Origin of the sequence: Pseudomonas sp. HLG18 (assembly GCF_051903985.1) — a bacterium.
Classification (GTDB): domain Bacteria; phylum Pseudomonadota; class Gammaproteobacteria; order Pseudomonadales; family Pseudomonadaceae; genus Aquipseudomonas; species Aquipseudomonas fluorescens_BT.
In genome coordinates, this window is the sequence record NZ_CP195831.1 from 4,209,652 (window position 1) to 4,266,944 (window position 57,293).

The following is a 57,293-nucleotide window of genomic DNA, read 5'->3' on the forward strand; positions in this document are numbered from 1 at the left end:
GCGTCTCCACCGCCACTTCGCTGTCGCGGATGCTCGACATCTGCCCCAGCGCAAACACCCCGAGCAACGCCACCAGCACCGCGATCAGGGCAAAGCCCAGGGCGGCACGGGGAGCAATATTCAACTGACGAAGCAACATGACGAACGCCCTTTTCTTGTATTGGCCGGATTCAAGGGGCGATCAATGGCAGCCTCCTTGCGTTAGCGGGCTATCGGCAAGTTGTATGACGACTTGAATGAAACATTTCCGAAGGGCAAAAAAAATCCCCGTATCTTTCGATACGAGGATTTTTAATATGGTCGGGGTAAGGGGATTCGAACTCCTGACATCCTGCTCCCAAAGCAGGCGCGCTACCGGACTGCGCTATACCCCGGTAAAAAAAAGGCGACCTTTCAAAGATCGCCTTCTTCGATCAGCGCTTTTGGCCTCTGATCTTAAGATTCGATCCCAGTGTTACCTGGTTTCAAAAATGGTGGGTCGTGTGGGATTCGAACCTACGACCAATTGGTTAAAAGCCAACTGCTCTACCAACTGAGCTAACGACCCAAAAATGGTCGGGGTAAGGGGATTCGAACTCCTGACATCCTGCTCCCAAAGCAGGCGCGCTACCGGACTGCGCTATACCCCGGTTTGAAATTGGCTCCGTGACCAGGACTCGAACCTGGGACCCAATGATTAACAGTCATTTGCTCTACCGACTGAGCTATCACGGAACTACACATTTCAATTTACTACGGTGAAACTTGCAGCTTCTCGACACCGTTTTCGCATCGCTGCGTTCGTGTGTCTGAGGCGCGCTATTCTACAACCTAGAACACCTCTGTCAACCCCCTAAATTGCTTTCAAGTTAATGATTTGCAACTTATTTCAGATTTCTGCCCAGTGAGCTGAAACCGTGTTGGTGACTGACTGCGGGGCGCACTTTACAAGCCTTTTCCTTTGAGTTCAACAGCCTGGCGAAAAAAAAGGCCTCGCATTGCGAGGCCTTCCTTACTTCACCACCGGCAGGTCTCAGTTGAACGTGATCTCGTCGTTCTCCACGACACCGGTCGCGGTCTCGCCCGGCATGAAACGCCCCGACAGGATCAACTGCGCCAGCGGGTTCTCGATCCAGCGCTGGATCGCCCGCTTCAGCGGCCGTGCGCCATAGACCGGGTCGTAACCGACGGCAATCAGCTTGTCCATCGCTTCCGGGCTCAGTTCCAGCTTCAGCTCGCGCTCGGCCAGACGGCTGCGCAGACGGCCCAGCTGGATCTCGGTAATGCCCGCGATCTGATCCCGCGCCAATGGCTCGAAGATCACCACTTCGTCGACCCGGTTGATGAACTCCGGACGGAAGTGGGTGGAAATCGCATCCATCACCGCTGCCCGTTGCGCTTCACGATCACCGACCAGTTCCTGGATCTGCATTGAACCGAGGTTGGAAGTCATGACGATCACGGTATTGCGGAAGTCCACCGTGCGGCCGTGGCTGTCGGTCAGGCGCCCATCCTCCAGCACTTGCAGCAGGATGTTGAATACATCCGGGTGCGCCTTCTCGACTTCGTCCAGCAGGATCACCGAGTAAGGCTTGCGCCGTACCGCTTCGGTCAGATAACCACCCTCTTCGTAGCCGACGTAGCCCGGTGGCGCCCCGATCAGCCGTGCCACGGAATGTTTCTCCATGAACTCGGACATGTCGATCCGCACCATCGCCTCTTCCGTATCGAAGAGGAATTCGGCCAGCGCCTTGCACAGCTCGGTTTTACCGACACCGGTCGGGCCGAGGAACATGAACGAGCCGCTCGGACGATTCGGGTCTGACAACCCGGCACGGGACCGCCGCACCGCGTTGGCCACTGCGACCACCGCTTCGTCCTGGCCGATCACACGCTGGTGCAACAGGCTTTCCATCTTCATCAGTTTGTCGCGCTCGCCTTCGAGCATTTTCGACACGGGGATGCCGGTCCACTTCGAGACGACTTCGGCGATTTCCTCTTCGGTCACCTTGCTGCGCAGCAGCTGGTTCTCGCTCTTGCCGTGCTGGTCGACCATTTGCAGGCTGCGTTCCAGATCCGGGATCACCCCGTACTGCAACTCGGCCATGCGGTTCAGATCGCCTTTGCGGCGCGCGGCTTCCAGTTCCTGACGGGACTGTTCGATCTTCTGCTGAATCTGTGCAGAACCCTGCACTTCGGCTTTTTCCGAGTTCCAGATTTCTTCCAGATCCGAATACTCACGCTCGTGACGGACGATTTCTTCCTGGAGTTTCTCCAGACGTTTCTTCGCCGCGTCGTCGCTTTCTTTCTTCAGTGCCTGGGATTCCACCTTCAACTGAATCAGGCGCCGCTCCAGCCGATCCAGCACTTCCGGTTTGGAGTCGATCTCCATGCGGATGCGGCTGGCCGCTTCGTCGATCAGGTCGATCGCCTTGTCCGGCAACTGCCGGTCAGTGATGTAACGATGGCTTAGCTTAGCCGCCGCGATGATTGCGCCGTCGGTGATCGCCACCTTGTGGTGAACCTCGTAACGTTCCTTGAGGCCACGCAGGATCGCGATGGTGTCTTCTTCGCTCGGCTCGTCCACCAGCACTTTCTGGAAGCGCCGCTCGAGGGCTGCGTCCTTCTCTATATATTGGCGGTACTCGTTGAGCGTGGTCGCACCGACGCAATGCAGTTCGCCACGGGCCAGGGCCGGCTTGAGCATGTTGCCGGCGTCCATCGAGCCTTCGCCTTTGCCGGCGCCGACCATGGTGTGCAGCTCGTCGATGAACAGAATGATCTGCCCTTCCTGCTTCGACAGCTCGTTGAGCAACGCTTTCAGGCGCTCTTCAAACTCGCCGCGATACTTGGCACCGGCAATCAGCGCGCCCATATCGAGAGACAGCAGACGCTTGCCGCGCAGGCCGTCCGGCACTTCGCCGTTGATGATGCGCTGGGCCAGACCTTCGGCAATCGCGGTTTTACCCACGCCAGGCTCGCCGATCAGCACCGGGTTGTTCTTGGTGCGGCGTTGCAGAACCTGAATGGTGCGACGGATCTCGTCGTCACGGCCGATCACCGGGTCAAGCTTGCCTTCTTCGGCGCGCTTGGTCAGGTCGACGGTGTATTTATCCAGCGCCTGACGCGACTCTTCGTGGTTGGCGTCATTGACCGCCTCGCCACCGCGCAGGTTGTTGATCGCGTTTTCCAGCGCTTTTTTGCTCACGCCCTGGCCGAGCAGCAACTTGCCGAGCTTGCTGTTCTCGTCCATCGCGGCGAGCAGCACCAGCTCGCTGGAAATGAACTGGTCGCCTTTCTGCTGGGCCAGACGGTCGGCCTGGTTGAGCAGACGCGCCAGATCCTGCGACATGTTCACGTCGCCGGTCGGATTCTGGATTTTCGGTAATTGATCGAGCTCTTTGGTCAGCTCTTTACGCAAGCTGTTGACGTCGAAGCCCACCTGCATCAACAGGGGTTTGATCGAACCACCCTGCTGTTCAAGCATGGCTTGCATCAAATGCGCCGGCTCGATGGCCGGATGATCGTGGCCGACGGCCAACGATTGGGCATCGGACAACGCCAACTGCAACTTGCTGGTTAAACGGTCTATACGCATGGGTCACCTTCCTTTTGAGCAGGCCGGACCTGAAAAACCATCCTGAATAAAGAAACCTGCCAGATACCGCTATAGATGCGGTCAATTCTGGAAGATTCAAGCGTCAGGGAGTTGATGCAGATCAGAGAGTTTAGCGGGTGAGCCAGACTAAGGAGGCAAAGCGACCGGTGCGCGACGCACGGCGATAAGAAAAGAAGCGCGGATCGGTCACGGTACAGAAACCGCCACCATAAACAGCGGTGACACCCCGAACCGCCAGACGCAGTCGCGCCAGCTTATAGATGTCAGCCATGAACTTGCCCGCATTGTGGCTCGGGACAAAGGCTGTCTCGGCTTCGGGCAATTGATTGATGAAGACGTCCCGGACTTCCGGGCCGACTTCGAAGGCCTGCGGACCGATGGCCGGGCCGAGCCAGACCAGAACGTCTTCGGCGGGCAAATCCAGACTGTCGAGGGTCGCTTCCAGCACGCCGGCCGCCAGGCCACGCCAACCCGCATGAGCCGCCGCCACGCGAGTGCCGGCACGGTCGCAGAACAGTGCCGGCAGACAATCGGCGGTCATCGCTGCACACGCGATACCGGGTGTTGCCGTCCAGCTGGCATCCGCCGTGGCCACCACGGACGGATCAGCATGCGCCACGGCAATCCCGTGCACTTGCTGCAACCAGGCAGGCTTTATGGAGAAGTGTTCGGTCAGACGCCGACGGTTTTCGGCGACGGCCTCGGGACGGTCATCGACATGATCGCCCAGGTTGAGACTGTCGAACGGCGCCTCGCTGACGCCGCCCTCGCGGGTGGTGACACAGGCCTTGACGCTGGCCGGCGCGGGCCAGTCCGGCGTCAGCCAGTTCATCCGACGAATGCCTCGCGATCCTGCTTGAGCAGGGTCAGCAGCCAGACCAGATCTTCCGGCAACGGCGATTCCCAGCTCATGCGCTCACCGGTGGTCGGGTGATCCAGCTCCAGAAACCGCGCGTGCAGCGCCTGACGCGGGAAGTGCTTGAGGGACTCGACCATGGTCTGGCTCGCCGCTGGCGGAATGCGGAAACGACCGCCGTACGCCGGATCGCCGACCAACGGGAAGTTGATGTGCGCCATGTGCACGCGAATCTGGTGGGTACGACCGGTTTCCAGCTTCACCCGCACGTGAGTGTGGGAACGGAAGCGTTCCAGCACGCGGTAGTGGCTGACCGCCGGCTTGCCGCCTTCCATCACCGCCATGCGCTGGCGCTGCTGGCCATGCCGACCGATCGGCGCGTTGATCTTGCCGCCGGCCGTCACCACACCGATCACGATGCACTCGTAGATCCGGCTGACACTGCGGCTTTGCAGCTGCGCGACCAGTTTGGTCTGCGCCTGGATGGTCTTGGCCACCACCATCAGACCGGTGGTGTCCTTGTCCAGACGATGCACGATGCCGGCACGCGGGACATTGATGATGTCCGGCACGTGGTGCAGCAAGGCGTTGAGCAAGGTGCCATCGGCGTGACCGGCGGCCGGGTGCACCACCAGGCCGGCAGGCTTGTTGATCACCAGAATGTCGTCGTCTTCATAGACGATGTCGAGTTCGATGTCCTGAGCGACCCATTCACCCTGGGCCTCCTGCTCGGCAGTGAGCTCAAGGATGGCACCGCCATGAACGATGTCGCGCGGGCGGATGACCGCCCCGTCCACAGTCAGGCGACCTTCTTTGATCCAGGCGGAAAGGCGCGAGCGCGAGTGCTCGGCGAAGAGTTGGGCGGCGACTTGATCGAGGCGTTGGCCGCCCAATTCGGACGGCACCTCTGCGCGAAGTTCAATTTTATCGGACATGCTCGGACTGGGCGTCGGCTACAGCCTTTGGTTTCGGCTGCGCGCTTGTGGTTAAATACGGCGTCTTTTGCCCCGGGGCTTTTCAACGGGGCGCTCATCATAACAGGACGGCCCCGCCCAAGACAGCGGCCGTCATAGGGACGCAAGCCGCCATGCAAGTGAAACACCTGCTGCTGATCGCCATCCTCGCATTGACCGCTGCTTGCTCATCGAAGGAAGTCGTAGACGAAAACCTGAGCGAAACCGAGCTGTACCAGCAGGCTCAACAGGACCTGGACAACAACAGTTACACCAGTGCCACCGCCAAGCTGAAGGCTCTGGAGTCGCGCTATCCGTTCGGTCGCTACGCGGATCAGGCACAGCTCGAACTGATCTACGCCAACTACAAGAACTCGGAGCCGGAAGCCGCAAAATCCGCCGCCGAGCGCTTCATTCGTCTGCACCCACAGCACCCGAACGTCGATTACGCCTACTACCTCAAGGGCCTGACCTCGTTCGACCAGGACGTCGGCCTGCTGGCGCGCTTCCTGCCGCTGGACATGACCAAGCGTGACCCGGGTGCTGCCCGCGATTCGTACAACGAATTCGCCCAGCTGACCAGCCGCTACCCGAACAGCCGCTACGCACCGGACGCCAAGCAGCGCATGATCTATCTGCGCAACCTGCTGGCAGCCTACGAAATCCACGTGGCCGACTACTACCTGACCCGTCAGGCCTACGTCGCTGCCGCCAACCGTGGCCGGTATGTCGTGGAAAACTTCCAGGAAACTCCATCGGTCGGTGACGGCCTGGCAGTGATGACCGAAGCCTATCAGCGTCTGCACCTGGACGAACTGGCGGCCACCAGCCTGGAAACCCTGAAGCTCAACTACCCGAACCACCCGAGCCTGAAAGACGGTCAGTTCGTACCGTCGGTCGCCGAAGCCGACAACCGTTCGTGGCTGAGCAAGGCCACTCTGGGCCTGATCGAGTCCCGTCCGCCGCTGCCGCCGGGAGAGACCCGCGCCAACCAGGACGTGCAGAAGCAGTTCCAGGACGCGAAAGACGCGATCCCGAACGAGCTCAAGCCCAAAGACGAAAACGGCGCAGTGATCGAAGAGGAAGAGCACGGGGCGGCCGGCAACAACGACGACCGCTCGTGGTTCAGCTACATGACTTTCGGTGTGTTCGACTGATCACAACGCAAGTACGAGAAAGGGAGATCTTCGGATCTCCCTTTTTTATTGCCGCGTTTTATTGCGCTGTGCGCCTGTCGAGTCCTTGGCTAAACTGCCGGATCATCAGCCAAAAAGCCGCCCATCATGCTTCGTCTACTCTTCTGGATCGCCCTGATCGCCGCCGCCGTCTGGCTGTGGCGCAAACTCAAGGCGCCTGCCGCCCCCACGCAATCCCCCCGCGAAAAGGATGCTGCGCCGATGGTGCGTTGCGCCCATTGCGGCGTGCACCTGCCGCGGGATCGTGCGCTGAGCCTTCAACAACAGTGGTATTGCAGCCAGGCTCACCTCGAGCAAGGCCCAGGCTCCAGTGATCGCTGAGGCCACCAACGCCACTCGCAGACAGGCCCAGCGACTGCTGCGCCTTTATCACCTCTACCGCCTGAGCGTCGGCATCACCCTGGTGCTGCTGATCTCCAGCAACATGGACAACCGCCTGCTGACGTCAGCCGATGACGAGTTGCTGCGCAACGGCAGCTGGTTGTACCTGGTGCTGAACATCCTGCTGGTGGTGTTCCTGGAGAACATCCGGCGGCCGGCCCGATTGTTCGGCCTGGCCCTGGTCGACATCCTGCTGCTGTGCGGGCTGTTCTACGCCGCCGGCGGCGTGGCCAGCCCGGTGGGCAATCTGCTGATCGTCTCGGTGGCCATCAGCAACACCCTGCTGCGACGACGGATCGGTGTGCTGATCGCAGCGATCGGGGCGCTCGGCATCGTCGGCCTCAGTTTTCTGCTGAGCTTCAGCCATCCCTTGAGCGCCAATGACTACCTGCAGGCAGGCACCCTTGGCGCTCTGTGTTTTGCCGGAGCACTGTTGGTACAGGGGTTGATCCGTCGTCTCGAAATCAGCGAAACCCTGGCCGAGCAACGGGCCAGCGAAGTGGTCAGCCTTGAAGCGCTCAATGCCTTGATCCTGCAGCGCATGCGCACCGGCATTCTGGTACTCGACGAGCGGCGCCGGGTACAACTGGCCAACCACAGCGCCCGGACGCTGCTGGCACAGTCACCCCTCGAAGGCCAGTTGATCGATGACTATTCGACCGCGCTGGTCGAGCGCCTGAATCTGTGGCTGAACAACCCGACCCTGCGCCCGCAGAGCCTGAAAATCGCGGCCAACGGCCTGGAACTGCAACCGAGCTTCATCGCCCTGGAACAAAGCCCGAACCGCCAGACCCTGGTATTTCTCGAGGACCTGGCGCAGATTTCCCAGCAAGCCCAGCAACTGAAGCTCGCCGCACTCGGGCGTCTGACCGCCGGTATCGCCCACGAAATCCGCAACCCGCTGGGCGCGATCAGCCATGCTGCGCAGTTGCTGCAGGAGTCCGAGGAACTCGACGGCGCGGATCGGCGTCTGACGCAGATCATCCAGGATCACTCCCAGCGCATGAACCGAGTCATTGAAAACGTCCTGCAACTGTCCCGACGCCAGCAGAGCGCGCCGCAACGGCTGGACCTGGAACCGTGGCTGGCGCAGTTCGTCGCCGAAGCCCGGGAACAGGCCGGCGAGCGCCAGCGGATACATTTGCGTATCGACTCCGGGGACTTTCGCACCCTCATGGACCCCGGTCAGTTGACGCAAATTCTCGACAATCTGTTGCGCAACGGCTGGCGTCACAGCGCCCTGCTGCACGATCCGGCCGAAGTGTGGCTGACGCTGTTCATCGACCGCGAAAGCCAGCTGGCTGTGCTCGAAGTGCAGGACAACGGCCCCGGCGTGGCACTGGATCAACAGTCGCATCTGTTCGAGCCCTTCTTTACCACCAGCAGCCAGGGCACCGGCCTTGGACTTTATCTGTCCCGTGAGCTGTGCGAAAGCAACCAGGCCCGCCTAGACTTCATACCACGCCAAGGCGGCGGCTGCTTTCGCATCACCTTTGCTCACGGACGGAAACAAAGTTGAACACGAGCCCACGGCAAAAAATCCTCATCGTCGACGACGAACCGGATATCCGCGAACTCCTGGAAATCACCCTGGGACGGATGAAACTCGACACGTTCAGCGCACGCAACCTCGGCGAAGCCCAAGCGCTGCTGAACCGCGATACCTTCGATCTGTGCCTGACCGACATGCGCCTGCCGGATGGCACCGGACTGGAGCTGGTGCAGCACATCCAGCAACGTTATCCACAATTGCCGGTGGCGATGATCACCGCCTATGGCAGTCTGGAAACGGCGATCAACGCCCTGAAAGCCGGGGCTTTCGACTTCCTGACCAAACCGGTAGACCTCAGTCGTCTGCGGGAACTGGTCGCCACTGCGTTGCGCATGTCGGCGTCGGGCAATGTCTGCACCGCGATTGATCGCCGGCTGCTCGGTGACTCGCTGCCCATGCGCAATCTGCGCAAGCAGATCGATAAACTGGCCCGCAGTCAGGCGCCGGTCTACATCAGCGGCGAGTCCGGCAGCGGCAAGGAACTGGTTGCCCGGCTGATTCACGAGCAAGGCCCACGCGCCAGCCAGCCGTTTGTACCGGTGAACTGTGGGGCGATTCCTTCAGAGTTGATGGAAAGCGAATTCTTCGGTCACCGCAAAGGCAGTTTCACGGGTGCGGTGGAGGATAAGCCGGGCCTGTTCCAGGCTGCCCATGGCGGGACGCTGTTTCTTGATGAAGTGGCAGACTTGCCGCTGTCGATGCAGGTCAAGTTGCTGCGGGCGATTCAGGAAAAGGCCGTGCGCAGCGTCGGCGGCCAGCAGGAAACCGTGGTCGATGTGCGCATCCTCTGTGCGACGCACAAGGATCTCGACGCGGAAGTCGCCGCCGACCGCTTTCGTCAGGACCTGTATTACCGACTGAACGTGATCGAACTGCGGGTGCCTTCTCTGCGCGAACGTCGTGACGACATCGAAGCCTTGGCCAGCCATATGCTCAAGCGTCTGGCGAACGGTACCGGCCAGCCGGCGGCGCGCCTGCATCCACAAGCGCTGGAGGCATTGAAGAACTACCGCTTCCCGGGAAACGTGCGGGAGCTGGAGAACGTGCTTGAGCGGGCGCACACCCTGTGTGAAAACCGCACGATCGAGGCCGACGACCTGCGCCTGAGCGAAGGCAATTGCACAGCCGAGGGCGGCATTGCCGATCTCACGCAGATCGACAACCTCGAAGACTATCTGGAGAACGTCGAGCGCAAGCTGATACTGCAGGCCCTGGAAGAAACCCGCTGGAACCGTACCGCAGCGGCCCAGCGGTTGAATCTGTCCTTCCGTTCGATGCGCTACCGGCTCAAGAAGCTCGGCCTGGATTAAATCCGTCCGGTCGGGGCATACGGCGCCGGATCAATGATCGGCGCGCGCCCCAGCATCACATCGGCAAACAACTGACAGGACGCCGGCGCCAGCACCAGTCCGTTGCGGTAATGCCCGCAGTTGAGCCACAAGCCATCAAAACCCGGCACCCGGCCGATGTAGGGAACGCCCTCCGGCGAGCCGGGACGCAATCCGGCCCAGTGTCCCACCACTTCGGCATCCGCCAGCGCTGGCAGCAATTCGACCGCCGAGGCCTTGAGGCTTTCCAGTGCATTGTCGGTCGGGGTCTTGTCGAAACCTTCGTGTTCCAGCGTGCTGCCGATCAGGATGTGCCCGTCGCGACGCGGAATCGCGTAGCGCCCCTTGGCCAGCACCATGCTCGGCAGGAAATCCGCCGCGCACTTGTAGAGAATCATCTGGCCCTTGACCGGTTCCACCGGCAGCGACAGGTCCAAGGTCTTGAGCAATTCGCCGCTCCACGCGCCCGCCGTCAGCACGACCTGATCGCCAGCGATCACACCGGTGGAAGTCTGCACGCCCACCACACGCTCGCCTTCAAGGACAAACCCGCTGACTTCACACTGCTCGTGAATCGTCACGTTCGGCAGCGCCTGCAACGCCGCTTTCAAAGACTTCACCAGCCGCGGATTGCGTACATTGGCCACATCAGCCATGTAGATCGCCCGGGAAAACCCGCCACCGAGCACCGGCACCGCATCATGCGCCGCCGAGATATCCACAGCCCGCAGCGGACGGTTCTCCCGCGCGGCCCACGCCAGCGCTTCGGCCTCGTCATCCAGATCCAGCCAGTACAGGCCGGTGGTGTGAACCTCGGGATCAACCCCGGTATCGGCAAAAAGACGCTCGCCCAACTGTGGATAAAAATCCTGCGACCAGTGCGCCAGCGCGGTGACGGCCGCGCTGTAGCGCCACGGGTACAGCGGAGACACGATACCGCCGCCGGCCCAGGACGATTCCTGGCCGACGTTCGAACGATCCAGCAGCACCACGCTGCCGACCTCGGAGGCGAGATTGTACGCCGTGAGCAGGCCAATCACCCCGCCACCGACAATCACCACTTGCTGTTGCCTGGTCATGTTTGATCCAACCGTAAAAAAGACAGTGGGCGCAAATGGCGCCCGAAATATAGCGGCTCAGCGGCCCCAGCAATCCTTGGTGGTCAGCCCGGTGGTCGCGTTGTTCATGCTTCTGACACCGGTGTTGGTGAGGGTGAAATCCCCGCACTTGTCAGTGGCCATGGCCGTGCCGGTCTTGCGGGTCGCGGTCAGCACAAAGGTCTGGTCAGCGATGGTCGGGGTAATGGTGTAGAAATCATTACCCGTGCTGAGACCGGTGACGCCCGTGTAAACATTGTTTCTGGTGTAGAAGCGCTCGAGAGTCTGCGCCTGCTCCGTCAGCAGCGATACCACCTCGGCGCGACGGCCCTTCTTCAGATATTCGGTATAGCTCGGTGCGGCAATGGTGATGATGATCCCGATAATCGCAATCACGATCATGATTTCGATCAGGGTGAATCCTCGGATGGATCTGCGCATGCCTCAACTCTCGCTTACTGAATTTGTCGCCACATGATACGACGACTGCCGCCGCCGCCCTTTTCCACCAGGGTGGTGATGTTGCCACTGGAGTCGGTCTCGATCTTGCCCTTCCCGGCGTTGACGATGGCGTTCAAGGTCGGGATGCCGCCGGTGAATATCACTCCGCTGGAAATCGTGTCGCTGCTGTCGACGACACCATCGGCGTTGGTATCGAGCACCGCGTAGTTGAGCATCTTACCGCTGAACGCATCGAGTTCGACCAGTTTACCGGTGCCAAAACTCGCACAAGGATCAGTGGTGTCGACACTGGCCGTGGTAAACACGATGCGCCCGAGTACGATGCTGGCCTGATTGATCACCCGCTCGCCGGTCAGCACGTTGTTGTATACCAGCGGCAGGTACCAGCCCTTCTCCGCCGGATAGGTCGTGTCATTCTGGGTTGTGGTCAGGAACTGCCCGGAGCTGCCGGAGAAGGATCCGGTAATCGCTTGCGCCTGCAGACTGCTGACAGTCAGTTGACCCGAACCCCCATCGGCATCCCAGACCGAATAAAACGCCTGCAAGTCCTTGTTGGTCTTGTCGGCGGTCTCGTTGAATTTGCCGGTGCCGACGAAAATCTGTTTGCCACCCAGAGCATTGTCCGCCAGCAACGGTTGCGCGGTGATCGGCTGAGTCGCCCCGCCGGCTGTGGTGAACAGCGGCTTGCCGGAAAACGCCACGCCCCAGCTGTCGGACGAAGCGGCGCTCAGGTCGAACTTCCACAGCCGCCCCTTCAAGTCACCGCCATACGCGGCCTGCACCACGTTCTGCGAATTGACCCGCAGCTTCACCGAGGACAAACCGTTGGTGGTTTCCGTACTGTCGATGACGATTTTCCTGATCAGCGAGCCGTCACGCACATCCAGCACATACAGCGCCGCCACCCCGGAGTTGCTGCCGTAACCGTTGGCAATGAACGCTGCCCAGCGACCATCGGCCAAGCGTGCCACTTCCGGACGGGCGTAGGCGTAACCCAGATCATTAAAAGCGTTGGAGGTGCTGGCAGTAGCCGGCGCGCTGACTTCCCACAAGGCACGGATAACGTTGCCTGCCGAGGCATCGAACAGTTGGAGCCCGTAGAAGGTTTTGCCCCCGGCCCCCGTCCCGCCAATGGCCAGGGTTTTCCACGCCGTGCCGAATTGCGCATCGAATACACCCAGTTGACCGTCCACCAGAAACTTGTGGCTGACGCCGTTGACGTAGTTCGGATCGGCAATCAGGCGCAGCGAGGCCAATACGCTGGATGGCATGTAGGCATAGCGCCGGGTACCGTTAGCCGAGTTGATGACGCTGACAAATCCGTCATTGGCGTTCACCACGAGGCTGGCATTCATGTTCGAAGCCTTGGTGGTCAGGTAGGTGCTGTAGGTGGTATCGCCAGCCAGATCGGAGGCGGTTTTATCCGTGGGTGAAGCCAGCACCAGCGGCGAGTTGATGATGTCCCCGAGCAACACGCTGCGCACTTTGAGCCCGGCCTTGTTGGTGCCCTTGCTCCATTCGACCAGGTCTAAGCCGCTGATGCCGGTGGGCAAACCCTGACTGAGAACGGTCTGCTGGGTTGGAGAGAAATTACCGTAGGCCAGCGTCACCGCCGCATTGTTCAGAGTGTTCCACGACTGGTAGGTCGGCGCAGTGGCGCCGGGCACGATGGCGGTGTCGGTGGTCCACAGCACGGCCGACGTATTGACCGCCCCGGCCGAGGTGAAGCCAAAGGACTTGATCGTGCCGCGCCAATCTTTGGGATCGTAGGTGGTTTGAAAAAAACTGCTGCCAGCGGTCAGCGTGGTGCCGCTGGTCACACCCGCACCGCCGGAACCAGCCTTGGAGGTGATATCGCTCAACGCCGAAGACAGCGCGACATTCAGGCCGGCGCTGTCGGTCGCCTGGTAGTAGCGGCCCTGTCCGTAATCGGCGGCGTCCGAGAGCATGTCGTTGGAGGCGGTAAAACCTACCGTGTAGGTATTCATGTACTGCTTGGGAAAATCCACCGCATTCCAGCTCTTGCCTGCCGCGTCGGTACCGCTGAAACGCATGTCGATGTCGAAGGCGAACTTGGCGATATCGTCCAGATACAGCGTATCGCCCTCCCCGTCCCCGTTCAGGTTGTTCCCGTCATTGTTGATGCCGTCCCAGTTCGGCAAGCGGCTGCCGCCCAGCGGGTCGTTGTTCGGAAAGGTGCGGTCGTAGGTCGGCAGGCCGTCGGTGATGACCACCCCGTAGTTTTTCTGGCAGCGGTACTGGATCGGGCTGGTGTAGGTGCTGGGGGTGCTGTTGTAGTACGGCGTCATCCCGCGCATGTAGCGGGTGATTTCGTAATAGGTCTCGGCCAGTGGCGTGTTGGCCACCGCGCTCAGGCCGTTGATCGAGGAAATCAGTGCGTTGTAGTTGTTGTCGGCCTGGGCCTGGGTCACGCTGCCGCTGACCGGTGACAAGTCGCTGATGGAGCGTGCAATGAAACCACCGTTGCCGGGGTTGTTGCCGGTGGCCGGGTTGAAGGTGGCGAGGCCCATGCGCAGGTTGCGGTTGCTGGTGACCAGTGCGGTAGAGACGTTGCGCGCCACGTTGATCCGGTAATCGTTGGGAATGGCTCCGGTAGTGAAATCGCGTGTGCCGTTGTTGATCGCCAGTCCGACCACGTAGGAAATGTAATCCGCCGAATAGCGAGTGTTGCCGCTGCCCACCGGATCCGGCAGCTTCAGACAGAGCGGTGTCAGGCTGTTGTTGTAGAACGCATAGGCACCGCCGGAGCAGCCGGAAGTCGGCAGGCTCGAGAGAAAGATCGTATCGCCGGTGATGGCGGTCGAGCTCAGGCACAGGCCGATGACCGCGTTGCACTGCCGTGCCGGCGTGCGATCCTCGGCCGGATCGAACCCCGCCGCATAAATGATGCTGTTCATACTCCCTGAGTCGTCGATCAACAGCATGACGTTGGGCGGTACTGCGGCCGCGCTCAACAGCGGCGATTCGGACGGCGTGAACGCATATGCCGGCGTCGCCACATACAAGCCCGTCAAAAGCCCCGCCAGGCAGGCTCGCCACCTTGAGCGTCGCTCAATACTTCGCATAAACGCTCTCCACCACACTGCGTGAGCTGCCGACGATGCCGACTGCCGTGACCCGGTACAACGTCGCCGAGGTGTTGCTCGGCACGTTCACCGCCGTCAGGGTCGTGCCGATGTTCTGCACCCCGTAGAAGCCGCTGCCGGCGGCAATCCAGGTGACACCCGACGTGGAATTGAGCCCCGCTGAACTGACCACCGATGACTCCGCCGGCGGCGCGCATTGCGTGGTGTTGGCACACACCGCCAGCGAATAACTGTCCAGTTGCACGGCACTTTCACCAATGCGCAGCGCCGCCTCGGCCGTCTGGAACGATTGATTGCGCAGACTCACACTGCCGGCCATTTTTTCCTGCAGGTTGGCGCTTTGCATTGATGACAGGCCGATCACCGTGAGGAGCAGCAGAAACACCAGACTGACCAGCAACACCATACCGCCCTGGTACCGTCGCCGATGGAGAGAAACGTTCATCGCTCGCCCCTCACTGCAAGCGGTTGCGCAAGGCGGCAACCACGTTGAAGGTTTGATTGCTGACCCGATTGTTCGGGTCAGTGAGGGTCAGACTCAGGCGCACGCTGCGGATCCGCGCCGGATCACCGGGATTGGCGCTGTAGGTGGACGCCGCGACATCGGTCGCGGAACTCGCCAGACCGAACATCACGGAAAACGCACTGACGTTGTTCACCAGCACCTGCTGGGCCGGATTTCCGCTGCCGGTGCCCATCAGAATCTGGTTGTTGCTGAAGCTGTAGATCAGACGACGGATCGGGAACGCGATCTGCCCCGTCGCTGCTGTCCGTGCGCCGGTATAAGCAATGGCGCTGTTGCGGCAATCGGAGACCACGGTCCAGGTCGGCGTCCCACCCGCGCTGCCCACATCGGCGGTGACCAGGGTCAGCTTGAGATTGGCGTTGTCCCAGCTGATCGGCATGATCTGAGCCGCCGTGAAATCCCCCGCCGAGCTGGAATCGGTAATCGTGCCCAGACAGCCGAACATGCCCACCATGCGCAGTTCCTGGATCATCTTGCTCAGCACGAACCGCGCGTCTTCCTGCATGGCGGCGGCGCTGTTCTGGCTGACGTAGGTGTTTTTCGCCGCCAGGAAGATCTGCACCACGCCGAGCACCACGATCAGCCCCAGCGCCAGCGCGACCAGCATTTCGATCAGGCCGAAGCCCAGATTATGGCGCTTCATGGCGTGGCCACCGGGTCGACCGCAGCGCGGCTGGTCAGGACAAAGCTGCGGGTTGCACTGCTCGTATTGGCGGCGCGTGCGTCACTCCAGGTGATGGTGATGGTGTACACGCGTTGATTGAGGGTGATGCTGCCGGTGGCGGTCGGTCCGCCGAAATTGACGATATTGGTGGTGAAATCGTAGAGATCCTGATCCCGGGCGACACTCAGATTGCCCGTGGTCGGTGGTGTGACGGTGTAGTCGGCGCCCGAGTTGGCGCGGATCCGGTCCATCATGTCGTAGGCGATGAAACTGGCCTGACTGGTCATCCGCGAGCTGTCGGTGTATTTCAGCGCATTGAGCTGAACCGCCGCAGCCCCCAGTAACCCGACCGTCAGAATCAACAACGCGACCAGCACTTCGATCAGCGTCATGCCCTCCTGTGCGTGCTTGCTCCCTGCCCTCATCCGCAGCTTCCACCCGATTGAATTCGTCCGTTCAGACACACGTTCAGCGTCCTGCTTTGCGTTCCCAGCGTATAACTGAACACCACCGCCGTGGACGGTGCTGCCAGCCCTCCCAGATTGTTGAAATCCAGCGCGGTCACTCCTGAGGTTAGCGTCAGAGTCGCGCCGCTGCTCATCGCAGGAACAACCCGCAATACATTGGCCGGAGTGCCAGTACTGTCGTAGACCGACAGCTCGCCGGTCCAGACGCCGCCGCCGGCGCTCGGCCGCAAGCGAGTGGTGATGCCCCGGTTGATCGCCTCGAGCCTTGCGTAATTGAGGGCCCGTTGCAGGTCGCCGACTTCGGTGTCGGCCTTGCTGCCCTGGATCGATCGGGTAAACGCCGGGACGGCCATCGTGATCAGGATCACAACCAATGCGACCGCCACCAACACCTCGATCAGCGTGAAACCTTTTGTACGATGATCCATCGATGCCCTCCGTTGCCGTCGGCTATACCTGCCCAGTAAACCTAGAACATTCGACCGGGTTACGTCGGTTGATTTGCCCTGCCCGGCGCACGGATCGCGTCGAACACCCTGCATCAAGGAGGAACTGCTCATGCCGCAACAGGGATTCAGTCTGGTCGAACTGCTCATGGGACTGGCGATCGGCGCAATTGTTCTGTCGCTGGTCAGTCCGGCGCTCGCCACACTGAAGGAGTCAAACCATCGACAGCAGGCGGCAGAGTCGCTGATCAGCGGGATCCGCAATGCCCGCACTCAGGCGATCACGCGCAATCAGAGCGTGGTGATTCATGGCATCGACGGGGACTGGAGCCGGGGCTGGCGGATCATTCTGGATGTCAGTGGCAAGGGTGCGCAAGACCGCAGCAATCCGCTGCTGGTCGAGCACGCCAGTGACGGGCGAATACCCATTGTCGGCAACTGGTTCGTCAGTCGGTACATACGGTTCAGCAGTCTGGGGCAACCGCTGATGCCCGGGCGGGCATTTCAGGCAGGAAAACTACACATCTGTTCGACCCGCGAGCCGGTCAGCCAGCTTCAACTGGTGCTGGCGGCGACCGGTCGCGTGCGCCTGGCCAGCGAAAAGGCTGAACAGGCGCTGTGTCGAAAGGATAAAGCGGTCAGATCGAGCGTACGCGCAGCTCTTTAGGCATCGAGAACGTGATGTTCTCTTCACGTCCGGCCAACTCGTCGGCACCGGTGGCACCCCAGGCCTGCAACTGCTGGATCACGCCGCGCACCAATACTTCCGGTGCAGAGGCGCCGGCGGTGATGCCGATACGCTCGACACCATCGAACCAGCTCTTCTGCAGGTCTTCGGCGCCATCGATCAGGTAGGCCGGGGTGGCCATGCGTTCGGCCAGCTCACGCAGACGGTTGGAGTTGGAGCTGTTCGGGCTGCCGACCACCAACACCACGTCGCATTCGTCGGCCAGTTGCTTGACCGCGTCCTGACGGTTCTGCGTGGCGTAGCAGATGTCGTCCTTGCGCGGCCCACCGATGGCTGGGAAACGCGTGCGCAAGGCGTCGATGACCCGGCTGGTGTCGTCCATCGACAGCGTGGTCTGGGTGACGAAGGCCAGTTTTTCCGGGTCGCGTACCTGCAGCTCGGCAACATCCTTCTCGTCTTCGACGAGGTAGATCGCGCCGCCGTTGCTGGCGTCGTACTGGCCCATGGTGCCTTCGACTTCCGGGTGACCGGCGTGGCCGATCAGGATGCATTCACGACCGTCGCGGCTGTATTTGGCGACTTCGATGTGCACCTTGGTCACCAGCGGACAGGTGGCATCGAACACTTTCAGGCCACGGCCGGCGGCTTCGGTACGCACGGCTTGCGAGACGCCATGGGCACTGAAGATCACGATGACATCGTCCGGTACCTGATCCAGCTCCTCGACGAAGATCGCGCCACGACTGCGCAGGTCCTCGACGACAAACTTGTTGTGCACCACTTCATGACGCACGTAGATCGGCGGCCCGAACACTTCCAGGGCGCGGTTGACGATTTCGATCGCCCGGTCCACGCCGGCGCAGAAGCCACGGGGGTTGGCGAGTTTGATTTGCATGCTATGCCTCGTGTCTTGCGCGCAAGAAAATAGATCATTGCAATCCCAGCGGAAGCAGGCTTGCTCGCGAAAGCGGTGTGCCAGACAACTTTTATGTTGAATGTCAGTCAGCATTCGCGAGCAAGCCCGCTCCCACAGGGGTTCTGCTGTGTTACTCAGACGGCTTTGACGGAGAAGATTTCCACGTCAAAGGTCAGCGTCTTGCCGGCCAGCGGGTGGTTGAAGTCGACGGTCACTTGCGCATCGTCGAACTCTTTCACCACACCCGGCAGCTCAGTATTGGCCGCATCGTTGAAGATCACCAGCAGACCCGGCGACAGTTCCATGTCCGCAAACTGCGAGCGCGGCATGACCTGCACGTTTTGCGGGTTCGGCTGGCCGAACGCGTTTTCCGGCTCGACGGTCAGCGTGCGCTTGTCTCCGGCCTTGAAGCCGAACAGCGCCGCCTCGAAACCCGGCAGCAGGTTGCCATCGCCGACCTTGAAGGTCGCCGGGGCCTTGTCGAAGGTGCTGTCGACCGTGTCGCCGTTCTCCAGGCGCAATGCAAAGTGCAAGGTGACTTCCGTGTTCTGGCCGATGCGTTGCTCAGCCAATACCTGTTCAGTCATGAACGGCTTCTCCGGTTTTTTTACTTTTGAACATGTCCAGTGCCAGCATCACCGCACCAACGGTGATGGCGCTGTCGGCGAAGTTGAACGCCGGGAAGTACCAGCGGTTCTGCCAGTGCACCAGAATGAAGTCGATCACATGGCCCAGAGCAATGCGGTCATACAGATTGCCCAGCGCGCCGCCCAACACCAGCGCCAGCGCGATGGCCAGCCAGGTTTCGTTGCGGCCCAGGCGTTTGAGCCAGACCACCAGCACCGCACTGACCACCACCGCGATCAGGGCGAACAGCCAGCGCTGCCAGCCGGAGCTGTCGGCCAGGAAGCTGAACGCCGCGCCGGTGTTGTAAGCCAGGGTCCAGCTGAAGTAATCGGGAATGATCACGATCTGCTGGTACATCTCGAGCTTGCCTTCGAAGTAGAACTTGCTGGCCTGGTCGATGACCAGAACCAGCAAGCTCAACCAGAGCCAGCTCAGCCGTCCGAAACGGCCAACGGCATTAGGCATAGTGACGAACCTCGCCAGCGCCATCGATGTTGTCCACGCAACGGCCGCAGATCTCCGGATGCTCCGGGTTCACGCCGACGTCTTCACGGCAGTGCCAGCAACGGGCGCATTTCGGGAAGGCCGACTTGACGACCTTCAGCTTCAGGCCGCTGACTTCGGTGGCCACAGCTTCGGCCGGAGCCTGTACGAACGGCGCAACGCTGGCAGTCGAAGTGATCAGTACAAAGCGCAGCTCGTTGCTGAGTTTGGCCAGGTCGGCGCTCAGGGCATCTTCGGCGTACAGCGTCACTTCGGCTTGCAGGTTGCCACCGACGGCCTTGGCCGCGCGCTGGATTTCCATCTCCTTGTTGACCGCCACCTTCACTTCCATGATGCGATCCCAGTACTCGCGACCCAGCTCGAAGCCTTCCGGCAACTCGGTCAGGCCTTCGTACCAGGTGTTGAGCATCACCGATTCGTTGCGCTCGCCCGGCAGGTATTGCCACAGCTCGTCGGCGGTGAACGCCAGGATCGGCGCGATCCAGCGCACCAGCGCTTCGGAGATGTGGAACAGCGCGGTCTGGCACGAACGACGGGCCTTGCTGTCGGCGCCGGTGGTGTACTGGCGGTCCTTGATGATGTCGAGGTAGAAACCACCCAGCTCCTGCACGCAGAAGTTGTGGATCTTCGAGTAGACGTTCCAGAAACGGTATTCGCCGTAGTGCTCTTGCAGCTCGCGTTGCAGCAGCAGGGTGCGATCCACCGCCCAGCGATCCAGTGCCAGCATGTCTTCGGCCGGCAGCAGGTCGGTGGCCGGATTGAAGCCGGTCAGGTTGGAAAGCAGGAAACGCGCGGTGTTACGGATACGACGATAGGCGTCCGCGCTGCGCTGCAGGATCTGCTCGGACACGGCCATTTCGCCGGAGTAGTCGGTCGAGGCAACCCACAGACGCATGATGTCGGCGCCCAAGGTGTCGTTGACTTTCTGCGGCGCGATCACGTTGCCCAGGGACTTGGACATCTTGCGGCCGGACTCGTCCACGGTGAAGCCGTGGGTCAGCAGCTCGCGGTACGGCGCGTGATTGTCGATGGCGCAGCCGGTCAGCAGGGACGAGTGGAACCAGCCACGGTGCTGGTCCGAACCTTCCAGGTACAGGTCGGCACGCGGACCGGTCTCGTGGCCCATCGGGTGCGAACCGCGCAGGACGTGCCAGTGCGTGGTGCCCGAGTCGAACCAGACGTCGAGGGTGTCGCTGATCTTGTCGTACTGCGGCGCTTCATCGCCAAGCAGTTCGGCAGCGTCGAGTTTGAACCAGGCCTCGATACCTTCGACTTCGACGCGCTTGGCGACTTCTTCCATCAGCTCGACGGTGCGAGGGTGCAACTCGCCGCTTTCCTTGTTCAGGAAGAACGGGATCGGCACACCCCAGTTGCGCTGACGGGAGATGCACCAGTCCGGACGGTTGGCGATCATCGAGTGCAGGCGCGCCTGGCCCCAGGCCGGAACGAACCTGGTGTCTTCGATGGCTTTGAGCGAGCGCTGACGCAGGGTGTCACCGGACACCGGCTCCTTGTCCATGCCGATGAACCATTGCGCGGTAGCGCGGTAGATCAGCGGGGTCTTGTGACGCCAGCAATGCATGTAGCTGTGTTCGATGACGGTGGTGTGCAGCAGCGCACCGACTTCGGTCAGTTTTTCGACAATGGCCGGGTTGGCCTTCCAGATGAACTGGCCGCCGAAGAACTCCAGCGACGGCACATAGACGCCGTTGCTTTGTACCGGGTTGAGGATGTCGTCGTTGACCATGCCGTATTTCTTGCAGGTCACGAAGTCGTCCACACCGTAGGCCGGGGCGGAGTGAACCACACCGGTGCCGGCGCCCAGTTCCACGTAGTCGGCCAGGTACACCGGCGACAGACGGTCGTAGAACGGGTGACGGAAATTGATCAGTTCCAGCGCCGAACCCGGCGCGGTGGCCAGCACGGTGCCTTCGACGCCGTAACGGGTCAGGCACGATTCGACCAACTCTTCAGCCAGCACCAACAGCTTGTCGCCGATGTCGACCAGGGCGTAGGTGAATTCCGGGTGAACGTTAAGCGCCTGGTTGGCCGGGATGGTCCACGGGGTGGTGGTCCAGATCACGATCGAGGCAGGTTTGCCCAGCGACGGCAGACCGAACGCGGCAGCCAGTTTGGCTTCGTCGGCGATCGGGAACGCGACGTCGATGGTCGAGGACTTCTTGTTCTCGTACTCGACTTCCGCTTCGGCCAGGGCCGAACCGCAATCGAAACACCAGTTCACCGGTTTCAGGCCCTTGAACACGAAACCGCCCTTGACGATTTCGGCGAGGGCGCGGATTTCACCGGCCTCGTTCTTGAAGTCCATGGTCTTGTACGGATTGGCGAAGTCGCCCAGCACGCCGAGACGGATGAATTCGGTCTTCTGACCTTCGATCTGCTCGGTGGCGTAGGCACGGCACAGCTCGCGGGTCTTGTCCGCGCCCAGGTTCTTGCCGTGGGTCACTTCAACCTTGTGCTCGATCGGCAGGCCGTGGCAATCCCAGCCCGGGACATACGGCGCGTCGAAGCCCGACAGGGTCTTCGAGCGGATGATCATGTCCTTGAGAATCTTGTTCAGTGCGTGACCGATGTGGATCGTACCGTTGGCGTACGGAGGGCCGTCGTGCAGGACGAACTTCGGACGATCCTTGCCAATCTCGCGCAACTTTCCGTACAGGCCAATACTGTCCCAGCGCTGCAGGATCTGCGGTTCGCGCTGTGGCAGGCCGGCCTTCATTGGGAAGGCGGTGTCCGGAAGGTTTAGCGTGGCTTTATAGTCGGTCATTTAAGGCTCTTCATTAGCGATGGGCGCTAGGTGCGGCTAGTGCACGGGCGGCGGCGACATCCGCGCTGATCGCCGTTTTCAATGCCTCCAGGGAGGCGAAACGCTGCTCTTCACGCAGCTTCTGGTGGAAAACCACCGTCAAACGCCGGTCATACAGATCGCCGGCAAAATCCAAAAGATGTACTTCAAGGTGGGCCTTGCCATCACCTTGCACCGTGGGCCGCACGCCGATATTGGCGACGCCGGGCCAGGTCTTGCCGTCGATGTCGACGTCGACCAGGTAAACACCGGTGAACGGCACGCGACGGCGCTTGAGCTGAATGTTCGCCGTGGGCGTACCCAACTGGCGGGCCAGTTTCTGGCCATGCAACACACGACCGGCAATCCGGTACGGGCGGCCAAGCAGACGCTCGGCCAGGGCAAAATCGGCGGCGGCCAACGCGTTGCGCACCTGAGTGCTGCTGACGCGAATGCCGTCCAGCTCGACGGTTTGCGCAGCTTCGACGGTAAAACCGTGAACCTGTCCGGCCTGCAACAGAAAATCGAAATCGCCGAGACGGTCGCAACCGAAGCGAAAATCGTCGCCGACTTCCAGATGCTGCACGCCAAGGCCATCAACGAGGATGGTATCGACGAACTCGCTGGCGCTGAGCTTGCTCAGACGCTGGTTGAACGCCAGGCACAAGACCCGGTCGACCCCTTCGGCGGCCAGCAGCTGCAGCTTGTCGCGCAATCGGGCCAGACGCGCCGGTGCGGTCTCCGGAGCAAAGAACTCCCGTGGCTGCGGCTCGAAAATCACCACGCAGCTGGGTACGCCCAACTCGAGCGCACGCTCACGCAGTCGGGCCAGGATAGCCTGGTGACCACGGTGAACACCGTCAAAGTTGCCAATAGTGGCGACGCAGCCCCGATGCTGGGGGCGCAAGTTGTGAAGGCCTCGAACCAGCTGCATAACGCGCTTCTTGCTCATAAAGTGGCCGATTATAACCACACCCGACGGCCGACGACAGGCAACACCGTAACCCAAAGTGATCGAGCCGACAAAACTGCCGGCTCGCCCCCCGCTTTAAGGGAGGAAACCTCAGCTCAACGCCTTGCGATTGAAGTCACGCAGGCGGAAACCGAGCAACAGCAACATGCCGAAATAAGCGACCACGCCGGCAACGACCAGCCCCCCCAGACGCAGGAAGCGCTCCAGCATGTGGCCCTGATCCCACGCGGGCATGAAATGCATGCCGATCACCAGCACCGCCGACATCACCGCCACCGCGAGCAACAGTTTCAAACCGAATTTCAGCCAGCCCGGCTGCGGTTGATACATCTGCTGTTTGCGCAGCTGATAGAACAACAGGCCTGCGTTCAGGCACGCACCGGCACTGATTGCCAGGGCCAGACCGGCGTGGGCCAGCGGACCGATCAACACCAGGTTGAACAGCTGAGTAACCACCAGGGTGAAGATTGCGATTTTTACCGGCGTACGGATGTTCTGTTGCGCATAAAAGCCTGGCGCCAGCACTTTGATCACGATAATCCCGAGCAAGCCGACAGAGTAGGCAATCAACGCCCGCTGAGTCATCTCCGCATCAAACCCGCTGAACTGGCCGTACTGGAACAGCGAAACCGTCAACGGCTCCGCCAGTATCCCCAGCGCCAGCGCGCACGGCAGCACCAGCACGAAGCACAGCCGCAGGCCCCAGTCGAGAATCCGCGAGTATTCATGACGGTCCTTGCTGGCGTAGGTCTTGGCCAAGGTCGGCAACAGGATCGTGCCCAGTGCCACCCCCAGCACGCCGGACGGCAATTCCATCAGGCGGTCGGCGTAATACATCCACGACACCGAGCCCGCCACCAGGAACGAGGCGAAGATGGTGTTGATGATCAGGGAAATCTGGCTGACCGAGACGCCGATGATCGCCGGCAACATCTGCTTCATCACCCGCCATACGCCGGTATCGCGCAGATTCAGGCGTGGCAGCACCAGCATGCCGATCTTTTTCAGGTGTGGCAGTTGATACAGCAACTGCGCCAGACCACCGACCAGCACGGCCCAGCCGAGGGCCATGACCGGTGGATCGAAGTACGGCGTCAGGAACAGCGCAAACACGATCATGCTGACGTTGAGCAGGGTCGGCACGAACGCCGGCACCGAGAAGCGGTTCCAGGTATTGAGGATCGCCCCCGCCAGCGAAGACAGGGAGATCAGCAATATATAAGGGAAGGTCACTCGCAGCAGGTCGGAGGTCAGCTGGAATTTTTCCGGCGTATCGGTAAAACCGGGGGCCGTGGCCCAGATCACCCAGGGCGCGGCGATCATGCCCAACGCGGTGACCAGCGCCAGTACCAGGGTCAGCAGGCCGGAAACGTAGGCAATAAAGGTGCGGGTCGCCTCTTCGCCCTTCTGGCTTTTATATTCGGCCAGGATCGGCACAAAAGCCTGGGAAAATGCCCCCTCGGCGAAGATCCTGCGCAGCAGATTGGGCAGTTTGAAGGCGATAAAGAAGGCGTCGGTCGCCATTCCGGCGCCGAAGGTGCGGGCAATGAGCGTGTCGCGAACAAACCCGAGAATCCGGGAAAGCATCGTGATAGAGCTGACGGCGGCCAACGATTTGAGCAGATTCATTGAAGGAATTTGTGCCTGTCGATAAACAGCAGGCGAACAATGCGCCTACTTGTGCGATACTCCGCGCCGCAACAGCACAGAGCCAAAGCTCGCGAGTTTACAGGTCAAGCGCCGGAAATAAATATCCCGCCTCTTTATACCTACCACTTAGCGGAACGTCTCAAGCGCCCTTGACAAGACATCTCTTCATCGGCATGATTCGCGGCCTATTTTGTTTGCTATTTCCTAAAAAGTCTTTCGAGGAGCTCGACGGTGGCCAACTCACCTTCCGCCAAAAAACGTGCAAAACAGGCTGAGAAGCGTCGCAGCCACAACGCCAGCCTGCGTTCCATGGTTCGTACCTACATCAAGAATGTAGTTAAAGCCATCGACGCAAAAGACGCTGAAAAAGCTCAAGCTGCATACGTTCTGGCTGTGCCAGTTATCGACCGTATGGCCGATAAAGGCATCATCCACAAGAACAAGGCTGCTCGTCATAAGAGCCGCCTGAATGGCCACGTCAAGGCACTGAAAGAAGCTGCCTAAGCGACGTAGTCATTAAAAAACCGACCTCAGGGTCGGTTTTTTATTGCCTGCGATTTGGCAAAAAACAATGCAAAAAAAGAGGAGCCAACACGCTCCTCGTTTTTTTTTGCGCTCAATCAATGAGCCGATGCCCATGGCAGAATCGGTATCGCCGTCACCGCATTCTGCGGACTGCCCTCGATCAGGCGATCGCTGTAGACCAGATACACCAGCGTATTGCGCTTCTTGTCGAGGAAACGCACGACCTGCATGGTTTTGAACACCAGCGAAGTGCGCTCCTTGAACACCTCTTCGCCATCCTTCAGCTCACCCTTGAAGCTGATGGGCCCCACCTGACGACAGGCAATGGACGCCTCGGCGCGATCCTCGGCCAGACCCAAGCCACCCTTCACGCCACCCGTCTTGGCGCGTGACAGGTAGCAGGTCACCCCCTCGACCTTTGGATCATCGAACGCCTCGACCACGATCCGGTCGTTCGGCCCGACAAACTTGAACACCGTCGATACCTGGCCGATTTCCTCGGCCGAGGCCAGCAATGGCAACGCCATCAACAGACCCAACAATCCTTTTGCCATGCGCATTGCGCTTTTCCTCAGACCAGAATCAGGTTGTCACGGTGAACCAGCTCCGGCTCAGCCATGTAACCCAGCAAACCGACAATCGCATCCGACGACTGACCGATGATTTTTTGTGCTTCCAGCGCGCTGTAGTTGGCCAGGCCACGGGCGATTTCACGACCGTCCGGCGCCACGCAAACCACCATCTCACCTCGACGGAAACTGCCCTGAACCAGTTTGACGCCAACCGGCAGCAGACTCTTGTGACCTTCCGACAACGCAGAAACCGCACCGTCATCCAGCACCAGCGTGCCGCGGGTTTGCAGATGACCGGCCAGCCATTGCTTGCGCGCCGCCAGCATGCCGCGCTCTGGCGACAGCAGCGTACCGATTCGCTCGCCCGCCTTCAGACGATCAAGCACTCGCTCCAGACGCCCACCCACAATGATGGTGTGCGCTCCGGAACGCGCCGCCAGCCGCGCCGCGCGCAGCTTGGTCTGCATGCCGCCACGCCCCAGCGCACCGCCGGTTCCGCCCGCCACCGCATCCAAAGTCGGATCATCGGCACGCGCTTCGTAAATCAACTGCGCGTCGGGATTGTTGCGCGGATCAGCGTCGAACATGCCGTCGCGATCCGTCAGGATCACCAGCAGATCAGCCTCGACCAGATTGGCCACCAACGCAGCGAGCGTGTCGTTGTCGCCGAAACGGATTTCATCGGTGACCACGGTGTCGTTTTCGTTGATCACCGGGATGACTTTCAGCTCGACCAGTGCACGCAAGGTGCTGCGGGCATTCAGGTAGCGCTTGCGGTCGGACAGATCGTCGTGGGTCAGAAGAATTTGCGCCGTGTGCCGGCCATGCTCGGCAAAGCTCGACTCCCAGGCCTGCACCAACCCCATCTGACCGATTGCCGCAGCAGCCTGGAGTTCGTGCATCGCACTGGGTCGTGCGGTCCAGCCCAAACGGCTCATGCCGGCCGCCACCGCCCCGGAGGACACCAGCACCAACTCGACGCCAGCCTCATGCAAAGCCACCATCTGCTCGACCCAGACGCCCATCGCCTTGCGATCAAGGCCCTTGCCATCCGCTGTCAGCAAAGCGCTGCCGATCTTCACGACCCAACGCTGCGCACCTGTCACCTTGCTCCGCATCATCTTCAACCTTAGCTTGAGGACAGCGCGACCCAGCGCTGCCCGTGACGTTATTCGTGGTTACTCGTGACCAACAATCGATTTCCAGATACCAAAACGCCGCTCGATTGAGCGGCGCTTAAGTTTACTTCAACGAATCAGTCACGCACGTAAATGATTTCCGGACCGTCTTCGTCATCCACATCTTCTTCGTCCCAGTCATCGTCACCGATGTCGTGGACCGACTTCACGCCACTGCGACGCAGGGCACGCTTGTCATCCAGCGCCTGCAACTGGGCACGGGCCTCGTCTTCGATGCGCTGATCGAGATCGGCCAGCTCTTCCTTGTAGGCCGGGTCATTGGCCAGGCGATCGGCACGATCTTCCAGGTAGCGCATGATGTCGCGCGTCAGGCGCTCGGTGCCTTCTTTGGCGATGGCCGAGATCACGTAGACCGGACCTTCCCATTGCAGACGATCGACAATTTCCTTGACGCGCTCTTCGTGCTCTTCTTCAAGGATCTGGTCGCACTTGTTCAGCACCAGCCAGCGGTCACGCTCCGCCAGGGAGGGGCTGAACTTGATCAGTTCGTTGACGATCACTTCAGCGGCGTCAGGCGCACTGCTTTCGTCCAGCGGCGCCATGTCCACGAGGTGCAGCAGCAGACGGGTACGCGCCAAGTGCTTGAGGAAACGGATACCGAGACCGGCGCCGTCGGAAGCACCTTCGATCAGACCCGGAATGTCGGCGATGACGAAGCTTTTCCAGCGGTCGACGCTGACCACACCCAGGTTCGGCACCAGCGTGGTGAACGGGTAATCGGCGACTTTCGGCTTGGCGGCCGACACGGAACGGATAAAGGTACTTTTACCGGCGTTCGGCAGACCCAGCAGACCGACGTCAGCCAGAACCTTCATCTCCAGTTTCAGGTCACGCTGCTCGCCCGGCTTGCCCGGCGTGGTCTGGCGCGGCGCACGGTTGGTACTGGATTTGAAACGGGTATTGCCCAGACCGTGCCAGCCGCCCTGCACCACCATCAGTTTCTGACCGGACTTGGTCAGGTCGCCGATGACTTCCTGGGTAGCAGAGTCGATGATGGTGGTGCCAACCGGCACACGCAGGATCAGATCCTCACCCTTCTTGCCGGTGCAGTCGGTGCTGCCGCCGTTGGAGCCACGCTCGGCATCGAAGTGCCGGGTGTAACGGTAGTCCACCAGGGTGTTGAGGTTTTCGTCGGCCATCATGTAGATGGAACCGCCGTCGCCGCCGTCACCCCCGTTCGGGCCGCCGTTTTCAATGAATTTTTCCCGACGGAAACTCATGCAGCCATTGCCGCCGTCGCCAGCCTTTACGCGGATCGATACTTCATCAACAAACTTCATAACCAACGCCTCTCGCCGTACGGACGAGCCGAAAAACAATCAAGACATAAGACTCTTGCAAAAATGAGCGCAGCGACCCCAATCCACGACCTGCATCGCACGCCGGCAGCCCATACAAACAGCTTTGCAAGAGACTCACCCCACAAACGAAAAAGCCCCGTCGCAAGACAGGGCTTCTCCAGCACTCTCGCAGTTAGGCTGCGACAACGCTCACGTAACGACGACCGAAGGCGCCTTTTACTTCAAACTTGATCACGCCTTCGATTTTCGCGAAGAGGGTGTGATCCTTACCCATGCCAACGCCGTAACCAGCGTGGAATTGGGTGCCGCGCTGACGCACGATGATGTTGCCGGCCTTGATGACCTGGCCGCCATACATCTTCACGCCAAGGCGTTTGGCTTCTGAGTCGCGACCGTTACGGGTACTACCACCAGCTTTTTTGTGTGCCATGAGTTCAATTCTCCTAGTGAGGAATTAGGCTGTAATTAAGCCTGAATACCGGTGATTTTGATCTCGGTGAACCACTGGCGGTGGCCCATACGCTTCATGTGGTGCTTACGGCGACGGAACTTGATGATGCGGACTTTATCGTGACGACCTTGGGAGATCACTTCAGCCTTGACGGTTGCGCCAGCAACAACAGGTGCGCCGATGTTCACGTCGTCGCCATTGGCGACCAACAGAACGCGGTCAAAAGTCACGGATTCGCCAGTAGCGACTTCCAGTTTTTCGATCTTCAGGTATTCACCTTCAGCGACCTTGTATTGCTTACCGCCGGTAACGATTACTGCGTACATGGTATTTCTCCGATAATCCTGCTCACCCAGCTCTTTATAAGAAGAGGTATTGGCTGGCATGGCTGCATGGGGCTGGAACGGCCCAAGTGCAATTGCGTAAGGCAGGTGCTGCCCAGGAAGTTCAGGGTGCGCGATTGTACGCAAGCCTTCGAAGTCATGCAAGGGGCCGTCCATCGCGCCTTGACAGGCCCGGACGTGGGTCCTAGCATGCCGCGCAACCCTTCTGGAGCACCTGTCGCTGATGCAACCCCAAGCTTTCTACCGCGCGGTGGCGGACGATTTTAGCGCCGTCGACGGCATCATCAAGAAGCAGCTGACTTCCCGAGTGCCGCTGGTATCGAAAATCGGCGATTACATCACGTCGGCCGGCGGCAAACGCCTGCGCCCTTTATTGGTGCTGCTGTGTGGCAAAGCCCTGGGTCGCGAAGGCGACGACATGCGTCTGCTGGCCGCCACCATCGAATTCCTGCACACCGCCACCTTGCTGCATGACGACGTGGTCGACATGTCCGGCATGCGCCGTGGCCGTTCGACCGCCAACGCCATGTGGGGCAATGCCCCGAGCGTGCTGGTCGGCGATTTCCTGTACTCGCGCTCGTTCGAAATGATGGTCGAACTGGGTTCGATGCCGGTGATGAAGATCCTGTCCCAGGCCACGCGCATCATCGCCGAAGGCGAAGTACTGCAGCTGTCCAAGGTTCGCGACGCGAGCACCACCGAAGAAACCTACATGGAAGTCATCCGCGGCAAGACCGCGATGCTGTTCGAGGCTTCGACCCACAGCGCCGCAGCGCTGGCCGGTGCGACCACCGAGCAGAGCGAAGCCCTGCGCACCTTCGGCGATCACCTGGGCGTGGCGTTTCAGCTGGTCGACGACCTGCTCGACTACAAGGGCGACGCCGAAACCCTGGGCAAGAACGTCGGTGACGATCTGGCCGAAGGCAAGCCGACCCTGCCGCTGATCTACACCATGCGCAAAGGCACGCCAGAGCAAGCTGCACTGGTACGTCAGGCGATCCAGAAAGGCGGGATCGAAGACCTGGAAAGCATCCGCATTGCCGTGGAAGCATCCGGTTCGCTCGAATACACCGCACAACTGGCTCGCGACTACGTGGCCCGTGCGATCAAGTGCCTCGAAGTGTTGCCGGCCAGCGAATACCGCGATGCACTGGTTGAACTGAGCGAGTTCGCGGTCGCCCGCACGCACTGATCAACGCCGCGCAATCAAGAAACCGCAGCCTCCGTCGGAGCCTGCGGTTTTTTGTTGCCTGCCATCAGGGATTAAAACCCTATACAATGTGCGACTTTTAACGATCCTCTCTCCAAGGAGCCTTAGTGAGCACGTTGCCACCCTGCCCGAAATGCAATTCCGAATACACCTACGAAGACGGCACCCAACTGGTGTGCCCGGAGTGCGCCCACGAGTGGTCTGCCGGCGGTGAAGCCGAAGTCGCGTCCGATGATGCCGTGAAGAAAGATTCGGTCGGCAACGTCCTGCAGGACGGCGACACCATCACGGTGATCAAGGACCTGAAGGTCAAGGGCACCTCGCTGGTGGTCAAGGTCGGCACCAAGGTCAAGAACATCCGCCTGTGCGACGGCGACCACGACATCGACTGCAAGATCGACGGTATCGGCCCGATGAAACTCAAATCCGAGTTCGTCAGAAAAGTCTGAACCTGCTGTCTTCCATCCCGCGCCCGTCGTGGGATGGAGCTTCACCCTCTCCAGCTATGCCCCACAAAACCAGGCAATAGCCAAATGCCAGCCGTTTTGACCTTACGCAATCTTTACCCATAAAAAATCACGAACCGCCAATAGGCGCTTGCTATTTGACGAATAAGAATTATTCTCATTGAAACCCTTTCAATGGAGATGAGAACCATGACTTATTTGATCGACGCCTGGCTGGATCGCCCGCACCCGTACCTCAGGATCCTGCATCGGGAAACCGGCGAAGTCTGCGCGGTACTGGAAGAAGAGGCCCTGCACGAGTTGCAGGATCAAGGGGATCTGGACGTCAGCGGCCTGAGTTCCAGCGAACCGTTGGTGCTCAAGGAGCTGGTGCGCAATCTGTTCCTGTTCTGCTATGCCCGGGCCTTGCGCCCGACCAGTGAACTGCATCACAAGATCGAAGTATGAGAACGGCGGAGGAACCCTGCACAAGCCACGCTTGTGCAGGGTAACGGGATTACAGAACGTCGAGCAGCTCGACGTCGAACACCAGAACGCTGTGCGGCGGGATGCTGCCAACGCCTTGAGCACCGTAAGCCAGTTCGCTCGGCACGTACAGACGCCATTTGCTGCCGGCATTCATCAGTTGCAGGGCTTCGGTCCAACCGGCGATCACGCCGCCGACCGGGAACTCTGCCGGCTGGCCACGCTCGTAGGAGCTGTCGAACACAGTGCCGTCGATCAGCGTGCCGTGGTAGTGAGTACGCACGGTGTCTTCACGGGATGGCTTGGCGCCTTCGCCCTGAGTCAGCACTTCGAATTGCAGACCGGAAGCCAGAGTGGTGATGCCGTCTTTCTTGGCGTTTTCAGCCAGGAACGCACGACCTTCGCCAGCGGCGGCTTCGGCCTTGGCAGCGGCTTCGGCTTGCATGATCTCGCGGATCACCTTGAAGCTGGCGGACAGCTCTTCCTGACCCACGCGGCTTGGCTTGCCCGCGAATGCGTCAGTCAGACCGGCCAGGATGGCGTCCAGGCTGACACCCGGTGGCGGGTTGTCGCGCAGCTGGTCACCCAGCTGACGGCCGATACCGTAGCTGACGCGGGTTTCGTCGGTGGACAGATTTACTTCGGACATGACACTGCTCCGCTGTGCGGACGGCCTCAGGACATGCCGTGCGTGCACAGCGCGTCCCGGCGCGCCCGGAACCAAAAGGGCGAGCAGACTAGCACAGATGTTCCGCCATTGATCAGGCCCTGGAGCCTACAGTGCCGAGCGCCAGGCCAGCGGCACTTTCAGGCTTTCTTCGCCGCTGGCGCCAAGACCGCACATTTCATCATGTACCGAGGTGTGGACCAGGTTGAACGGCAGCACCGGAAGGTTGTGCAGGACATCCCGGGCATGCTCCACCGAGCGCAGCATCAGCATCTTGCCCTGGGGATCGCTCAACGGGTACGCCGCGCCGTGCATCCGCGCCTCGAGCAGGTAGATTCCGCCCTCCATGGAGATCAGGTTCAGCTCATCGACCTTCCTGGCGATGGCAAACGCATTCAACTCTTGCAGGTTCATGAACGCACCTCACGCAGTGGCGAGCCGGGACGCTTACAGGGATATGCCTCGGCGCTACAAAGTACAAGCCACAAATGACACCGCCCGTCTGTTTCGCAACAGACGGGCGGGTTTGTTACAGCCATCGACAGCTCATCAATGCTTGGTGAGCTTGTCCAGATAACCCATGGCGAACGCCGAGATCACGAAAGTCATGTGGATAATCACGTACCACATCAGGTGCTCGGGATCGACGTTCTTGGCATCCATGAAGATCCGCAGCAGGTGGATCGAGGAGATCGCCACAATCGACGCCGCCACTTTCATCTTCAGCGACGAGGAATCCATGGTGCCCAGCCAGCTGAGCTTTTCCTTGCCTTCGTCGATATTCAGCTCGGACACGAAGTTCTCGTAGCCGGAAATCATCACCATCACCAGCAAACCGCCGACCAGCGCCATGTCGATCAGCGACAGCAGCACCAGAATCAGCTCGGACTCGGCCATGGAGAAGACGTTGGGAATGACATGAAACACTTCCTGGAAGAATTTCAATGCCAGCGCCAGCAGCCCGAGGGACAGCCCGATGTAGATCGGCGCCAGCAGCCAGCGCGTGGCGTACATTGCATTTTCGATAAAGCGTTCCATTGACTCTCACACAAGAAGGGTTGAAATCGGCGGCGAGTATACCAGCCGCCCATGACAGCCAGAAACCGCCCGGAAATCCGCCACCTGCGTGTGTGTGTCAAAGTTTTTCTGCTAGTGTCCAAACCATTGACAGCCCAGCGACAGTGGACAGGACGACTGGAAATGGATGTGCGATTGCCGTTAACGACTGCCGGAATTTGCCTAGCCTTATCGATCGGCGGCTGCTCGCCCGGCGAGGAAAAACACCCGCTCAGCCTCGAACAGAAGACTGCGCAGTTCGAACAGTCGCTGGACGCCATCACCGACCCGAAACTCAAGGATGCCGTGACCGAACTCGGCGGCTCGCTACTGCTCCTGGAGCGCGCTCAGCAACGTCTCGACAACAAACCGCCCAGAACCGAATACGGTGAAGACGCCCTCGGCGTGCTCAAGCATTACCCCACTCCCCAGGCGCTGGTCGATACCTTCATCAACGGCCTGTTCGTGCTCCACAAGGATGCCAGCTCCGACTACCTGACCGACCTGCAGCCGGTGTTTCCCTTCAATCTCAATATCCCCGGCGGGTTTCTGTTCCCCCATGGCGTTGAGTGGCAATCGGTGACGTTGAGCAACAAACGGGTGATCACCTACCAGCCGGAATGGTCGGAAACCGATCCGGGCATTCAACTGAGCCCGTCCAGCTCCAATATCACCAACCCCGACGACCTGACCGTGACCTATCCGTTCATCGAGGGTCTGGACGTCGACAAGAAAACCCGGCCGCGTCCTGTGAGCCTGCAAGGTCAGGTGGAAGTCATCGCCCCGAAACGCCTGCACCGTTTCGATCTGGGCAAACAGGACGTCGGCCAGACCCGGACCGACGCCAACCTCAGCGTGACCCTGTTGAAGCTGGAAAAGAACTACGCCGAAGTCGAATTTAGCAACCATCTGCCACTCGCCCCGGAAGTCGCCAACACGCCGCTCAACCCGCTGATCGTCCAGGCCCGCGACAGCACCGGCCAGTATCTGGCGCGAGCCGGCGCCATCAATGAAAGCCCCGAGCAGATCGCCTTCTATCAAAAACAACTGACGCACCTGCAACAGCAAAAGGCCTGGAGCGAGGATCTCGAGAAACAGCTGAACGACGACCAGCGCGCCTTCGAACAGCAGCATACGCGCCGTTACAACAAGGTCTACTTCAACGGGCCGATCGATACCCTTGAAGTCAGCGTGCTGGACTTCTCCGAGGCGACCGTCACCCGCAGGCCACTGGACCTGCCGATCCGCGAATTCAACGCGCACACCACGGCGAAAACCGTGCAGCCGCTGGATCTGGCGATCACCGTCTACGACGACCAGGCGCCCAACTGGCTAAAAGGTGCATCACTGACCGAGGACGAGCTGAAAAACAGCATTCATATCCGCCAGTCAGTGGAAGAGCCCAGCGCCGCGCGCATCGAGTTCGATCACCGCAAAACCTTCAATGACGAGTTGCTGGGCGACGACCTGGCTCCCGGCGAAAGCCCGGTGACGTTCTTCACCGAAAAACACAACGGCAAACTCGACGAGCCGATCGAATTGCCGGCCGAGGCGTATCAGGTGGATCCGCTGCAAGCGACCATCACTTATGACTTGAACCTGTTTCCGGAAACCCCGGCAGTGGCCGTCGGTTCGATGCCCTTATTCCTCGCCACGGTGGCGAAACAGTCCTACGAAACCAAGGCATTGCCCAAGGGCCTGGACATCAGGAACAACGAACTGGTGGTGGACCTGAAATTGTTTCCGGCCAACGAATGGCGATTCTTCGTCAAGGACGACAGCGGCAACTACCTGAAGCAGATCCTTTCGGTCAGCCACGATGCGGGCGCAGAAGGCCCGGCGCTGTTCGGCGTGCACTATTTCTACGGCCGTCCGACGCAGGTGGAAACCTATCATCGAACCGACCTCGTCACTGTGCAGTACGGCTTTGAGGTCAAGCTCGAGAAGGCGCAGACCCAGGGCGCTGCGCCTTGAGCGGCGCTAATGATCGAAAATGCCGATATTGCGTCCACGTCCGCCGTTGATCTGCCGTAACTGGGCTTGCAGGTGCAAGGACCAGATCTGCGGATCATTGGCCAGTTCGTAGCCGTGCATCGTCAGGCTTTCGACGATGGTATCGAGGATCGATTCGGCAGCGACCGGCCCGTGGAACGGGCCCTGGGCCTTGATGGCGGAAGGTTGTTCACCGGCCATGCCGGCGGCAAAGAGCAAAGTCCACATGCCGGTATCGCCGGCCAACGGCTTGATGGCGCATTCGATTCGGGTCACGAGACCCAGGCACTGACGGGTGAGGCAGAGGTTGCGCGACATGGCGGCGACCCTCGGTAAAGCCGGTGTTCAGCCCTTGCTGAAGGACTGTTTCGATCCCGTGATACTGTCGATGTCCTTGAGCTGAGAATAGAAGAAAAGTCCGCCGCGCCAACCGCGCAGAACCAGAAGGCGCCGAATGGTCATTGTGTGAATATTGACGCCAGAGTGATGGCACTTTTGCCGACGTTCGCGACAAAACAAAATGGGAGCACAAGGCTCCCATTTATGTTCTGCAGCCTGGCTTACGCCGGCTTGGCCTCGGCGAGCGCCTCCTGCGCCAGTTCCTTCTCGGCCTCTTTCAAGTCTTCTTCGCTGATCATTTCGGCAATCACCCGCAGACGCTCCACCACGCGCGCGTTGACGCTGCCTTCCGGGAACTCGCCATTCTCGTTCGGCTCACCGGCAGGCTCACCCACCAGCAGGCTCAGCGCTTCATCTGCCTGACGCACCGCATAAACATGGAACTGCCCTGCACGCACTGCAGCCAGCACTTTCTCGTCGAGCATCAGCGTGGCGACGTTGGCGTGAGGAATGATTGCGCCTTGCTCACCTGTCAGTCCACGTGCTTCACAGAGACGGAAAAAGCCTTCGATCTTCTCGTTGACCCCACCCACCGCCTGCACTTCGCCGAACTGGTTGATCGAACCGGTGATGGCAAAACACTGCTTGAGCGGGGTTTTCGACAAGGCCGAAATCAGCGTGCACGCCTCGCCCAGCGACGCACTGTCGCCATCGACGTAGCCGTAGGACTGCTCCAGCGCGATGCTTGCGGAAATCGCCAGCGGGAATTCCTGGGCGTAACGGCTGCCCAGATACCCGGTGAGAATCATCACGCCCTTGGAGTGAATCGGCTGACCGAGGTTGACCTCGCGCTCGATGTCGACGATGCCGCTGCCGCCCGGGTAGACCGTGGCGGAAATCCGCGCCGGCACCCCGAACGCCGAGTCACCGACTTCAAGCACGGTCAGGCCGTTGCACTTGCCGACCGCCGCGCCGTCGGTGTCGATCAGGATAATCCCCGCCAGCATGTCGTCGAGAATCCGCGCCGACACACGGCCGGTGCGGGTAGCCTTGGCCTTCAGGGCGCGTTCGATGTGGCCCGCGTCGGTCATTTCATCGCTGGCCAGGTGACGAATGAAATCCGCCTCGCTGACCAGCTGGAACAGATCGCCGATCCGCGCCGACAACCGCCCCTGATGCTCGGCCAGACGCGCGCTGTAAGTCGCCAGACGCGCCACCGCATCGGCGGTCAGCGGCGCCATGCCTTCTTCCGAAGTACGGGTTTTCAGCAACTGGGCAAACTGCTCCAGACTCTCGTCGACCATCGGGATGTCTTCGTCGAAATCCACCAGAACACGGAACATCTCCTGGAAGTCCGGATCGAGGTCCTGCAGCGTGTAGTACAGCTGACGCGCGCCAATGATGATCACTTTGACATTCAACGGAATGAACTGCGGGTTGAGCGTCATGGTAGCGAAACGCCCCATCTCGCCCAGCGGCGATTCCATTTTCAGCTTGCGCGATTGCAGGGCGCGCTTGAGCGCATCCCATACGAATGGCTCGCCGAGCATTTTTTCCGCTTCGAGGATCAGGAAACCACCGTTTGCGCGGTGCAGCGCACCCGGTCGCAACTGACGATAGGTGGTGTAGAGCGCGCCCTGATCGGTGGTGTATTCGATGCGGCCGAACAGGTTTTCGTAGGTCGGATGCGGCTCGAATACCACCGGAGCACCGCCACTGTGTGGATGACCGACCACCAGGCTCGGCGCGTATTGTTCTTCCAGCAGCTTGCGCGCGACCGCATCGGTCTTGCTGTCATCGACCAATTGCTCGACCACGGTTTTCAGCAGATACACCTGCATCGCTTGCAGGTAACCGCAGACGGCCGCGTTTTCCGCGTACTTCTCCGACAGCGGTGCGAGCAAAGGCTGCAAGGCCAGGGTGATGGTTTCTTCATTGAGCTGACGCAGTTGGTTGCTCGATTCGCGTTTCCACTGCGGCAGGCTCGCCAATTCTTCGTTCAGGCGTTCTTCGAGGCCGGAAATATCGTCGTGAAAGCGTTCGCGCTCGGCTTCCGGCAACTGGGCGAATTCGGCTTCGTCCAGCGCCTTGCCCTCAAGCATCGGGGTGAAGGCGATGTTGCTGCTGTCGCGGTACAGGGCGACGTCTTTTTCCAGGGCCAGACGTTCGATGACGTCCAGTGCCTTGTCGTAGCGCTGATTGAAGGCGCGGTCGATGGCGCTCTTCTTCTGCTGGTAGGACGGGTGTTCGAACACCGCAGGAAAGGTCGCCAGCAGGTTGTCGATCAGGCCGTTGATGTCGCCGATGAAGGCACCGGCGCTGCCCGATGGCAATTCCAGGGCGCGGGGTTCGCGCGGCTCATCGAAATTGTTGACGTAGACCCAGTCCGCCGGGGTCTGCAGGCGTTTGCCTTCGGCCTTCAGGTAGCGTTTGACGAACGAGAAACGGCCGGTGCCGGGCTCGCCCATGACGAATACGTTGTAACCGGGGCGTGGCATGGCCACACCGAACTGCAAGGCTTCGACCGCACGTTCCTGGCCAAGCACACCGCGAAAGGGCTCCAGATCATTGGTGGTAGTGAAGCTGAACTGTTCAGCGGAAAACGGACGGGTCAGCGCTTCTGGCGCTAGACGCAAGCTGGCAGCAACAGGATCAGGCATCGGACTTCCTTAACAATCAGGCGGGGCAGATAGCGGCATTCTGGCGCTGCCCGAGCCCCACTGGCAAGGCGCGCCACACGACACAAAGGATAGACAGCCGCCCTGCCCGCGGCCCGGTCCCGTGAAACCGGGGTTTATTCCAAATATTGTGCAAAAACTCACGGAACCCTCGGAACGTGCCTAAACTCCAAACTGCGCGGCTGGAACTAATACCGGCCCACTGGCTTCGTCTGGATCTGTTTCGTACAGAGCTTGGGGGCCAGAACCCTGTCCATTGGTATGCACACAAAGAGAACAAAGCTATGAAACGGATTCTTCTCGGTACTCTCTTCACCGCTGTATCCATCAACGCAATGGCGCAAGCTCCAGGCGGCCCGGATTGCGGTTGGGGCAACATGCTGTTCGAAGGTCAGCGTGGCACTCCGGCTCACTTCCTGGCATCCACCACCAACGGCACCTCCGGCAACGCCACGTTCGGCATGACATCCGGTACCAACGGTTGCTCCACCAACGCCTCGCTGACCTATGGCGGCAAATCCTGGTTTGCCATGAATGGCATGATGAACGAGCTGTCCGAAGACATGGCAAAAGGCAACGGCGAAGCGCTGACGACCTATGCCGTGGTACTGGGCGTGGCGCCGGAAGACCGTGCGCACTTCGCCGCCGTCACTCACGAGCACTTTCAGCAGATCTTCAGCAAGGCTGACGTGACTGCCGAAGACGTGCATACCAACACCCTGGCCGTGCTGAAAGCAGACCCTCGTCTGGCCAAGTACGCCACTCAGGCTTAAGCTCGGCCCCACCCGCTTCTTTCGGGAAGCGGGTTTTATTTTTTCGGCCCGCCCTTCCTTGGGTCTTTTGTTTCTTTCGACTTAAGTTGCCACCTATGCTCAAACGCCTTGCCTGGCTGGCGCTGTGTGTCTGCGCCCCGCTGTCCGCCGCGCCTCACATCGACCCTCAACGTTTGCAGCAACTGGCCAGCGACCGCTTCTGGATTTCCCTCGGTCATTACGAAACCGCCAAGCTCGGTGGCTGGCGCAGCTACGTCAGCGACAAAAAATTCTTCCTCGCTCCCGATGGCAACGAACACCCCGACCATGAACTGGCCGCCACCGTGCAAGCGCTGTACGCCCCCGCCCGTCTCGGTGAGCAACACGCCCAGTGCGTCTACCCGGCACGCACCCGCTGGCTGAAAGATCAACTCAACCTGACCGACCTGCCGACACCGGACTGCAGCGAATTCAAGAAGTGGTTCAAGGACGTCTCGCCCCACAGCGCGGTGATGATTTTCCCGGCGGCCTACCTCAACAGCCCGTCGTCGATGTTCGGTCACACCCTGCTGCGTATCGACCAGGCTGACGTACAGAGCGACAAGACGTCGCTGCTCAGTTACGCGATCAACTTCGGCGCCTACATCGAAGGTTCGGACAACAGCATTCTTTACGCCTGGAAAGGCCTGATGGGCGGTTATCCGGGGCTGTTCGCACTGGTGCCCTATCAGGAAAAACTCTCGGAATACCGCAGCTTGGAAAACCGCGACCTGTGGGAGTACCGGCTCAACCTGACGCAAGCAGAAACCGCACGCATGGTCGAGCATGTGTGGGAGTTGAAGCAGATTCAGTTCGACTATTTCTTCTTCGACGAAAACTGCTCCTATCGCCTGCTCGAACTGTTGCAGGTGGCGCGCCCGAGCCTGCGCCTGACAGAACAGTTCCCGCTGACGGCGATCCCCACCGACACCGTCAAGGCGGTAAAGGAGTCCGGGCTGGTAGAGAGCATCGAATACCGCCCGTCCCGCGAGCGTGAATTGCTCAGCCGCGCCGAGCCACTGACCGGCGAAGAACAGGACTGGGTACTGAAAGTCAGCGCCGACCAGCAGCATTTGCAGGATCCAGCCTTCCAGGCCCTGCCCCGCGACCGCCAAGCGCTGATCATCGACGCCGCGTATCGGCTGGAACGCTACCGCGCCAACGGCCAGGAACGTGATCCACAGCGTGCGCAGCGCAGTTTCGAGCTGCTGCGGGCGATCAACAAGAACCCGGCGCCGGAGCTGCAAATCCCACAACCGGGCCTGCCCGAAGACGGCCACGAATCGCGCACCTGGCAGGCCGGTCTCGGCACGCGCGGGGACCGTGCGTTCGGCGAGTACGGCTTGCGCATGGCCTATCACGACCTCAACGACAACGCCGAGAGTTTCCCCCTCGGCGCGCAGATCGAAATCCTGCAGATGAAGCTGCGCCAGTACGAAGGCAATCACTGGCAATTCCAGCAGCTGGATCTGGCGACCATCCGCTCGCTGACGCCGCGCAATGCGCTGTTGCAGCCGCTGTCGTGGCAAGTTACCGGTGGTCTTGAACGTGTACCGGGCAAGCATGACGACGAAAACCTGGTCAGCCACGTCAATGGCGGCGGTGGCGGAACCTGGGCGCTGGGTGACGATGTGCTCGGTTTTGCCCTCGGCACGGTGCGCGTTGAACACAACAATGATTTCGCCGAATTCGTTTCCCCGGCAGGCGGTTTCAATACCGGCGTGCTTTGGAAGAACCCGTTGGGCAATCTCAGTGTGGAGGCCAAGGGCGATTACTTCTTCAATGGTGAAGTGCGCCGCAGTCTGAGTCTGAACCAGCAGTGGGAATTGTCGCGCAACCTCGGCTTGCGCCTGAGTGCTCAGCGCGAGTTCAGCCATCTGGCAACGCCGGAGACCGAGGTGATGCTGGAAGTGAAGTGGTATCACTACTGAGGTTTTGATCTTTCTTTCACGCCCCATCGACGAATCCGCTTCTAGACTTTCCCTATCAGCCGTTTGACGGCCCGGGAGAGTGTGATGTGGCGGTGTGCGGGGTTTGTGGGCGTGTTGCTGTTGCTGGGTGGCTGTCAGAGCACCCACGAAGACCTGATTGCCAAAGGTTATCCACCGGCGTTCGCCGACGGTTTCGATGACGGTTGCATCAGCGGTCGTCAGGCAGCCGGCTCGATCAGCGGCGAGTTTCGCAAGAACGTGCCGCGTTATCTCAAGGACAAGCAATACGCCGAAGGCTGGAGCGACGGTTTCCGGCAGTGTCAGGCGATGCTGGAAAACAAGGATCGCGAACAGTATCGCAACGAACACTGGGACGAACGCGAACGCGCCTGGCAGCAGGAAAAGGACCAGGGTGCCGCGCGGGCCTATCGTTCGCAGTAGGTCGTTTCCAGACATCCGGTGAAACCAAATGCCTGCGACCATGGCCCAACGGTTGTAACAGGAGCCCATCATGAGTCGCGCCTTCGTCAACGAAGACAACGCCGCTGCGCAAGCCGATCAGCCAGTCGAACGGCAGATCAGCACGCAGCCCAATTACGTCACGCCACAAGGACTTGCCCAGTTGCAGGCGAAAGTTGCCGAGCTGCAGGCGCTGCACACAGAACAGTCCGCAAAGGGCGAACAGGCCGACAAACAGCGGCTGGCTGATCTCGAACGGGATTTGCGTTATTTCAATCAGCGGGTCGGCAGCGCTCAGGTCGCACCGGCCCCGACGTCCAACGAAAAGGTGCAGATCGGCAGTTGGGTCACCTACGCCGACGAACATAACACCGAGCGCCGGGTGCAACTGGTCGGCGAAGATCAGGCCGATGCCGCCAACGGCCTGATCAACTGGGCCTCACCGCTGGGCCGCGCGCTGCTTGGCGCACGACTCAACGACGAAGTGCTGTGGCAGCGTCCGGCCGGTAATCAACTGATCGAAGTGATCCGTATCGATCTGTCTTAAACCACTCCTTGCGCCAACATCGCGTCGGCGACCTTGACGAATCCGGCGATGTTCGCGCCTTTGACGTAGTTGATCCGGCCGTTTTCCTCACCGTAATGCACACAGGCGTGGTGGATCGACTGCATGATCGCGTGCAACTTGTTGTCTACCTCACCCGCCGTCCACAACAGGCGCATGGCATTCTGCGACATTTCCAGGCCGCTGACTGCCACACCGCCGGCATTCGATGCCTTGCCCGGCGCAAACAGAATGCCCGCCTCGATAAAGATATCCACAGCCTCAAGGGTGGTCGGCATGTTCGCGCCCTCGGCCACGCACACACAGCCGTTGCGCAGCAGGGTGCGGGCAGCTTCGGCGTCGAGTTCGTTCTGGGTCGCGCACGGCAGCGCGATATCGCACGGCAACGACCATGGCAGTTGACCGGCGCGGAACTCCAGGCCGAATGCCGTCGCCAGTTCGCTGATCCGCCCACGCTTGACGTTCTTCAGTTCCAGCAGCGCCAGCCACTGCTCTTCGCTCAGACCCGCTTCGCAATACAGCGTGCCTTCGGAGTCGGACAGGGAAATCACCTTGCCGCCCAGATCCATCACTTTGCGAGCCGCGTACTGTGCAACGTTGCCTGAACCGGAGATCGCCACGCGCTTGCCTTCGACGGTCTGCTCGCGACGCTTGAGCATTTCCTCGGCGAAGTACACGCAACCGAAACCGGTGGCTTCCGGGCGAATCAGGCTGCCGCCGTAGGTCATGCCCTTGCCGGTCAGCACGCTGGTGAACTGGTTGCTCAGGCGTTTGTACTGGCCGAACAGGAACCCGATCTCCCGCGCGCCGACACCGATATCACCGGCCGGCACGTCCACGTCGGCACCGATGTGGCGGTACAGCTCGCTCATGAATGCCTGGCAAAAACGCATAACTTCGGCGTCGCTCTTGCCCTTCGGATCGAAGTCCGAACCGCCCTTGCCGCCGCCCATGGGCAGCGAGGTCAGGGCGTTCTTGAAGGTCTGCTCGAAGGCGAGGAATTTCAGCACGCCCAGATTCACCGAAGGGTGGAAGCGCAAACCGCCCTTGTACGGGCCGATGGCGCTGTTCATCTGGATGCGGAAACCGCGATTGACCTGGACCTTGCCCTGATCGTCGACCCACGACACCCGGAACACCACCGCTCGCTCCGGCTCGCAGAGGCGCTCCAGAATTCCCGAGGTCAGATAGTGCGGATTGGCTTCGAGAAACGGCCACAGGCTGCGCAGGACTTCTTCGACGGCCTGGTGGAATTCGGGCTGATCCGGATCGCGTTTTTTCAGGCGGGCGAGGAAGGATTCGACGGATTCGATCATGGGAAAAGTCTCGGCAAATGTGTTGTCGTTGGAAGAGATTGAGCCGGACTGTAACAAACGATATGTACACAGCAACAGAATAAAATGTCGCATTTATGAAAACAAATAGTACACAGGCTGTAATTTCAGACCTGCATCGACTGTTAATCCGCCATCGCTGGCAAGCCAGCTCCCACAGAGTTTGCGCCTTGCCTTGGACGGGTGAGCACCGCAGAAATTGTGGGAGCTGGCTTGCCAGCGATGAGGCCGGCGCAGTATTGCAGGCAAAAAAAAGCGGAGCCCGAAGGCTCCGCTCTTTCATGCAACCAACCTGTAATCAGGCCAGTTTCTTGTGGCGTACCCGGTGTGGCTGGGCAGCTGCTTCGCCGAGGCGCTTTTTGCGATCGGCTTCGTACTCGGTGTAGTTGCCTTCGAAGAACACCGCTTGCGAGTCGTCTTCGTACGCCAGGATGTGAGTTGCGACGCGGTCAAGGAACCACCGATCGTGAGAGATCACAATGGCGGCGCCCGGGAAGTCCAGCAGGGCTTCTTCCAGGGAACGCAGGGTTTCAACGTCGAGGTCGTTGGACGGTTCGTCGAGCAGCAGGACGTTGCCGCCCTCCTTCAGGGTCAGCGCCAGGTGTAGACGACCGCGCTCACCACCGGACAGGTCCTTGACGAACTTCTGCTGATCGCCGCCCTTGAAGTTGAAGCGACCGACGTAGGTACGCGACGGGATCTCGTAGTTGCCGATGCGGATCTGGTCGGAACCGTCGGAGATCTGCTGGAACACGGTCTTGCTGCCGTCCAGGTCCTCGCGGCTCTGGTCAACGCAGGCCAGCTGCACGGTTTCGCCGATCTCGATGCTGCCGGAGTCCGGGGTTTCCTTGCCCATCAGCATGCGGAACAGGGTCGACTTACCGGCACCGTTACCGCCGATCACGCCGACGATGGCCCCTTTGGGCATGGAGAACGACAGGTTGTCGATCAGTACGCGATCGCCGTAGCCCTTGGTGACGTTCTTGAATTCGATGACCTTGTCGCCCAGGCGCGGACCGGCCGGGATGTAGATCTCGTTGGTTTCCGAACGCTTCTGGAATTCCTGCGACTGCATTTCTTCAAAGCGTTGCAGACGTGCCTTGGATTTCGACTGGCGGGCCTTGGCGCCTTTGCGCACCCACTCCAGTTCTTCCTTCATGGCTTTTTCGTGGGCCGATTGCTGCTTGGATTCCTGGGCCAGACGATCGGACTTGGCTTCCAGCCAACCCGAGTAGTTGCCTTCGTACGGAATGCCCGCGCCGCGGTCGAGTTCCAGAATCCAGCCGGCAACGTTGTCCAGGAAGTAACGGTCGTGCGTGATCGCGACCACAGTGCCCGGGAAGTCGTGCAGGAAGTGTTCGAGCCAGGCAACGGAGTCGGCGTCCAGGTGGTTGGTCGGTTCGTCGAGCAGCAGCATGTCCGGGGCGGACAGCAGCAGACGGCACAGGGCCACACGACGTTTTTCACCACCGGACAGGTGTTCGACCCTGGCGTCCCAGGCCGGCAGACGCAGCGCATCGGCGGCGACTTCCAGCTGGCGCTCCAGGTTGTGACCGTCGCTGGCCTGCAGGATCGCTTCGAGCTTGGCCTGTTCGGCGGCCAGTTTGTCGAAGTCGGCGTCCGGGTCGGCGTAGGCGGCGTAGACCTCGTCCAGACGCGCTTGCGCATCCTTGATCACGCTGACCGCTTCCTCGACCACTTCACGCACGGTCTTGGTCGGATCCAGTTGCGGCTCTTGCGGCAGGTAACCGATGTTCAGTTCCGGCATCGGGCGTGCTTCGCCTTCGAACTCGGTGTCGACGCCGGCCATGATTTTCAGCAGCGTGGACTTACCCGAACCGTTGAGGCCGAGGACGCCGATCTTGGCGCCCGGGAAGAAGGACAGCGAAATGTTTTTCAGGATTTCCCGCTTCGGCGGAACAACTTTGCCCAGCCGATGCATGGTGAAGACGTATTGAGCCATGGAGAACCTTGGGTCAGTGACTGATGAATGATTGGGACACAGGCAATGCCCGGCCAGACCGTGCGCGTCGTTCACTGGAAGATATCAATGCGTGCGCGCGGAAAGTCTAGGAGCTGGAACGCTCCCGCGTAACCGGCAAAGCTACCTTAATGACAGAAGGCAGTCCAGCCGAGCGGGGCTGGCACTTCGCCACAACTCAAGGCATGCTAGCCGCCCTTTGGGCGTCCGGCTTATAGTGCACGTCGCGCCAGTCCAGCCAGACCGCAGGATTACAGCTTGTCCAACGTCACTCCGCCAGCCTCTGTGAGCAGCACCCAACCGGCGCCCGGCTCGTCCCTGCGCGGAACATTGAAAGGCGCGCTGGCGACTTTGGTGCTGTTGCTGCTGGCGCTGCTGTTCTGGCAACTGCTCGATCAACTGGGTGAAACCCAGAAAAACCAGCGCCAGTACACCATCGACTACACGGCCGATCTCGCTTCGCAAGTCAGCCTGAACATGTCGCTGAATGCGCAGATCGCCCTCAATCTGCTACCGATCGTCGAACAGCCGCAGTCCGCCGACGAACAACAGGCATTGCTGCGCAAGCTGCAGAAATCGCTGCCTGACCTGCAGAGCATGGCCTTGCTCAGCCCGTCGGGAAAAATCCTCAGCGACAGCGCCACAGACAGCAAGGACGCCGACTACCTCAGCGATCTGGTCCGCCGCAGTCACGCCCAGGCGCACTACTTCAGCAACGCCGACGACGGTTCGGTGGTGCATCTGTTGCTGCATCAGGCCAGCGGCAGCACTCGCGGTTACTGGGCACTGCGGCTGACACCCACCTTCTTCAGCGCACTGACCAAACAGGGCGAAACCGGTATCCGTCCTCTCTGGCTGGTGGAAAATCGCATCAACCATCAGATCATCAGTCGCGACGAAGCAATGCCCATCGGCAGCACCAGCGTCCTGACCCCTGACGATCTGGCCAACAGTGTGCTGACCGTGCCGCTGAGCAGCAGCGACTGGCAACTGCGCGGCCTGTTCGACCGCCAGCATGTGCTCGAACAACTGCTGCCGGCGTTCATCGGCAAATGCCTGTTGGGCCTGGCGCTGTCGCTGCTGCCGTTCATCGCGTTGCTCAACATGCGCCGTCGTCAGCGTCAGGTGCATGAAGGGCGTCGGCGTTATCAGGATATTTTCGAAGGCACCGGCGTGGCGTTGTGCGTGCTGGATCTTTCGGGGCTCAAGCAGGTTTTCGAGAAAGCCCAGATCCAGACCAGCGACCAGCTCAAGGCCTGGCTCGACCAGCCGGCGCGGCGCCAGCAATTGCTTCACGAACTGCGGATCACCGAGGTCAACCAGGTCGCGCTGCAACTGCTCAACGTCAATTCCTGTGACCACGCCTGGCAACTGTTGATCGACGGTCAGCCGCACAGTCAGTGCGCCATCGGCAATCAGGTACTCGACGCCGTGCTCCAGCAGCAAAAGCAGCTGGAACTGGAAATCAAACTGCCGGACATCAATGGCCGCGACCAGCATCTGTGGCTGGTGCTGCGCCTGCCTCAGGAACAGCACGATTACCAGGCCGTGATCCTGAGCATCAACGACATCACCAGCCGCAAGCTGATCGAATTGTCGCTGCTGGAACGCGAAGGCTTCTGGTCGGACGTGGTGCGCACCGTGCCGGATCACCTGTACGTGCAGGATGTGATCAGCCAGCGGATGATCTTCAGCAACCACCACCTCGGCCAGACCCTCGGTTACAACCGCACCGAACTGCATCAGATGGGCGAATACTTCTGGGAAATCCTCCTGCACCCGGAAGACGCCGACTACTATCACCGCTCGCGGCAGATGCAGCGCCACGCCGGCTACAGCCAGTTGCTGCAATGCCAGTTGCGTTTCCGCCACCGCGACGGCAAATGGCGGCGCTTCGATATCCGCGAACAGGCGCTGGCCCGGGACAAGCACGATCAGGTGACGCGAATCATCGGCGTGGCCAAGGACATCACCGAGCAGATCGAGGCCAGCGAATCGTTGCGCGACAGCGAACAGCGCTACCGGATGCTCGCCGAAAGCATCAGCGACGTGATCTTCTCTACCGACAGCAAACTCTCGCTCAACTACGTCAGCCCGTCGGTGCAAGCGGTGTTGGGCTACGACGCCGAATGGATTTTCCAGAACGGCTGGCAGTCGACCATCGCCAACCCGCAGCAGCTCAACGGCATCTACCACCTGATGGACCGGGTCAGCAAAGCCCTGGACAAGCCCGAGCAACTGGCAACCCTGCGCAGCCAGGTGCAGACCCAGATGTTCCTGTTCGACTGCCTGCGCGCCGACGGCCGCAAGATCCCGATCGAACTGCGTCTGGTGCTGGTGTGGGACGAACACGGCGCCTTCGAAGGCGTGCTCGGGGTCGGTCGCGACATCAGCCAGCAACGCCGTGCCGAAAAAGACCTGCGCATGGCGGCTACGGTATTCGAGCATTCGACCTCGGCGATCCTGATCACCGACCCGGCCGGTTACATCGTCCAGGCCAACGAGGCGTTCAGCCGGGTCAGTGGCTACGCGGTGAGCGAAGTGCTCGACCAGTTGCCGAACATGCTGACCGTCGACGAACAGCAGGACGCGCACCTGCGCTACGTGCTCAAGCAGTTGCATCAGCACAGCACCTGGGAAGGCGAAGTCTGGCTCAAGCGCCGCAATGGCGAGCACTACCCGGCGTGGGTCGGCATCACTGCGGTGCTCGATGACGAGGGCGATCTGGCCAGTTATGTGTGTTTCTTCAGCGACATCAGCGAGCGCAAGGCCAGCGAGCAACGGATTCACCGCCTCGCCTACTACGACGCCCTGACCCACTTGCCGAACCGCACGCTGTTCCAGGATCGCCTGCACACCGCACTGCAATCGGCCGACCGGCAGAAGTCGTGGGTGGTGCTGATGTTCCTCGACCTCGACCGTTTCAAACCGATCAACGACTCCCTCGGTCACGCCGCCGGCGACCGCATGCTCAAGGACATGGCCACGCGGTTGCTGGCCTGCGTCGACGATGACGACACCGTGGCGCGGATGGGCGGCGACGAATTCACCCTGCTGCTGCAACACCGTTCCAGTCGTGAGATGGCACTGAATCGTGCGATACATGTCGCCGAGCAGATTCTTGGCAGTCTGGTGCGACCGTTCGTGCTGGAGGGCCGCGAGTTCTTCGTCACCGCCAGTATCGGCATCGCCCTGAGCCCGCAGGACGGCAACGAACTCAGCCAGTTGATGAAGAACGCCGACACCGCGATGTATCACGCCAAGGAGCGCGGCAAGAACAACTTCCAGTTCTATCAGGCCGACATGAACGCCAGTGCGCTGGAGCGTCTGGAACTGGAAAGCGACTTGCGTCACGCGCTGGAGCAGAACGAATTCGTGCTGTATTACCAACCGCAGTTCAGCGGCGACGGCAAACGCCTGACCGGCGCCGAAGCCCTGCTGCGCTGGCGTCATCCGCGTCGCGGGCTGGTGCCGCCGGGGGATTTCATCCCGGTGCTCGAAGAACTCGGGCTGGTGGTGGACGTCGGCGACTGGGTCATCAGCGAGGCCTGCCGTCAGCTCAAGACCTGGCACCAGAGCCGCGTGCGCGTGCCGAAGGTCTCGGTGAACATTTCCGCCCGGCAGTTCTCCGACGGCCAGCTCGGCACGCGGATCGCCACCATCCTCAAGGAAACCGGCCTGCCGCCGGCGTGCCTGGAGCTGGAGCTGACCGAAAGTATCCTGATGCGCGAAGTCAGCGAAGCGATGCAGATCCTTGCCGGCCTGAAGAACCTGGGCCTGAGCATCGCAGTCGACGACTTCGGCACCGGTTACTCATCGCTGAACTACCTCAAGCAATTCCCGATCGATGTGCTGAAGATCGACCGCACCTTCGTCGACGGCCTACCGTCCGGCGAGCAGGACGCGCAGATCGCCCGGGCGATCATCGCCATGGCCCACAGCCTGAATCTGGCGGTAATCGCCGAGGGTGTGGAAACCCATGAACAGCTGGACTTCCTGCGCGAGCACGGTTGCGACGAAGTTCAGGGTTATCTGTTCGGGCGGCCGATGCCGGCCACTCGCTTCGAGGCGCAATTCAGCAATGATGCGCTGTTCATGTTCGACTGAAGATCTGCGGCGCGGCCTTCGCGAGCGAGCTCGCTTCCACAGGGATTGATGTCGATCACGTAATCGCAGGCTGGCCTCGGTTATTGTGCGAACCGGCTGGTCAACGAAAAGGCCGGCACGGACGCCACATATCTGGTCATGAACGCCACTTGTCTGCGACATGATGTCGTTTCATATGCCATCCAAAACCCGATGGGTTAGAATGCCCCCCTTTTCTGCCCCCGATCCTTGAGGACCGCCATGTTCAGCCGTGATTTGACTATTGCCAAGTACGACGCCGATCTTTTTGCCGCCATGGAGCAAGAAGCCCAGCGCCAGGAAGAACACATCGAGCTGATCGCTTCGGAGAACTACACCAGCCCAGCGGTGATGGAAGCTCAAGGCTCGGTTTTGACCAACAAGTACGCCGAAGGCTACCCGGGCAAGCGCTACTACGGTGGTTGCGAGTACGTCGACATTGTCGAGCAACTGGCCATCGACCGCGCCAAGGAGCTGTTCGGCGCCGACTACGCCAACGTTCAACCGCACGCCGGCTCCCAAGCCAACGCCGCTGTTTACCTGGCCCTGCTGTCGGCCGGTGACACCATCCTGGGCATGAGCCTGGCCCACGGTGGTCACCTGACCCACGGCGCCAGCGTTTCCTCCTCCGGCAAGCTGTACAACGCCATCCAGTACGGCATCGACGCCAACGGCCTGATCGACTACGACGAAGTCGAGCGTCTGGCTGTTGAACACAAGCCGAAAATGATCGTGGCCGGTTTCTCTGCCTACTCGCAGATCCTCGACTTCCCGCGCTTCCGCGCCATCGCCGACAAGGTGGGCGCCTACCTGTTCGTCGACATGGCTCACGTGGCCGGTCTGGTCGCCGCTGGCGTCTACCCGAACCCGGTTCCGTTCGCTGACGTCGTGACCACCACCACCCACAAGACCCTGCGTGGTCCACGTGGTGGCCTGATCCTGGCTCGCGCCAACGCCGACATCGAGAAGAAGCTGAACTCCGCCGTATTCCCGGGCGCCCAGGGTGGCCCGCTGGAGCACGTGATCGCCGCCAAAGCGATCTGCTTCAAGGAAGCGCTGCAGCCTGAGTTCAAGGCTTACCAGCAACAAGTGGTGAAGAACGCCCAGGCCATGGCCGGCGTGTTCATCGAGCGCGGTTTCGACGTGGTTTCCGGCGGTACTGAAAACCACTTGTTCCTGCTGTCGCTGATCAAGCAGGAAATCTCCGGTAAAGACGCCGACGCCGCTCTGGGCAAAGCGTTCATCACCGTGAACAAGAACTCCGTGCCAAACGATCCACGTTCCCCGTTCGTCACCTCCGGCCTGCGCTTCGGTACTCCGGCTGTGACCACTCGCGGCTTCAAAGAGGCTGAGTGCAAGGAACTGGCCGGCTGGATCTGCGACATCCTGGCTGACCTGAACAACGAAGCGGTAATCGACGCCGTTCGTGAGAAAGTCAAAGCCATCTGCAAGAAACTGCCGGTATACGGCGCTTAATTGCGACGTTAAAACCGCAGCATGAAAAACCGGCCAGTGATGGCCGGTTTTTTTTCGTCCGCAAAAAAGTTTCCAACTGGGAATAGCTCAAGGTCGGGGCATTGCGCTCAACTGGTCAGACCGGTCATGCCAATTCGTCATTTTTCACTTGCGATCGGTAAAAAACAGCGCCTAGACTGCACCCGCACTGGACATACCGGTAAGACCACAATAATTAAGTCCTGAATCTGATGCGCCCCGCGCACGGCAGCCAGGACACCGACCAGGATTCCTCCCATGCTCAGATGGTGCTCGCGTTCAATCTTCCTCCAAGTGGTTCTCGGACTGATGCTCGGCATCGTCTGCGGGCTGACCCTTCCTGAATACTCGGCCCAGCTCAAACCGCTCGGCGACGGTTTCATCAAACTGATCAAGATGCTCATCGGTCTGATCGTGTTCTGCGTGGTGGTCAGCGGTATCAGCGGCGCCGGCGACCTGAAAAAGGTCGGGCGCATCGGTCTCAAGTCGGTGATCTACTTCGAAGTGCTGACCACCATCGCCCTGGTGATCGGTCTGGTGTTCGCCTTCACCACCGGGATCGGCAGCGGCGCCAACATCCATCTGGAGCAGCTGTCCGCCGCCGACATGGGCGACATCGCCGAACGCGGCCAGCACCTGCACACCACGACCCAGTTCCTGATGGACCTGATCCCGACGTCGGTGCTCGGCGCCTTTGCCGACAACAACATCCTGCAAGTGCTGCTGTTCTCGGTGCTGTTCGGCAGCGCGTTGAATCTGGTGGGCGAAGCCGCTTCAGGGATCTCGCGGCTGATCAACGAGCTGAGCCATGTGATCTTCCGGATCATGGGCATGATCGTGCGTCTGGCGCCGATCGGCGTGTTCGGCGCCATCGCCTTCACCACCAGCAAATATGGCCTCGATTCGCTGCAACACCTGGGCAGTCTGGTCGGCCTGTTTTATCTGACGTGCATCGCGTTCGTCAGCGTGATTCTCGGTCTGGTAATGCGTGCCTCCGGCCTGCGCATGTGGCCGCTGCTCAAGTACCTGCGCGAAGAACTGCTGATCGTCATGGGCACCGCCTCCTCCGATGCCGTGCTGCCGCAGATCATGCGCAAGCTTGAACATCTGGGCATCGGCAGCTCGACCGTCGGGCTGGTGATTCCCACCGGTTATTCGTTCAACCTCGACGGTTTTTCGATCTACCTGACCCTGGCCATCGTGTTCATCGCCAACGCCACCGGTACGCCGCTGGCCATGACCGATCTGCTGACGATTTTGCTGGTATCGCTGATCACCTCCAAAGGCGCCCACGGCATTCCGGGGTCGGCACTGGTGATTCTGGCGGCCACGCTGACGGCCATCCCGGCGATCCCGGTGGTCGGTCTGGTGCTGGTGCTGGCGGTGGACTGGTTCATGGGCATCGGCCGGGCGCTGACCAACCTGATCGGCAACTGCGTCGCCACCGTGGCCATCGCCCGCTGGGAAAAGGACATCGACGTGCAGCGGGCGAACAAGGTGCTCAACGGCGAGCAGGGCTATAACTTTCAGCCGAGAAAAACCGTCGCTCAAGCGGCGGCCAAAGAATTCTGAATGAGCGCCGTGCCTGCGCCAACGCAGGCACGGCTCATGGAGCGAACACGTGATTACTACATCAACCGTCGTCAACTCAGTGGTGGAAAAACTTAGGGCCGCACTGGCCCGTGGTCAGTGGCGCTGCGGCGAGATGCTGCCGGGTCAGCGCGAACTGGCCGAACAACTGGGCATCAGCCGCCCGAGCCTGCGCGAAGCGGTGATCGTGCTGGAAACCCTCGGCCTGGTGCGCTCGATGCCGGGCAAAGGCGTGGTAGTCCTCGACACCCAGGCCAGTGACAGCCAAAGCCACGACAGTGCAGTGGCCGGCGCCAGCCTCGAAGACGTGCTGCAACTGCGCTACACCCTCGAGCCATTCATAGTCGGTCTGGTGGCGCAGTCGATCAGCAGCAAGGAAGTCGGGCAACTGCGCCTGACCTTGATGGACATGCGCGAAGCCCTCGAAGCCGGTGACAGCGAGACCGGCGTCAGCGCTTACATCGCGTTCCACGAAGAACTGTTCACCCTGACCTCGAACCCGATTTTCCAGAGCGTGGTGCAACAGACCAGCAATGCCCTCAAGCAAAGCGCCGAAGTGCTGCGCAATTCGCCGGAGCACCTGGCCGAACGCCTTGAGGAAAACGAAGCCGTTGTACGCGCGATCCGCAGCAAGAACAGCGCCCAGGCCAGCGCCGAAATGCGCCGGCATATCCTGCGCGAGGGCCAGCGCATGGGGATCGAGCTGAATATTCCGGATGACAACCTGAGCCACTGAAACGCCTCACACTGGAGACCGGCCATGAACAGTCTTGCCACGCCGTCGCACTCTCGCCCGACCTCGGCGGCCCTGCCCTTCTCCCGCCTGCAAACGCCGGTGGACGACCTCTATCCGCGACTGTTCGACGCGATCCTCGAACAACGCCTCGATGCCGCCAGCCGTTTTACCGAAGAAAGTCTCAAGCAGATGTTCGGTGTCAGCCGCGCCCATGTGCGTCGGGTGCTGACCCAACTGTCCCACGAGCAGATCATCGTGCTACGGGCCAACCATCGGCCACGGGTTGCTGCGCCGGACGCCGAACAGACGCGCCAGGCCCTTCACGCCCGACGCCTGGCCGAGACCACGCTGGTGCGACTGGCTTGTCAGCATGCGCAGGCTGATGATCTGAAACGTCTGCGCGCCTTGATCGAACGCGAGCGCCAGGCCGTGGATAAAGATCGACGGGGGGCGGCAATTCGCCTGTCTGGAGAGTTTCATTTGCAGTTGGCGAAGATGGCGCGGAATGCACCGTTGGCGCATTTTCTCGGCACGCTGGTGCCGTTGACCTCACTGGCAATTGCGCGATGCGGTAAGCAGACGCACAGATGTTGCGCATGGGATGAGCACCTTGAAATTGTCGAGGCGGTGGAGCGCGGAGATATTTCAAAAGCCGGCATGCTGATGAATCGGCATCTGGATCACCTTGAGCAGACGTTGCTGGGTTCAGAATCTGGATATTGTGTTGCTGGTTAGAACGCCTTCGCGAGCAAGCCCGCTCCCACAATGAACTGCATTCTTCCTGACAGAATGCGATCTACTGTGGGAGCGGGCTTGCTCGCGAAGAGGCCTTTCGAGCCTTCACAAATTCAGTTTTGCTGTGCAGCCACCCTGGCAAACCCCGCCCGGATTTTCTCTTCCGGCAAATCGTCAGCGATAAACACAATCACGCTTTCCCGCGCCTCGCCCTCGGCCCATTCGGTGTCCCAGTCGAAGCCGTAGAGTTTCAGCACGCCCTGGAACACCAACCGCCGATCTTCGCCCGCAATGTTCAACACGCCTTTGTAGCGCAGCAATTGCTTGCCGTGTTCTTCCAGCAGTTCATTCATGAACTCGCTGAGTTGATCGATATCCAGCGGTTGATCGGTGCGCAGCACCAGGCTGGAAATCCGGTCGAGGGACGGCGCCTTGCTCACCGGGCGCAAACTCACGCCGCCACCGAGATCAGCGTTGAGGTTGAAACCGCGTACATCGAGCAATTCCGCCAGATCGATATTGCCGTGTTCGACCACACGGATCGGCGCACGTCGGTTGATGCGGGTCAGGCGTTCGCTGAGCGCGGTGAACGCTGCTTCGTCCACCAGATCGGTCTTGCTCACCAGCAAGCGGTCGGCAAAACCGATCTGCGCCTGGGCGATGGTCTGGGTCAGGTGCAGCTCGGCGTGAGCCGCGTCGACAAGGGTGATGATGCCGTCGAGCAGATAACGCTCGCGCAGTTCTTCGTCGATGAAAAACGTCTGCGCCACTGGCGCCGGGTCGGCCAGACCGGTGCACTCGATGACCAGTCGATCGAAGGCGATTTCACCGCTGTCCAGCCGTTCGAGCAGCAGGTACAGGGCTTTGGTCAGGTCGGTGTGGATGGTGCAGCAGACGCAGCCGTTGGCCAGGGTCATGACTTGCACCGGCTCGTCGCCCAGCAATTGTGTATCGATGCCGGCGTCGCTGAATTCGTTTTCGATCACGGCGATTTTCAGGCCGTGCTCGGCTTTCAACAGATGGCGCAGCAAAGTGGTCTTGCCGGCGCCGAGGAAACCGCTGAGCACCGTTACGGGTATTGGAGAAGACAACATCGATCCCCTTCACAAAATTGATGAACAACACAAAACAAATGTGGGAGCGGGCTTGCTCGCGAAGGGGGTCGTGTCAGTCGACATCATTGCTCAATGACACACCGCTTTCGCGAGCAAGCCCGCTCCCACAGTTGGGGACTGCATCAACCGAAGGCTGTCAGATCAACAGCACTTCGGCCCACCCTTGCCACCGTAACGGGCTTCCTGACGTTCGCGAAAGAACATCTCGTAGCTCATCACCGGTTTGTCCGGGTGTTTGGTCTGCATATGCTCGACGTACGTGTCGTAGTCGGGCATGCCGACCATCAGGCGCGCGGCCTGACCGAGGTATTTACCGAGGCGACTCAGGTCATTGAACATGGTGCAATCCTCTGGTTACGCGTCCGGCAGGGCCTGGAATGGCGATTCTTTGTCCGTACGCTCTTTTTTGCCCCAGGCGGCGATACCGACCTTGAGCGCATAGAACAGGATGCTGAATACCACGAACAGGAACAGCGCGGTCAATGTAGCGTTGGTGTAGGCGTTGAAGATCACGTGCTGCATCTGCTCGACGCTCTTGGCCGGTGCGATCACCTGGCCTGCGGCCAGCGCATCGCTGTACTTCTTGGCCAGCGACAGGAAGCCGATCGCCGGGTTGGCGTCGAACAGCTTGATGAAGCCTGCGGTCGTGGTGCAGATCAGCAGCCAGGCGGCCGGCAGCAGGGTGACCCAGATGTAGCGCTGGCGCTTCATTTTGATCAGGACCACGGTGCCGAGCATCAGTGCGATACCGGCCAGCATCTGGTTGGAGATACCGAACAGCGGCCACAAGGTGTTGATGCCACCCAGCGGATCGATCACGCCCTGATACAGCAACCAGCCCCACATGGCCACACAACCGGCGGTGGCGATCAGGTTGGCGGTCCAGGACTCGGTACGCTTCAGCGCCGGTACGAAGGAGCCGAGCAGGTCCTGCAGCATGAAGCGACCGGCACGGGTACCGGCATCGACCGCAGTCAGGATGAACAGCGCTTCGAACAGGATCGCGAAGTGGTACCAGAACGCCATGGTGTTTTCACCCGGCAGGACACTGTGCAGGATCTGCGCGATACCGACCGCCAGGGTCGGCGCACCACCGGCACGGGCCAGAATGGTGGTTTCACCGATGTCATGTGCCACGGCTTGCAGGGCTTCCGGGGTAATTGCAAAGCCCCAGTTGCTGACAGCGGTCGCCACCGCCACCACATCGCCGCCCACCACGGCGGCCGGGCTGTTCATGGCGAAGTACACGCCTGGCTCGATCACCGAGGCCGCGACCATGGCCATGATGGCCACGAACGATTCCATCAGCATGCCGCCGTAACCGATGTAGCGGGCGTTGGTTTCGTTATCCAGCAGCTTCGGCGTGGTGCCGGACGAGATCAGCGCGTGGAAACCCGATACCGCACCGCACGCGATGGTGATGAACAGGAACGGGAACAGACCGCCCTTCCACACCGGGCCGGTGCCGTCGACGAACTGGGTCAGCGCCGGCATTTTCAGCTCGGGCATGGTGACCAGGATGCCGATCGCCAGGGCGACGATGGTGCCGATCTTGAGAAACGTGGACAGATAGTCACGCGGGGCGAGGATCAGCCAGACCGGCAGTACCGCCGCGACAAAACCGTAACCGATCAGCATCCAGGTGATTTGCACACCGGTGAAGCTGAAGGCCTTGGCCCATACAGGGTCAGCGGCAATCTGCCCGCCCAGCCAGATCGAACCGAGCAGCAAAACAACGCCGATCACCGAGATCTCGCCGATGCGGCCCGGACGGATGTAGCGCATGTAGATGCCCATGAACATCGCGATCGGGATGGTCGCCATCACGGTGAAGATGCCCCACGGGCTCTCGGCCAGAGCTTTGACGACGATCAGCGCCAGCACCGCGAGGATGATGATCATGATCAGGAAGCAGCCGAACAGCGCGATGGTGCCGGGGATACGGCCCATTTCTTCCCGCACCATGTCACCCAGGGAACGGCCGTTGCGACGGGTCGACATGAACAGGACCATGAAGTCCTGCACCGCGCCCGCCAGCACCACGCCGGCGATCAGCCACAGCGTACCGGGCAGGTAGCCCATCTGCGCCGCCAGTACCGGGCCGACCAAAGGCCCCGCGCCGGCGATGGCCGCGAAGTGGTGACCGAAGAGAATGTGTTTGTTGGTTGGAACGTAGTCCAGACCGTCATTGTTGAGCACGGCGGGGGTGGCCCGACGCGGATCGAGTTGCATCACATTATTAGCGATGAACAGACTGTAGTAACGGTACGCAACCAGATAAATGGCCACGGCGGCGACCACGATCCACAAGGCGTTGATCGCCTCGCCTCGGCGCAATGCCACTACGCCCAGGGCGCACGCTCCTACGATTGCCAGC

51 protein-coding genes and 4 tRNA genes (2 of these 55 only partly in view) are annotated in these 57,293 nt (G+C 60.5%); 19 read left to right on the forward strand and 36 right to left on the reverse strand.

Annotated features, from left to right (window positions below; all coding sequences use genetic code 11):
* From ACSPX5_RS19335 to rluD, 8 genes are all read right to left on the reverse strand, one after another.
* Nucleotides 1-139, reverse strand: the beginning of a protein-coding gene (locus tag ACSPX5_RS19335; RefSeq protein ID WP_169431964.1) for a methyl-accepting chemotaxis protein. The gene continues 1,487 nt to the left of window position 1, outside the view; the window shows 139 of its 1,626 coding nt (coding positions 1-139); its start codon is at nt 137-139; its stop codon lies off the left edge, out of view.
* 158 nt (nt 140-297) lie between these two features.
* A tRNA-Pro gene (locus ACSPX5_RS19340) sits at nt 298-374 on the reverse strand.
* Between the two features lie 97 nt (nt 375-471).
* A tRNA-Lys gene (locus tag ACSPX5_RS19345) sits at nt 472-547 on the reverse strand.
* Nucleotides 548-552: 5 nt separating this feature from the next.
* Nucleotides 553-629: transfer RNA gene (locus tag ACSPX5_RS19350), tRNA-Pro, on the reverse strand.
* 9 nt (nt 630-638) lie between these two features.
* Nucleotides 639-714, reverse strand: a tRNA-Asn gene (locus ACSPX5_RS19355).
* Nucleotides 715-1,012: 298 nt separating this feature from the next.
* Nucleotides 1,013-3,577, reverse strand: coding sequence for an ATP-dependent chaperone ClpB (gene clpB / locus ACSPX5_RS19360; RefSeq protein WP_169431965.1), 2,565 nt, complete (start codon nt 3,575-3,577; stop codon nt 1,013-1,015).
* A gap of 130 nt (nt 3,578-3,707) precedes the next feature.
* Nucleotides 3,708-4,430: a peptidoglycan editing factor PgeF gene (gene pgeF, locus ACSPX5_RS19365; protein ID WP_439820097.1), complete on the reverse strand. Its 723-nt coding sequence runs from the start codon at nt 4,428-4,430 to the stop codon at nt 3,708-3,710.
* On the reverse strand, nt 4,427-5,389 hold the full coding sequence (gene rluD / locus ACSPX5_RS19370; RefSeq protein WP_011335991.1) for a 23S rRNA pseudouridine(1911/1915/1917) synthase RluD: 963 nt from the start codon (nt 5,387-5,389) through the stop codon (nt 4,427-4,429). Before rluD ends, pgeF begins: the two co-directional genes overlap by 4 nt.
* A gap of 152 nt (nt 5,390-5,541) precedes the next feature.
* On the opposite strand from rluD, the gene ACSPX5_RS19375 reads away from it, so the two are divergent.
* The 4 genes from ACSPX5_RS19375 (at nt 5,542) to ACSPX5_RS19390 (ending at nt 9,846) form a co-directional block, all read left to right on the forward strand.
* Nucleotides 5,542-6,564, forward strand: coding sequence for an outer membrane protein assembly factor BamD (locus ACSPX5_RS19375; RefSeq protein WP_169431967.1), 1,023 nt, complete (start codon nt 5,542-5,544; stop codon nt 6,562-6,564).
* Between the two features lie 126 nt (nt 6,565-6,690).
* Nucleotides 6,691-6,924: a PP0621 family protein gene (locus ACSPX5_RS19380; RefSeq protein ID WP_169431968.1), complete on the forward strand. Its 234-nt coding sequence runs from the start codon at nt 6,691-6,693 to the stop codon at nt 6,922-6,924.
* Complete coding sequence (locus tag ACSPX5_RS19385) at nt 6,914-8,503, forward strand: sensor histidine kinase (protein WP_169431969.1); 1,590 nt, start codon at nt 6,914-6,916, stop codon at nt 8,501-8,503. Before ACSPX5_RS19380 ends, ACSPX5_RS19385 begins: the two co-directional genes overlap by 11 nt.
* Complete coding sequence (locus ACSPX5_RS19390) at nt 8,500-9,846, forward strand: sigma-54-dependent transcriptional regulator (RefSeq protein WP_439820098.1); 1,347 nt, start codon at nt 8,500-8,502, stop codon at nt 9,844-9,846. The genes ACSPX5_RS19385 and ACSPX5_RS19390 overlap by 4 nt, the downstream gene beginning before the upstream one ends.
* Here ACSPX5_RS19390 and thiO read toward each other — a convergent pair.
* From thiO to ACSPX5_RS19425, 7 genes are read right to left on the reverse strand one after another with little or no spacing between them, the layout of a single operon-like run.
* Nucleotides 9,843-10,943 carry a glycine oxidase ThiO gene (gene thiO, locus ACSPX5_RS19395; RefSeq protein WP_323161214.1) on the reverse strand — a complete coding sequence of 367 codons (1,101 nt, stop codon included), beginning with the start codon at nt 10,941-10,943 and terminating at the stop codon, nt 9,843-9,845. The genes ACSPX5_RS19390 and thiO overlap by 4 nt on opposite strands.
* 57 nt (nt 10,944-11,000) lie before the next feature.
* Nucleotides 11,001-11,402 carry a type IV pilin protein gene (locus ACSPX5_RS19400; protein WP_169431972.1) on the reverse strand — a complete coding sequence of 134 codons (402 nt, stop codon included), beginning with the start codon at nt 11,400-11,402 and terminating at the stop codon, nt 11,001-11,003.
* 14 nt (nt 11,403-11,416) lie between these two features.
* Nucleotides 11,417-14,509 (reverse strand): pilus assembly protein, encoded by a 3,093-nt coding sequence (locus tag ACSPX5_RS19405; RefSeq protein ID WP_439820099.1) that lies wholly within the window; start codon nt 14,507-14,509, stop codon nt 11,417-11,419.
* Nucleotides 14,496-14,975, reverse strand: a complete 480-nt coding sequence (locus ACSPX5_RS19410) for a pilus assembly PilX family protein (RefSeq protein WP_207864762.1) — start codon at nt 14,973-14,975, stop codon at nt 14,496-14,498. The genes ACSPX5_RS19405 and ACSPX5_RS19410 overlap by 14 nt, the downstream gene beginning before the upstream one ends.
* 10 nt (nt 14,976-14,985) lie before the next feature.
* Nucleotides 14,986-15,699, reverse strand: a complete 714-nt coding sequence (locus ACSPX5_RS19415) for a PilW family protein (protein ID WP_169431975.1) — start codon at nt 15,697-15,699, stop codon at nt 14,986-14,988.
* A complete protein-coding gene (gene pilV, locus ACSPX5_RS19420; protein WP_169431976.1) occupies nt 15,696-16,145 on the reverse strand; it encodes a type IV pilus modification protein PilV in 450 nt (149 codons plus the stop codon). The genes ACSPX5_RS19415 and pilV overlap by 4 nt, the downstream gene beginning before the upstream one ends.
* The gene (locus ACSPX5_RS19425) at nt 16,142-16,615 is read right to left on the reverse strand and encodes a GspH/FimT family pseudopilin (RefSeq protein WP_439820100.1); all 474 of its coding nucleotides are present in this window, start codon (nt 16,613-16,615) and stop codon (nt 16,142-16,144) included. The genes pilV and ACSPX5_RS19425 overlap by 4 nt, the downstream gene beginning before the upstream one ends.
* A gap of 130 nt (nt 16,616-16,745) precedes the next feature.
* Between ACSPX5_RS19425 and ACSPX5_RS19430 the strand changes: the two genes are divergently transcribed.
* Nucleotides 16,746-17,300 carry a GspH/FimT family pseudopilin gene (locus ACSPX5_RS19430; protein WP_439820101.1) on the forward strand — a complete coding sequence of 185 codons (555 nt, stop codon included), beginning with the start codon at nt 16,746-16,748 and terminating at the stop codon, nt 17,298-17,300.
* Here the strand turns inward: ACSPX5_RS19430 and ispH are convergent.
* The 6 genes from ispH to murJ form a co-directional block, all read right to left on the reverse strand.
* A complete protein-coding gene (gene ispH, locus ACSPX5_RS19435) occupies nt 17,272-18,216 on the reverse strand; it encodes a 4-hydroxy-3-methylbut-2-enyl diphosphate reductase (protein ID WP_169431979.1) in 945 nt (314 codons plus the stop codon). The genes ACSPX5_RS19430 and ispH overlap by 29 nt on opposite strands.
* A gap of 155 nt (nt 18,217-18,371) precedes the next feature.
* Nucleotides 18,372-18,809, reverse strand: a complete 438-nt coding sequence (gene fkpB, locus ACSPX5_RS19440) for an FKBP-type peptidyl-prolyl cis-trans isomerase (RefSeq protein WP_169432708.1) — start codon at nt 18,807-18,809, stop codon at nt 18,372-18,374.
* Nucleotides 18,810-18,816: 7 nt separating this feature from the next.
* Nucleotides 18,817-19,329 (reverse strand): signal peptidase II, encoded by a 513-nt coding sequence (gene lspA / locus ACSPX5_RS19445; RefSeq protein WP_085712189.1) that lies wholly within the window; start codon nt 19,327-19,329, stop codon nt 18,817-18,819.
* Nucleotides 19,322-22,153 carry an isoleucine--tRNA ligase gene (ileS, locus tag ACSPX5_RS19450; protein ID WP_439820102.1) on the reverse strand — a complete coding sequence of 944 codons (2,832 nt, stop codon included), beginning with the start codon at nt 22,151-22,153 and terminating at the stop codon, nt 19,322-19,324. The genes lspA and ileS overlap by 8 nt, the downstream gene beginning before the upstream one ends.
* 13 nt (nt 22,154-22,166) lie before the next feature.
* Nucleotides 22,167-23,105 (reverse strand): bifunctional riboflavin kinase/FAD synthetase, encoded by a 939-nt coding sequence (gene ribF, locus ACSPX5_RS19455; protein WP_007959537.1) that lies wholly within the window; start codon nt 23,103-23,105, stop codon nt 22,167-22,169.
* 129 nt (nt 23,106-23,234) lie between these two features.
* Nucleotides 23,235-24,773 carry a murein biosynthesis integral membrane protein MurJ gene (murJ, locus tag ACSPX5_RS19460; protein WP_439820103.1) on the reverse strand — a complete coding sequence of 513 codons (1,539 nt, stop codon included), beginning with the start codon at nt 24,771-24,773 and terminating at the stop codon, nt 23,235-23,237.
* A gap of 252 nt (nt 24,774-25,025) precedes the next feature.
* Between murJ and rpsT the strand changes: the two genes are divergently transcribed.
* Nucleotides 25,026-25,298: a 30S ribosomal protein S20 gene (gene rpsT / locus ACSPX5_RS19465; protein WP_003228351.1), complete on the forward strand. Its 273-nt coding sequence runs from the start codon at nt 25,026-25,028 to the stop codon at nt 25,296-25,298.
* A gap of 116 nt (nt 25,299-25,414) precedes the next feature.
* On the opposite strand, the gene ACSPX5_RS19470 is transcribed toward rpsT, so the two are convergent.
* The 5 genes from ACSPX5_RS19470 to rplU form a co-directional block, all read right to left on the reverse strand.
* Entirely contained in the window at nt 25,415-25,879 is a 465-nt protein-coding gene (locus ACSPX5_RS19470; protein WP_169431982.1) for a CreA family protein, read from the reverse strand.
* 11 nt (nt 25,880-25,890) lie between these two features.
* On the reverse strand, nt 25,891-27,009 hold the full coding sequence (gene proB / locus ACSPX5_RS19475) for a glutamate 5-kinase (protein WP_085712194.1): 1,119 nt from the start codon (nt 27,007-27,009) through the stop codon (nt 25,891-25,893).
* Nucleotides 27,010-27,146: 137 nt separating this feature from the next.
* Complete coding sequence (gene cgtA, locus ACSPX5_RS19480; protein ID WP_169431983.1) at nt 27,147-28,370, reverse strand: Obg family GTPase CgtA; 1,224 nt, start codon at nt 28,368-28,370, stop codon at nt 27,147-27,149.
* Nucleotides 28,371-28,563: 193 nt separating this feature from the next.
* The gene (rpmA, locus tag ACSPX5_RS19485; RefSeq protein ID WP_003228360.1) at nt 28,564-28,821 is read right to left on the reverse strand and encodes a 50S ribosomal protein L27; all 258 of its coding nucleotides are present in this window, start codon (nt 28,819-28,821) and stop codon (nt 28,564-28,566) included.
* Nucleotides 28,822-28,856: 35 nt separating this feature from the next.
* Nucleotides 28,857-29,168 carry a 50S ribosomal protein L21 gene (gene rplU / locus ACSPX5_RS19490; RefSeq protein ID WP_003228361.1) on the reverse strand — a complete coding sequence of 104 codons (312 nt, stop codon included), beginning with the start codon at nt 29,166-29,168 and terminating at the stop codon, nt 28,857-28,859.
* A 241-nt stretch (nt 29,169-29,409) separates the two neighbouring features.
* On the opposite strand from rplU, the gene ACSPX5_RS19495 reads away from it, so the two are divergent.
* The 3 genes from ACSPX5_RS19495 (at nt 29,410) to ACSPX5_RS19505 (ending at nt 31,310) form a co-directional block, all read left to right on the forward strand.
* Nucleotides 29,410-30,378 carry a polyprenyl synthetase family protein gene (locus ACSPX5_RS19495; RefSeq protein WP_439820104.1) on the forward strand — a complete coding sequence of 323 codons (969 nt, stop codon included), beginning with the start codon at nt 29,410-29,412 and terminating at the stop codon, nt 30,376-30,378.
* Between the two features lie 125 nt (nt 30,379-30,503).
* Nucleotides 30,504-30,845, forward strand: a complete 342-nt coding sequence (locus tag ACSPX5_RS19500; protein ID WP_007950963.1) for a zinc ribbon domain-containing protein YjdM — start codon at nt 30,504-30,506, stop codon at nt 30,843-30,845.
* Between the two features lie 207 nt (nt 30,846-31,052).
* Nucleotides 31,053-31,310, forward strand: a complete 258-nt coding sequence (locus ACSPX5_RS19505) for a PA4570 family protein (protein WP_039771721.1) — start codon at nt 31,053-31,055, stop codon at nt 31,308-31,310.
* Between the two features lie 49 nt (nt 31,311-31,359).
* Here the strand turns inward: ACSPX5_RS19505 and ACSPX5_RS19510 are convergent, their stop codons facing one another.
* The 3 genes from ACSPX5_RS19510 to ACSPX5_RS19520 all read right to left on the reverse strand — a co-directional run bounded on the left by ACSPX5_RS19510 (nt 31,360) and on the right by ACSPX5_RS19520 (nt 33,033).
* Entirely contained in the window at nt 31,360-31,977 is a 618-nt protein-coding gene (locus tag ACSPX5_RS19510; RefSeq protein WP_085689724.1) for an FKBP-type peptidyl-prolyl cis-trans isomerase, read from the reverse strand.
* Between the two features lie 126 nt (nt 31,978-32,103).
* Entirely contained in the window at nt 32,104-32,409 is a 306-nt protein-coding gene (locus ACSPX5_RS19515; protein ID WP_169431985.1) for a DUF6482 family protein, read from the reverse strand.
* A 135-nt stretch (nt 32,410-32,544) separates the two neighbouring features.
* Nucleotides 32,545-33,033, reverse strand: a complete 489-nt coding sequence (locus tag ACSPX5_RS19520) for a TIGR00645 family protein (RefSeq protein WP_007950967.1) — start codon at nt 33,031-33,033, stop codon at nt 32,545-32,547.
* Between the two features lie 162 nt (nt 33,034-33,195).
* On the opposite strand from ACSPX5_RS19520, the gene ACSPX5_RS19525 reads away from it, so the two are divergent.
* Nucleotides 33,196-35,025: a hypothetical protein gene (locus ACSPX5_RS19525; protein ID WP_439820105.1), complete on the forward strand. Its 1,830-nt coding sequence runs from the start codon at nt 33,196-33,198 to the stop codon at nt 35,023-35,025.
* A 6-nt stretch (nt 35,026-35,031) separates the two neighbouring features.
* On the opposite strand, the gene ACSPX5_RS19530 is transcribed toward ACSPX5_RS19525, so the two are convergent.
* Both ACSPX5_RS19530 and ACSPX5_RS19535 read right to left on the reverse strand, forming a co-directional pair.
* Entirely contained in the window at nt 35,032-35,361 is a 330-nt protein-coding gene (locus ACSPX5_RS19530; protein ID WP_169431987.1) for a PA4575 family protein, read from the reverse strand.
* 242 nt (nt 35,362-35,603) lie between these two features.
* On the reverse strand, nt 35,604-38,042 hold the full coding sequence (locus ACSPX5_RS19535; RefSeq protein WP_169431988.1) for a Lon protease family protein: 2,439 nt from the start codon (nt 38,040-38,042) through the stop codon (nt 35,604-35,606).
* A 302-nt stretch (nt 38,043-38,344) separates the two neighbouring features.
* On the opposite strand from ACSPX5_RS19535, the gene ACSPX5_RS19540 reads away from it, so the two are divergent.
* From ACSPX5_RS19540 to ACSPX5_RS19555, 4 genes are all read left to right on the forward strand, one after another.
* Nucleotides 38,345-38,833: a DUF3015 domain-containing protein gene (locus ACSPX5_RS19540; protein ID WP_007950971.1), complete on the forward strand. Its 489-nt coding sequence runs from the start codon at nt 38,345-38,347 to the stop codon at nt 38,831-38,833.
* A 95-nt stretch (nt 38,834-38,928) separates the two neighbouring features.
* Nucleotides 38,929-40,782 carry an Lnb N-terminal periplasmic domain-containing protein gene (locus tag ACSPX5_RS19545; protein ID WP_323161207.1) on the forward strand — a complete coding sequence of 618 codons (1,854 nt, stop codon included), beginning with the start codon at nt 38,929-38,931 and terminating at the stop codon, nt 40,780-40,782.
* Between the two features lie 84 nt (nt 40,783-40,866).
* The gene (locus ACSPX5_RS19550) at nt 40,867-41,223 is read left to right on the forward strand and encodes a hypothetical protein (RefSeq protein WP_169431990.1); all 357 of its coding nucleotides are present in this window, start codon (nt 40,867-40,869) and stop codon (nt 41,221-41,223) included.
* A 70-nt stretch (nt 41,224-41,293) separates the two neighbouring features.
* Nucleotides 41,294-41,788: a GreA/GreB family elongation factor gene (locus tag ACSPX5_RS19555; RefSeq protein WP_207864746.1), complete on the forward strand. Its 495-nt coding sequence runs from the start codon at nt 41,294-41,296 to the stop codon at nt 41,786-41,788.
* Here the strand turns inward: ACSPX5_RS19555 and gdhA are convergent.
* Nucleotides 41,785-43,122, reverse strand: coding sequence for an NADP-specific glutamate dehydrogenase (gdhA, locus tag ACSPX5_RS19560; protein WP_439820106.1), 1,338 nt, complete (start codon nt 43,120-43,122; stop codon nt 41,785-41,787). The two genes, ACSPX5_RS19555 and gdhA, sit on opposite strands and share 4 nt — an antisense overlap.
* Nucleotides 43,123-43,438: 316 nt before the next feature.
* Complete coding sequence (ettA, locus tag ACSPX5_RS19565) at nt 43,439-45,103, reverse strand: energy-dependent translational throttle protein EttA (RefSeq protein ID WP_102686326.1); 1,665 nt, start codon at nt 45,101-45,103, stop codon at nt 43,439-43,441.
* Between the two features lie 276 nt (nt 45,104-45,379).
* On the opposite strand from ettA, the gene ACSPX5_RS19570 reads away from it, so the two are divergent.
* From ACSPX5_RS19570 to ACSPX5_RS19590, 5 genes are all read left to right on the forward strand, one after another.
* A complete protein-coding gene (locus tag ACSPX5_RS19570; RefSeq protein ID WP_207864742.1) occupies nt 45,380-49,228 on the forward strand; it encodes a bifunctional diguanylate cyclase/phosphodiesterase in 3,849 nt (1,282 codons plus the stop codon).
* A 240-nt stretch (nt 49,229-49,468) separates the two neighbouring features.
* The gene (glyA, locus tag ACSPX5_RS19575) at nt 49,469-50,722 is read left to right on the forward strand and encodes a serine hydroxymethyltransferase (RefSeq protein WP_439820107.1); all 1,254 of its coding nucleotides are present in this window, start codon (nt 49,469-49,471) and stop codon (nt 50,720-50,722) included.
* 276 nt (nt 50,723-50,998) lie between these two features.
* On the forward strand, nt 50,999-52,312 hold the full coding sequence (locus ACSPX5_RS19580) for a C4-dicarboxylate transporter DctA (protein WP_207864740.1): 1,314 nt from the start codon (nt 50,999-51,001) through the stop codon (nt 52,310-52,312).
* 49 nt (nt 52,313-52,361) lie between these two features.
* Entirely contained in the window at nt 52,362-53,066 is a 705-nt protein-coding gene (locus tag ACSPX5_RS19585) for a FadR/GntR family transcriptional regulator (RefSeq protein WP_207864738.1), read from the forward strand.
* Between the two features lie 24 nt (nt 53,067-53,090).
* The gene (locus ACSPX5_RS19590) at nt 53,091-53,801 is read left to right on the forward strand and encodes a GntR family transcriptional regulator (protein WP_439820108.1); all 711 of its coding nucleotides are present in this window, start codon (nt 53,091-53,093) and stop codon (nt 53,799-53,801) included.
* 113 nt (nt 53,802-53,914) lie between these two features.
* Here ACSPX5_RS19590 and yjiA read toward each other — a convergent pair whose 3' ends face one another.
* The 3 genes from yjiA to ACSPX5_RS19605 all read right to left on the reverse strand — a co-directional run.
* Nucleotides 53,915-54,895 carry a GTPase gene (yjiA, locus tag ACSPX5_RS19595; RefSeq protein WP_439820109.1) on the reverse strand — a complete coding sequence of 327 codons (981 nt, stop codon included), beginning with the start codon at nt 54,893-54,895 and terminating at the stop codon, nt 53,915-53,917.
* Between the two features lie 162 nt (nt 54,896-55,057).
* Entirely contained in the window at nt 55,058-55,255 is a 198-nt protein-coding gene (locus ACSPX5_RS19600) for a YbdD/YjiX family protein (RefSeq protein WP_003228401.1), read from the reverse strand.
* Between the two features lie 15 nt (nt 55,256-55,270).
* Nucleotides 55,271-57,293, reverse strand: partial view of a carbon starvation CstA family protein gene (locus ACSPX5_RS19605; protein WP_439820110.1) — the 3' portion only. 44 nt of this gene lie beyond the right edge of the window; only the last 2,023 of its 2,067 coding nucleotides appear in the window; the start codon falls outside the window, past its right edge; the stop codon is at nt 55,271-55,273.

Coding starts and splice junctions, on each gene's coding strand:
- clpB (WP_169431965.1), bottom strand. CDS start 3,577: ATGCGTATAGACCGTTTAACCAGCAAGTTGCAGTTGGCGTTGTCCGAT.
- pgeF (WP_439820097.1), bottom strand. CDS start 4,430: ATGAACTGGCTGACGCCGGACTGGCCCGCGCCGGCCAGCGTCAAGGCC.
- rluD (WP_011335991.1), bottom strand. CDS start 5,389: ATGTCCGATAAAATTGAACTTCGCGCAGAGGTGCCGTCCGAATTGGGC.
- ACSPX5_RS19375 (WP_169431967.1), top strand. CDS start 5,542: ATGCAAGTGAAACACCTGCTGCTGATCGCCATCCTCGCATTGACCGCT.
- ACSPX5_RS19380 (WP_169431968.1), top strand. CDS start 6,691: ATGCTTCGTCTACTCTTCTGGATCGCCCTGATCGCCGCCGCCGTCTGG.
- thiO (WP_323161214.1), bottom strand. CDS start 10,943: ATGACCAGGCAACAGCAAGTGGTGATTGTCGGTGGCGGGGTGATTGGC.
- ACSPX5_RS19400 (WP_169431972.1), bottom strand. CDS start 11,402: ATGCGCAGATCCATCCGAGGATTCACCCTGATCGAAATCATGATCGTG.
- ACSPX5_RS19405 (WP_439820099.1), bottom strand. CDS start 14,509: ATGCGAAGTATTGAGCGACGCTCAAGGTGGCGAGCCTGCCTGGCGGGG.
- ACSPX5_RS19410 (WP_207864762.1), bottom strand. CDS start 14,975: ATGAACGTTTCTCTCCATCGGCGACGGTACCAGGGCGGTATGGTGTTG.
- ACSPX5_RS19415 (WP_169431975.1), bottom strand. CDS start 15,699: ATGAAGCGCCATAATCTGGGCTTCGGCCTGATCGAAATGCTGGTCGCG.
- pilV (WP_169431976.1), bottom strand. CDS start 16,145: ATGAGGGCAGGGAGCAAGCACGCACAGGAGGGCATGACGCTGATCGAA.
- ACSPX5_RS19425 (WP_439820100.1), bottom strand. CDS start 16,615: ATGGATCATCGTACAAAAGGTTTCACGCTGATCGAGGTGTTGGTGGCG.
- ACSPX5_RS19430 (WP_439820101.1), top strand. CDS start 16,746: ATGCCGCAACAGGGATTCAGTCTGGTCGAACTGCTCATGGGACTGGCG.
- ispH (WP_169431979.1), bottom strand. CDS start 18,216: ATGCAAATCAAACTCGCCAACCCCCGTGGCTTCTGCGCCGGCGTGGAC.
- lspA (WP_085712189.1), bottom strand. CDS start 19,329: ATGCCTAATGCCGTTGGCCGTTTCGGACGGCTGAGCTGGCTCTGGTTG.
- ileS (WP_439820102.1), bottom strand. CDS start 22,153: ATGACCGACTATAAAGCCACGCTAAACCTTCCGGACACCGCCTTCCCA.
- ribF (WP_007959537.1), bottom strand. CDS start 23,105: ATGCAGCTGGTTCGAGGCCTTCACAACTTGCGCCCCCAGCATCGGGGC.
- murJ (WP_439820103.1), bottom strand. CDS start 24,773: ATGAATCTGCTCAAATCGTTGGCCGCCGTCAGCTCTATCACGATGCTT.
- ACSPX5_RS19470 (WP_169431982.1), bottom strand. CDS start 25,879: ATGCGCATGGCAAAAGGATTGTTGGGTCTGTTGATGGCGTTGCCATTG.
- proB (WP_085712194.1), bottom strand. CDS start 27,009: ATGCGGAGCAAGGTGACAGGTGCGCAGCGTTGGGTCGTGAAGATCGGC.
- cgtA (WP_169431983.1), bottom strand. CDS start 28,370: ATGAAGTTTGTTGATGAAGTATCGATCCGCGTAAAGGCTGGCGACGGC.
- rpmA (WP_003228360.1), bottom strand. CDS start 28,821: ATGGCACACAAAAAAGCTGGTGGTAGTACCCGTAACGGTCGCGACTCA.
- rplU (WP_003228361.1), bottom strand. CDS start 29,168: ATGTACGCAGTAATCGTTACCGGCGGTAAGCAATACAAGGTCGCTGAA.
- ACSPX5_RS19495 (WP_439820104.1), top strand. CDS start 29,410: ATGCAACCCCAAGCTTTCTACCGCGCGGTGGCGGACGATTTTAGCGCC.
- ACSPX5_RS19505 (WP_039771721.1), top strand. CDS start 31,053: ATGACTTATTTGATCGACGCCTGGCTGGATCGCCCGCACCCGTACCTC.
- ACSPX5_RS19510 (WP_085689724.1), bottom strand. CDS start 31,977: ATGTCCGAAGTAAATCTGTCCACCGACGAAACCCGCGTCAGCTACGGT.
- ACSPX5_RS19515 (WP_169431985.1), bottom strand. CDS start 32,409: ATGAACCTGCAAGAGTTGAATGCGTTTGCCATCGCCAGGAAGGTCGAT.
- ACSPX5_RS19520 (WP_007950967.1), bottom strand. CDS start 33,033: ATGGAACGCTTTATCGAAAATGCAATGTACGCCACGCGCTGGCTGCTG.
- ACSPX5_RS19525 (WP_439820105.1), top strand. CDS start 33,196: ATGGATGTGCGATTGCCGTTAACGACTGCCGGAATTTGCCTAGCCTTA.
- ACSPX5_RS19530 (WP_169431987.1), bottom strand. CDS start 35,361: ATGTCGCGCAACCTCTGCCTCACCCGTCAGTGCCTGGGTCTCGTGACC.
- ACSPX5_RS19535 (WP_169431988.1), bottom strand. CDS start 38,042: ATGCCTGATCCTGTTGCTGCCAGCTTGCGTCTAGCGCCAGAAGCGCTG.
- ACSPX5_RS19540 (WP_007950971.1), top strand. CDS start 38,345: ATGAAACGGATTCTTCTCGGTACTCTCTTCACCGCTGTATCCATCAAC.
- ACSPX5_RS19545 (WP_323161207.1), top strand. CDS start 38,929: ATGCTCAAACGCCTTGCCTGGCTGGCGCTGTGTGTCTGCGCCCCGCTG.
- ACSPX5_RS19550 (WP_169431990.1), top strand. CDS start 40,867: ATGTGGCGGTGTGCGGGGTTTGTGGGCGTGTTGCTGTTGCTGGGTGGC.
- ACSPX5_RS19555 (WP_207864746.1), top strand. CDS start 41,294: ATGAGTCGCGCCTTCGTCAACGAAGACAACGCCGCTGCGCAAGCCGAT.
- gdhA (WP_439820106.1), bottom strand. CDS start 43,122: ATGATCGAATCCGTCGAATCCTTCCTCGCCCGCCTGAAAAAACGCGAT.
- ettA (WP_102686326.1), bottom strand. CDS start 45,103: ATGGCTCAATACGTCTTCACCATGCATCGGCTGGGCAAAGTTGTTCCG.
- glyA (WP_439820107.1), top strand. CDS start 49,469: ATGTTCAGCCGTGATTTGACTATTGCCAAGTACGACGCCGATCTTTTT.
- ACSPX5_RS19580 (WP_207864740.1), top strand. CDS start 50,999: ATGCTCAGATGGTGCTCGCGTTCAATCTTCCTCCAAGTGGTTCTCGGA.
- ACSPX5_RS19590 (WP_439820108.1), top strand. CDS start 53,091: ATGAACAGTCTTGCCACGCCGTCGCACTCTCGCCCGACCTCGGCGGCC.
- yjiA (WP_439820109.1), bottom strand. CDS start 54,895: ATGTTGTCTTCTCCAATACCCGTAACGGTGCTCAGCGGTTTCCTCGGC.
- ACSPX5_RS19600 (WP_003228401.1), bottom strand. CDS start 55,255: ATGTTCAATGACCTGAGTCGCCTCGGTAAATACCTCGGTCAGGCCGCG.